Annotated in this window: 44 protein-coding genes, 4 pseudogenes and 1 riboswitch (1 of these 49 running past the window's edge); of the genes and pseudogenes, 23 read left to right on the top strand and 25 right to left on the bottom strand. The window is 72.1% G+C overall.

What is annotated here, in order from left to right; all coding sequences use genetic code 11:
- The 3 genes from ACFYR3_RS20690 to ACFYR3_RS20680 form a co-directional block, all read left to right on the top strand.
- Positions 1–121, top strand: partial view of an MFS transporter gene (locus ACFYR3_RS20690; RefSeq protein ID WP_355840474.1) — the end only. 1,493 nt of this gene lie to the left of the window's left edge; 121 of the gene's 1,614 nt are visible here — the last part of the coding sequence; the start codon falls outside the window, past its left edge; it ends in the stop codon at positions 119–121.
- Complete coding sequence (locus tag ACFYR3_RS20685; protein WP_355840473.1) at positions 118–726, top strand: hemerythrin domain-containing protein; 609 nt, start codon at positions 118–120, stop codon at positions 724–726. The genes ACFYR3_RS20690 and ACFYR3_RS20685 overlap by 4 nt, the downstream gene beginning before the upstream one ends.
- A gap of 694 nt (positions 727–1,420) precedes the next feature.
- Positions 1,421–3,421 carry an RICIN domain-containing protein gene (locus ACFYR3_RS20680; RefSeq protein ID WP_355840472.1) on the top strand — a complete coding sequence of 667 codons (2,001 nt, stop codon included), beginning with the start codon at positions 1,421–1,423 and terminating at the stop codon, positions 3,419–3,421.
- 55 nt (positions 3,422–3,476) lie between these two features.
- Here the strand turns inward: ACFYR3_RS20680 and ACFYR3_RS20675 are convergent, their stop codons facing one another.
- Both ACFYR3_RS20675 and ACFYR3_RS20670 read right to left on the bottom strand, forming a co-directional pair.
- Positions 3,477–4,451, bottom strand: coding sequence for a 2-hydroxyacid dehydrogenase (locus tag ACFYR3_RS20675; RefSeq protein ID WP_389284239.1), 975 nt, complete (start codon positions 4,449–4,451; stop codon positions 3,477–3,479).
- Positions 4,448–5,617, bottom strand: a complete 1,170-nt coding sequence (locus tag ACFYR3_RS20670; RefSeq protein WP_355840470.1) for a lactate 2-monooxygenase — start codon at positions 5,615–5,617, stop codon at positions 4,448–4,450. Before ACFYR3_RS20670 ends, ACFYR3_RS20675 begins: the two co-directional genes overlap by 4 nt.
- Before the next feature lie 113 nt (positions 5,618–5,730).
- On the opposite strand from ACFYR3_RS20670, the gene ACFYR3_RS20665 reads away from it, so the two are divergent.
- The gene (locus ACFYR3_RS20665; protein ID WP_355840469.1) at positions 5,731–6,909 is read left to right on the top strand and encodes a helix-turn-helix domain-containing protein; all 1,179 of its coding nucleotides are present in this window, start codon (positions 5,731–5,733) and stop codon (positions 6,907–6,909) included.
- Here ACFYR3_RS20665 and ACFYR3_RS20660 read toward each other — a convergent pair.
- The 3 genes from ACFYR3_RS20660 to ACFYR3_RS20650 all read right to left on the bottom strand — a co-directional run bounded on the left by ACFYR3_RS20660 (position 6,813) and on the right by ACFYR3_RS20650 (position 8,508).
- Positions 6,813–7,304 (bottom strand): transposase, encoded by a 492-nt coding sequence (locus ACFYR3_RS20660; protein ID WP_356780860.1) that lies wholly within the window; start codon positions 7,302–7,304, stop codon positions 6,813–6,815. The two genes, ACFYR3_RS20665 and ACFYR3_RS20660, sit on opposite strands and share 97 nt — an antisense overlap.
- Positions 7,301–7,792, bottom strand: coding sequence for a TIGR03668 family PPOX class F420-dependent oxidoreductase (locus ACFYR3_RS20655; protein ID WP_356780949.1), 492 nt, complete (start codon positions 7,790–7,792; stop codon positions 7,301–7,303). The genes ACFYR3_RS20660 and ACFYR3_RS20655 overlap by 4 nt, the downstream gene beginning before the upstream one ends.
- A 164-nt stretch (positions 7,793–7,956) precedes the next feature.
- Positions 7,957–8,508 (bottom strand): hypothetical protein, encoded by a 552-nt coding sequence (locus ACFYR3_RS20650; protein ID WP_355840465.1) that lies wholly within the window; start codon positions 8,506–8,508, stop codon positions 7,957–7,959.
- A gap of 342 nt (positions 8,509–8,850) precedes the next feature.
- Between ACFYR3_RS20650 and ACFYR3_RS20645 the strand changes: the two genes are divergently transcribed.
- Together ACFYR3_RS20645 and ACFYR3_RS20640 are read left to right on the top strand one after the other, a co-directional pair.
- On the top strand, positions 8,851–9,285 hold the full coding sequence (locus tag ACFYR3_RS20645; RefSeq protein ID WP_355840464.1) for a protease inhibitor: 435 nt from the start codon (positions 8,851–8,853) through the stop codon (positions 9,283–9,285).
- Between the two features lie 454 nt (positions 9,286–9,739).
- Positions 9,740–11,365, top strand: coding sequence for a phosphatase PAP2 family protein (locus tag ACFYR3_RS20640; RefSeq protein WP_389284235.1), 1,626 nt, complete (start codon positions 9,740–9,742; stop codon positions 11,363–11,365).
- A gap of 23 nt (positions 11,366–11,388) precedes the next feature.
- On the opposite strand, the gene ACFYR3_RS20635 is transcribed toward ACFYR3_RS20640, so the two are convergent.
- The gene (locus ACFYR3_RS20635) at positions 11,389–12,891 is read right to left on the bottom strand and encodes an MFS transporter (RefSeq protein WP_355840462.1); all 1,503 of its coding nucleotides are present in this window, start codon (positions 12,889–12,891) and stop codon (positions 11,389–11,391) included.
- 188 nt (positions 12,892–13,079) lie between these two features.
- On the opposite strand from ACFYR3_RS20635, the gene ACFYR3_RS20630 reads away from it, so the two are divergent.
- Together ACFYR3_RS20630 and ACFYR3_RS20625 are read left to right on the top strand one after the other, a co-directional pair.
- Entirely contained in the window at positions 13,080–13,517 is a 438-nt protein-coding gene (locus ACFYR3_RS20630; protein ID WP_389284233.1) for an ArsR/SmtB family transcription factor, read from the top strand.
- Between the two features lie 6 nt (positions 13,518–13,523).
- Positions 13,524–14,060, top strand: a complete 537-nt coding sequence (locus ACFYR3_RS20625; protein WP_389284231.1) for an SRPBCC family protein — start codon at positions 13,524–13,526, stop codon at positions 14,058–14,060.
- A 4-nt stretch (positions 14,061–14,064) separates the two neighbouring features.
- Here the strand turns inward: ACFYR3_RS20625 and ACFYR3_RS20620 are convergent, their stop codons facing one another.
- From ACFYR3_RS20620 to ACFYR3_RS20605, 4 genes are all read right to left on the bottom strand, one after another.
- Positions 14,065–16,893, bottom strand: coding sequence for an NHLP bacteriocin export ABC transporter permease/ATPase subunit (locus ACFYR3_RS20620; RefSeq protein ID WP_389284229.1), 2,829 nt, complete (start codon positions 16,891–16,893; stop codon positions 14,065–14,067).
- Position 16,894: 1 nt separating this feature from the next.
- Complete coding sequence (locus ACFYR3_RS20615; RefSeq protein ID WP_389284227.1) at positions 16,895–19,117, bottom strand: NHLP family bacteriocin export ABC transporter peptidase/permease/ATPase subunit; 2,223 nt, start codon at positions 19,115–19,117, stop codon at positions 16,895–16,897.
- Positions 19,114–19,923, bottom strand: a complete 810-nt coding sequence (locus ACFYR3_RS20610) for a DUF2118 domain-containing protein (protein ID WP_355840457.1) — start codon at positions 19,921–19,923, stop codon at positions 19,114–19,116. The genes ACFYR3_RS20615 and ACFYR3_RS20610 overlap by 4 nt, the downstream gene beginning before the upstream one ends.
- 91 nt (positions 19,924–20,014) lie before the next feature.
- Positions 20,015–20,230 (bottom strand): type A2 lantipeptide, encoded by a 216-nt coding sequence (locus tag ACFYR3_RS20605; RefSeq protein WP_355840456.1) that lies wholly within the window; start codon positions 20,228–20,230, stop codon positions 20,015–20,017.
- A gap of 770 nt (positions 20,231–21,000) precedes the next feature.
- On the opposite strand from ACFYR3_RS20605, the gene ACFYR3_RS20600 reads away from it, so the two are divergent.
- A complete protein-coding gene (locus ACFYR3_RS20600) occupies positions 21,001–22,383 on the top strand; it encodes a S1 family peptidase (RefSeq protein WP_389284225.1) in 1,383 nt (460 codons plus the stop codon).
- Positions 22,384–22,590: 207 nt separating this feature from the next.
- On the opposite strand, the gene ACFYR3_RS20595 is transcribed toward ACFYR3_RS20600, so the two are convergent.
- The gene (locus ACFYR3_RS20595) at positions 22,591–24,762 is read right to left on the bottom strand and encodes a SpoIIE family protein phosphatase (protein WP_389284223.1); all 2,172 of its coding nucleotides are present in this window, start codon (positions 24,760–24,762) and stop codon (positions 22,591–22,593) included.
- Between ACFYR3_RS20595 and ACFYR3_RS20590 the strand changes: the two are divergent.
- A pseudogene (locus ACFYR3_RS20590) lies at positions 24,643–25,569 on the top strand (LuxR C-terminal-related transcriptional regulator); the annotation flags it as partial. The gene ACFYR3_RS20595 and the pseudogene ACFYR3_RS20590 sit on opposite strands and share 120 nt — an antisense overlap.
- Here ACFYR3_RS20590 and ACFYR3_RS20585 read toward each other — a convergent pair.
- The 4 genes from ACFYR3_RS20585 to lanKC form a co-directional block, all read right to left on the bottom strand.
- A complete protein-coding gene (locus ACFYR3_RS20585) occupies positions 25,492–27,471 on the bottom strand; it encodes an ATP-binding cassette domain-containing protein (RefSeq protein ID WP_389284221.1) in 1,980 nt (659 codons plus the stop codon). The pseudogene ACFYR3_RS20590 and the gene ACFYR3_RS20585 overlap by 78 nt on opposite strands.
- On the bottom strand, positions 27,468–29,303 hold the full coding sequence (locus tag ACFYR3_RS20580; RefSeq protein WP_389284219.1) for an ABC transporter ATP-binding protein: 1,836 nt from the start codon (positions 29,301–29,303) through the stop codon (positions 27,468–27,470). Before ACFYR3_RS20580 ends, ACFYR3_RS20585 begins: the two co-directional genes overlap by 4 nt.
- Before the next feature lie 97 nt (positions 29,304–29,400).
- Positions 29,401–29,514, bottom strand: a complete 114-nt coding sequence (locus tag ACFYR3_RS20575) for a SapB/AmfS family lanthipeptide (protein ID WP_355840452.1) — start codon at positions 29,512–29,514, stop codon at positions 29,401–29,403.
- A gap of 41 nt (positions 29,515–29,555) precedes the next feature.
- Positions 29,556–32,366 (bottom strand): class III lanthionine synthetase LanKC, encoded by a 2,811-nt coding sequence (gene lanKC / locus ACFYR3_RS20570; RefSeq protein WP_389284217.1) that lies wholly within the window; start codon positions 32,364–32,366, stop codon positions 29,556–29,558.
- A 214-nt stretch (positions 32,367–32,580) separates the two neighbouring features.
- Between lanKC and ACFYR3_RS20565 the strand changes: the two genes are divergently transcribed.
- Together ACFYR3_RS20565 and ACFYR3_RS20560 are read left to right on the top strand one after the other, a co-directional pair.
- Positions 32,581–35,022, top strand: coding sequence for a SpoIIE family protein phosphatase (locus tag ACFYR3_RS20565; protein WP_389284215.1), 2,442 nt, complete (start codon positions 32,581–32,583; stop codon positions 35,020–35,022).
- A 241-nt stretch (positions 35,023–35,263) separates the two neighbouring features.
- Positions 35,264–35,773: a metallophosphoesterase gene (locus ACFYR3_RS20560; RefSeq protein ID WP_355840449.1), complete on the top strand. Its 510-nt coding sequence runs from the start codon at positions 35,264–35,266 to the stop codon at positions 35,771–35,773.
- A gap of 105 nt (positions 35,774–35,878) precedes the next feature.
- Here ACFYR3_RS20560 and ACFYR3_RS20555 read toward each other — a convergent pair whose 3' ends face one another.
- Positions 35,879–37,063, bottom strand: a complete 1,185-nt coding sequence (locus ACFYR3_RS20555) for an XdhC/CoxI family protein (protein WP_355840448.1) — start codon at positions 37,061–37,063, stop codon at positions 35,879–35,881.
- Positions 37,064–37,161: 98 nt separating this feature from the next.
- On the opposite strand from ACFYR3_RS20555, the pseudogene ACFYR3_RS20550 reads away from it, so the two are divergent.
- Both ACFYR3_RS20550 and ACFYR3_RS20545 read left to right on the top strand, forming a co-directional pair.
- Positions 37,162–37,553: pseudogene (locus tag ACFYR3_RS20550) on the top strand (GTP-binding protein); the annotation flags it as partial.
- Positions 37,554–37,626: 73 nt separating this feature from the next.
- Complete coding sequence (locus ACFYR3_RS20545; protein ID WP_389284213.1) at positions 37,627–39,492, top strand: endoglycosylceramidase; 1,866 nt, start codon at positions 37,627–37,629, stop codon at positions 39,490–39,492.
- Between the two features lie 7 nt (positions 39,493–39,499).
- Here the strand turns inward: ACFYR3_RS20545 and ACFYR3_RS20540 are convergent, their stop codons facing one another.
- Positions 39,500–40,759 (bottom strand): YncE family protein, encoded by a 1,260-nt coding sequence (locus ACFYR3_RS20540; RefSeq protein ID WP_355840446.1) that lies wholly within the window; start codon positions 40,757–40,759, stop codon positions 39,500–39,502.
- Between the two features lie 267 nt (positions 40,760–41,026).
- Between ACFYR3_RS20540 and ACFYR3_RS20535 the strand changes: the two genes are divergently transcribed.
- Both ACFYR3_RS20535 and ACFYR3_RS20530 read left to right on the top strand, forming a co-directional pair.
- Entirely contained in the window at positions 41,027–41,698 is a 672-nt protein-coding gene (locus tag ACFYR3_RS20535) for a TetR/AcrR family transcriptional regulator (RefSeq protein WP_355840445.1), read from the top strand.
- Positions 41,699–41,816: 118 nt separating this feature from the next.
- Positions 41,817–41,951, top strand: coding sequence for a hypothetical protein (locus ACFYR3_RS20530; RefSeq protein WP_356780892.1), 135 nt, complete (start codon positions 41,817–41,819; stop codon positions 41,949–41,951).
- A 455-nt stretch (positions 41,952–42,406) separates the two neighbouring features.
- Here the strand turns inward: ACFYR3_RS20530 and ACFYR3_RS20525 are convergent, their stop codons facing one another.
- The gene (locus ACFYR3_RS20525) at positions 42,407–43,657 is read right to left on the bottom strand and encodes a glycosyltransferase (RefSeq protein ID WP_389284364.1); all 1,251 of its coding nucleotides are present in this window, start codon (positions 43,655–43,657) and stop codon (positions 42,407–42,409) included.
- A 198-nt stretch (positions 43,658–43,855) separates the two neighbouring features.
- Between ACFYR3_RS20525 and ACFYR3_RS20520 the strand changes: the two genes are divergently transcribed.
- The gene (locus tag ACFYR3_RS20520) at positions 43,856–44,842 is read left to right on the top strand and encodes a polyprenyl synthetase family protein (protein WP_389284210.1); all 987 of its coding nucleotides are present in this window, start codon (positions 43,856–43,858) and stop codon (positions 44,840–44,842) included.
- 122 nt (positions 44,843–44,964) lie between these two features.
- Here ACFYR3_RS20520 and ACFYR3_RS20515 read toward each other — a convergent pair whose 3' ends face one another.
- Positions 44,965–45,813, bottom strand: coding sequence for a bifunctional 5,10-methylenetetrahydrofolate dehydrogenase/5,10-methenyltetrahydrofolate cyclohydrolase (locus ACFYR3_RS20515; protein ID WP_389284208.1), 849 nt, complete (start codon positions 45,811–45,813; stop codon positions 44,965–44,967).
- A 21-nt stretch (positions 45,814–45,834) separates the two neighbouring features.
- A riboswitch (ZMP/ZTP riboswitch) is annotated at positions 45,835–45,921 on the bottom strand.
- A gap of 352 nt (positions 45,922–46,273) precedes the next feature.
- The gene (locus ACFYR3_RS20510) at positions 46,274–46,639 is read right to left on the bottom strand and encodes a nuclear transport factor 2 family protein (RefSeq protein WP_355840441.1); all 366 of its coding nucleotides are present in this window, start codon (positions 46,637–46,639) and stop codon (positions 46,274–46,276) included.
- 172 nt (positions 46,640–46,811) lie between these two features.
- Here ACFYR3_RS20510 and ACFYR3_RS20505 point away from each other — a divergent pair, with 172 nt between their 5' ends.
- Positions 46,812–47,108 carry a hypothetical protein gene (locus ACFYR3_RS20505; protein ID WP_355840440.1) on the top strand — a complete coding sequence of 99 codons (297 nt, stop codon included), beginning with the start codon at positions 46,812–46,814 and terminating at the stop codon, positions 47,106–47,108.
- 253 nt (positions 47,109–47,361) lie between these two features.
- Here the strand turns inward: ACFYR3_RS20505 and ACFYR3_RS20500 are convergent, their stop codons facing one another.
- The 3 genes from ACFYR3_RS20500 to ACFYR3_RS20490 all read right to left on the bottom strand — a co-directional run bounded on the left by ACFYR3_RS20500 (position 47,362) and on the right by ACFYR3_RS20490 (position 51,158).
- Positions 47,362–48,321, bottom strand: a complete 960-nt coding sequence (locus tag ACFYR3_RS20500) for a helix-turn-helix transcriptional regulator (RefSeq protein ID WP_355840439.1) — start codon at positions 48,319–48,321, stop codon at positions 47,362–47,364.
- A gap of 408 nt (positions 48,322–48,729) precedes the next feature.
- Entirely contained in the window at positions 48,730–50,484 is a 1,755-nt protein-coding gene (locus ACFYR3_RS20495; RefSeq protein ID WP_356780896.1) for an ABC transporter ATP-binding protein, read from the bottom strand.
- A gap of 89 nt (positions 50,485–50,573) precedes the next feature.
- Positions 50,574–51,158 (bottom strand): rhodanese-like domain-containing protein, encoded by a 585-nt coding sequence (locus ACFYR3_RS20490; protein WP_389284205.1) that lies wholly within the window; start codon positions 51,156–51,158, stop codon positions 50,574–50,576.
- Between the two features lie 69 nt (positions 51,159–51,227).
- On the opposite strand from ACFYR3_RS20490, the gene ACFYR3_RS20485 reads away from it, so the two are divergent.
- Complete coding sequence (locus ACFYR3_RS20485; protein WP_355840436.1) at positions 51,228–51,515, top strand: metal-sensitive transcriptional regulator; 288 nt, start codon at positions 51,228–51,230, stop codon at positions 51,513–51,515.
- A 3-nt stretch (positions 51,516–51,518) separates the two neighbouring features.
- Here ACFYR3_RS20485 and ACFYR3_RS20480 read toward each other — a convergent pair whose 3' ends face one another.
- Entirely contained in the window at positions 51,519–52,265 is a 747-nt protein-coding gene (locus ACFYR3_RS20480; RefSeq protein ID WP_389284203.1) for a sulfite exporter TauE/SafE family protein, read from the bottom strand.
- 242 nt (positions 52,266–52,507) lie between these two features.
- A pseudogene (locus ACFYR3_RS20475) lies at positions 52,508–53,842 on the bottom strand (rhodanese-like domain-containing protein); the annotation flags it as partial.
- Between the two features lie 274 nt (positions 53,843–54,116).
- Between ACFYR3_RS20475 and ACFYR3_RS20470 the strand changes: the two are divergent.
- From ACFYR3_RS20470 to ACFYR3_RS20455, 4 genes and pseudogenes are all read left to right on the top strand, one after another.
- Positions 54,117–55,202, top strand: a complete 1,086-nt coding sequence (locus tag ACFYR3_RS20470; RefSeq protein ID WP_389284201.1) for an S-(hydroxymethyl)mycothiol dehydrogenase — start codon at positions 54,117–54,119, stop codon at positions 55,200–55,202.
- Positions 55,199–55,831: an MBL fold metallo-hydrolase gene (locus ACFYR3_RS20465; RefSeq protein WP_355840432.1), complete on the top strand. Its 633-nt coding sequence runs from the start codon at positions 55,199–55,201 to the stop codon at positions 55,829–55,831. The genes ACFYR3_RS20470 and ACFYR3_RS20465 overlap by 4 nt, the downstream gene beginning before the upstream one ends.
- A 189-nt stretch (positions 55,832–56,020) precedes the next feature.
- Positions 56,021–56,947 (top strand): SDR family oxidoreductase, encoded by a 927-nt coding sequence (locus ACFYR3_RS20460; RefSeq protein WP_389284199.1) that lies wholly within the window; start codon positions 56,021–56,023, stop codon positions 56,945–56,947.
- A gap of 157 nt (positions 56,948–57,104) precedes the next feature.
- Positions 57,105–57,578: pseudogene (locus ACFYR3_RS20455) on the top strand (SDR family NAD(P)-dependent oxidoreductase); the annotation flags it as partial.
- Positions 57,579–57,671: the final 93 nt, after the last annotated feature.

The raw sequence follows: 57,671 nt of genomic DNA, 5'->3' as shown, positions 1-57,671 counted from the left end.
CGCCGGGGTCCTGCTGACCGGCGCGCTCGCCTGTCTCGCCGTACGCCGTCACCGCGGCCCCTCCGCCAACCCGCACGCCCTGCCCGTGTACGAACCCGAACTGGAGGAAGCGAGCTCATGAGCATCGACCTCACCATCATGTACGCCGCCCACGACGCCTTCCGGCGCGACCTGGACCGCCTCGGCAAGGCGGCCGCGGACGGCACCGCCTTCACGCCACCGGTCCGCGCCGGCTGGGCCGACTTCACGCACCAACTGCACATCCACCACACCGCCGAGGACAGCGACCTGTGGCCGCGCGTGTCGCGCCGGGTGGAGGGCCGCCCCCGGGACCTCGCCCTGCTCGCGGAGATGGAGGCCGAACACGCCCGGCTTGATCCACAACTCGCCGCGGTGGAAAAGGCGTTGCATGACGGATCGGCCGAACTCCCGGCACTGGTGCACATTCTGGCCACCACGCTCGACGACCACCTCGCGCACGAGGAAGGGAGCGCCCTGCCGCTCATCCAGGAGGTGCTCACTCCCGCGGACTGGGGCGCCTTCACGGGACGTATCCGCAAGACGCAGGGTCTGCGCGGGGCGGCCGTCTTCGTGCCGTGGATCGTGGACGGCGTCGCACCCGCCGACCGAGCCGTGTTCCTCGGCGCGCTGCCCCCGCCGGTCCGTGTCCTCAATCGGCTGTTCTGGGAGCCCGGCTACCGCAGGCGCGGGGTGTGGGGGAGCTGACCCGGCGGCGCGGGCAGATCCGAGGCGGGGGGCCGCGCCGAGGTGACGCGGGGCGCCGGGACCCTGCGGGGTGCTCGGACCGCGCAGAGCGCCAGGAATCTGCGGGGCACCCGGACTGTGCGGGGTGCCCGGACCGTGCAAGGCGCGCGGGGCTTGGGCTCCCGTTCCGGGAACCCGAGCCTTCTCGGGGCCGCCGACCGAGGGCGGGAAGATCGGGGTCGGCGGCCGGTTTCGCGTGGGAGAGCCGCCGTCCCGCGCGGGGCCTTCGAGAAGGGCCGGTCCCAGTGGACTACGAGAGTTCTGTGCGCCGGGAGCGTGCGAGAGAGCCCGGCGTGTGCGCACGGTTCACACGGGGCGCATGAAATATCGAAAGCCGATGCGACCTCGTCGAGTTGCCGACCAGCTTTTGACATTCTTTCAATAAGGCTGAACTCACCCGTGCGCCTTGTTGGTCACGAGTGTGTTGTGCGAAGGTGAGCCTCCTGCGCCTGGTCAAGGGCCGGGTCTGAATCGCTGTTCGCCATTCCTGGCTGTCGACGAGCTCAAGAGGCTCCTGACCGACGGTCGCCGCACGGCCTTCGTCCCCGGCCGTTTTCCCGGCGTTCCGTCAAAAAGGTCTACGCCAATCGGGAATCCTTTTCGACGGGCAAGCACTTCTCTGTGCCACCTTGCACCTCGGAAGGAACCCGCTCCCGTGCGCACCCCCCACCCGCCGCTTCCCGCCCATCCGCCCGGCGGATATTTCGGCGAATCCGACGAGGATCTCGCCGCCGTGCTGAGAGGCGGGTCGGAGGCCGACGCCACCCGTCCCGTCGCTCTGCTGACAGCCCGCCACTGGCGGCCGGCATACGACTACGCGGTGATCTGCCTCGCCACTTCGTCGCAGGTCGCCTCCATGGTCACCGAGGCATCCTTCCATCACGTGCTCGACCGCCTCGCCGAGGGTGAGCGGGCTCTCGCGCTGCGGCCCCGACTCCTCGTGACGGTACGGGACACGGTCCGGAACTGGGCGGCGGACGATCGGATATCAGAAGCCCTGCCGGCCTTGAGAAAGCCTGCGGGGGGCCGCGGTATGCGCCTGGCGAAGTCCATGACGGCAGAAAACCGCAAGCTCGCCGAACGCGCTTTCCTCGCTCTTCCGGGCGCCGCCCGATGCCTGTTGTGGCACACCGAGGTGGAGGACGAGTCGCTGTCCGTGCCGGCCGGCCTTTTGGGTATGGACGCCGACACCGCGTTCGCCGCCTGGGATCAGGCCCGCGAGCAATTTCGCCAGGCCTGCCTGCGCGCCCATCTGGAACTCGCCCCGACCAGAGAATGCGGTTTCCACAACCGGCTCCTCGACGTGCCGATCCGGCGCGGTGGAGCGTTGCTGCCGGATGTCCAGCAGCATCTGGCGGAGTGCTCCTACTGCCGCTACGCGGCGGCTCAACTCGGCCATTTTGAGGGAGAGTTGGGGGTCCTGATCGCCGAGTCCGTGCTCGGCTGGGGCGCCCGTCGCTACTTCGACTCCCGCCGGAGCCGCGGGCGGCAAGCGCTACGGCACCGGAGCGTGTCCCCGTTCGGCGGCCGACGACAGCGAGGCGGTGAGCGCCCCGGAAAGGGCGGACGTCCTGTGGACGACGGACGCCTGGGACGTCGCGGGCGAGCCGGAAAGGGTGGGCGCTCCGGAGATGACGTGCGCCCGGAGAGCGGTGTGACTCCGGCGGACGGTGGACGTCCGGGAGTGGGTGAACGCTTCGGGGACGACGTGCGCCCGGAGAGTGGTGTGACTCCGGCGGACGGTGGGCGTCCGGGAGTGGGTGAAGGCTTCGGGGACGACGTGCGCCCGGAGAGTGGTGTGACTCTGGCGGACGGTGGGCGTCCGGTAATGGGCGAAAGCTTCGGAGCGGGCGTGCGCCCGGAGAGTGGTGAGACCCCGGCGGGCCGTGGGCGACCCGGCGCGGGCGGGCGCTCCGGGGACGACGTGCGCTCGGAAAGTGGTGGGCGCCCGGCGGGCCGTGGGCGCCCCGGGGCGGGCGGCCGCCGTCGTCTGGTGTCCCCGTTCGCCCCGACGGGGAGCCGCGCCGCCGGGCCGGTGGAAGTCCCGCAGCAGGCACTGGTCACCGGAGCCGGCCTGTCGGCCGCCCTGCTGGCGACCGTCCTCGCGGTCAGCCTGTGGCCGAACGAGGAGGGCGGCGCCGACACCGCGGCCGCCATCGGCGCGAGCAGCAGCCGGACACTGTCACCCACCCAGGGTTCTGAGGTCCCGCCCGTAAGGTCCACTCCGTCCACCGCGGCCGGAGTCTTCGTCAAGGGGGACCGGGCCCGACTGCGCAACGTGGACGCCGACCTGTGCCTCGACGTCCGGGACTCCAGGGCCGTGGAAGGCGCCGAGGCCACGCTGGACGTGTGCTCGTCCGCCTGGACCCAGCAGTGGGTGTACGAGCGGGACGGACTGTTGCGCAGCGTCGCCGGTTCCGGGCTCTGCCTCGACGCGCGTGCCGACGACGGTGTCCTCCTGCTCGACCGCTGTGCGGGCGAGGATGCGAAGCAGCGCGAGGACATGCGCTATGACCTCACCGAAGAGGGCGAGTTGCTGTCCCGCGGGCGCGACGGACTGGCCGTCGCACCCGCGTCCGCGGACCCTGGCGCCGACATCGTGGTCAAGGTCCGCGACTACTCCGACATACAGCGCTGGCGGACCGAGGCCCGCTAGAGAGACCCCGATCCGCTGTCGGCCCGTCGCGCACGCAGGGCCGACGGGATTGCGGCTACGAGACGACGTCCTGGGGCGGCTTGCCGGCCACGAAGTCCGCGGCGTTCCGGACGGCGGCCAGCGCGATCCGTACGAGCGTCTCGCGGGTGACACCGGCGACGTGCGGAGAGAGCACCACGTTCGGCGCCTTGAGCAACCGCAGGGCCGGGGTGGGCGGTTCGGGGTCGAAGACATCGAGGCCCGCTCCGGCCAGGGCGCCCGCGTGCAGCGCGTCCGCGAGGGCGTCCTGGTCGATCAGGGCGCCCCGCGAGGTGTTGACGACGAACGCGGTCGGCTTGAGCAGCGCGAGCCGCTCGGCGTTCAGCAGATGCCGGGTCGCCTCGGTGAGTGGCGCGTGCAGGCTGACGTAGTCCGATATGCGCAGCAGTTCGTCGAGTTCGACATGGCGGGCGCCGAGCCGGGCCTCCGTCTCGGCGGACACGGGCGTGGGCCCGGCGTACACGATGCTCATGTCGAACGCGACCGCGCGCCGGGCGACCTCCTCGCCGATATGGCCGAGTCCCACGATGCCGAGCGTCTTGCCGGACAGTTCGGTGATCGACTGCTGGAGCCGGGGCAGCGCCCAGTCGGCCTCGGTCAACGCGGTGTGGGCGGGCACCAGTTGCTTGGCCAGGGCGAGCATGAGGGCGAAGGTCTGCTCGGCCACGTTCTGCTTCTCGGCGCCGCTGGAACCGATGTTGCACACGGGCACGCCCCGGTCGCGCGCGGCGTCCAGATCGACGTAGTCGAAGCCGTGGCTCGCGCACTGGATCAGTTCCAGGTCGGGTGCGGCGGCGATGTGTTCGGCGGTCACCGGGCCGAGGCCCGTGACGACGACATGGGCCTCGCGCAGCGCGGCGGGGTCCTCGTCCGTCGCCTCCACGACGGTGACGCGGACCTGCCCGGGAAAGAGCGTGGCGAGCGCGGCTCCCGCCGTACGGCCGCCGACATGCGGAGAGACGACGGCGAGCACGTTCTTCGTGACGGTCATGCGGTTTCCTCGATGAGGTCGTCGGGGCCGGGGGAGTCCGGGCGGGCGTGCCCGGACAGGGCGAGGGTGAGATCGAACTCGGCGAGCAGGCAGCGGACGACGTGTTCGACGCCCGCCTGTCCGTCGAGGCCGAGCCCATAGGCGTACGGGCGTCCGACGAGCACCGCCCGCGCGCCCAGTGCCAGCGCCTTGAAGATGTCGTCGCCGGTGCGGATACCGCTGTCGAAGAGCACGGTGAGCCGGTTGCCCACCGCCTCCACCACGCGGGGCAGCGCGTCGGCGGCCGCGACCGATCCCGCGACCTGCCGGCCGCCGTGGTTGGAGACGACCACGCCGTTCATCCCGGCCTCGGCGGCGCGCCGGGCGTCGTTCGGGTGCAGGATGCCCTTGAGGACGATCGGGCCGTCCCAGTTCTCGCGCAGGAAGGCCAGATCCGGCCAGGTCTTGCCGGGGTCCGCGAACATGTTCACGAAGTGCATCACGGCCGCGTTCGGGTCCTCGTGCACCGGCTTGGCCAGACCGGCCTGGAACGCCGGGTCCGAGAAGTAGTTGGCGGTGCCCACCCCGTGCAGGAACGGCAGGTACGCCTGGTCCAGATCGCGCGGGCGCCAGGCCAGCAACGGCGTGTCCAGGGTGACGAACAGGGCGGTGAACCCGGCCGCCTTCGCCCGGTCCAGGAAGCTGCGGGTGACCTCGCGGTCCTTCGCCCAATACAGCTGGAACCAGCGCTCGGCGTCCCCCATGGCCTCGGCGACCTGCTCCATGGGGGTGCTGGAGGCGGAGGACAGGATGTAGGGGACGCCCTGGGCGGCGGCGGCCCGTGCCGCGGCGCACTCCGCGTCCGGATGCATGATCGACAGCACGCCGATCGGGGCGAGCGCGAGCGGCGCGGGCAGCGGGCGTCCCAACACCTCGACGGACAGGTCGCGTTCGTGGACGTCCCGCAGCATGCGCGGCACGATCCGGCGCCGGTCGAGGGCGTCCCGGTTGGCGCGCGCCGTGCTGCCGTTGCCCGCGCTGCCCGCCACATAGCCGACCGGACCGGGGCCGAGCCGCTGTTCGGTGAGCTCCTCCAGCCGGGTCAGATCCGTGGGCAGCCGCGGTACGGCGCCCGTCATTCCGTTCAGATAGATCTCGTACTGGAAGTCGGCCCAATGCTTCGCCATCCGTACGTCCCGCCTCTCGTCCCTGAGACCGCGCTGTACGAGGTCGATCCTGGCGACTGTGACAAGTCCCGTCCACCGTGGTGCGCACAACGTGCGGCTGGAATCATCACCCTGTGACAAACAAGTCGTCCGAGGTCCGGGAACGCATCCGGCAGGAGATGGTCGCCGACCCACGCGTCGTGGAGGCGATCGTCGCCGCCGTCCACGAACAGGTCCCGGTGTACGCGGCACTCGACGACAGCCGGCTGCCCGAGGTACGGGCCATCGCCGCCTGGGGCCTCGAACGGCTGCTGCAGCTCTGGGCCACCGGCGGCACACTGGGGCCGGCCGATCTGCGGCGCTTCCGTGGCATCGCGTCGGCCCGTGCGGCGGACGGGCGCCCGGTGCAGGCGGTGCTGCGCGCCTACCGGGTCGCGGGCACCGTCCTCACGGACGAGGTCGCCGCCCGCGCGCCCCGGCTCGCCGCCGCCGACGCCTTCGCGCTCGCGCGCATGCTGCTCGTCACCCTCGACACCCTCTCCGAGGAGATGGCCACCGCCTACGCGGCCACCAGCGAGGACCTGGCCGGTGACCGGACCCGGGCGCTGCGGCTGCTGCTCGACGACCTGATCGCCGGGCGGCACGCCTCGGTGGGCGCGCTGACCGACCGCTCCGCCCGGCTGGGCATCCAGCTTCCGGACCCCTGCTGCCTGCTGGTGGCGGAACCGGTCGCCGCGGACCGGCCCGACCTCGCGCACGAGACGGCGACGGGACTGCTCGACGCGCTGGCCGGTCCCCAGGGCGAGGTGACGTCCCTGGCGACGGTACGGGGCTCCCGGGCCGTTCTACTGCTGCCGCTGGCGGCGTCGGCACGCGTGGGGGCGGTCCTCGGTGAACGATCCTGGCGCGGATGTGTCATCACCGGCGAGGGCCTGGACCGGGTCGCTCTCGCGCACCGGCTCGCCGCCGACGCGCTCGACACCGCACCGGCCCACGCCCATCGATCCGGGCACGTACTCACGGATGCCGACGCGCAGGTCCTCGCCCTGCTCGCGGGGCGCCCGGCCGCCGCGCCGGACCACATCGCCCGGCTGGTGCTCGGGCCGCTCACCGACGCCGCTCAGCGGCATCTGCTGGAGGCGCTCACGGCGTACATCGACTCGGGCTCGGCGAACGCCGCCGCGCGGGCGCTGCACCTTCATCCGCAGTCCCTGCGCTACCGCCTGCGCCGCGTCCACGAACTGACCGGCCGCGACCCGCGCGACCCCTGGCACCGCCTCACCCTGGACATCGCCCGCACGATCCGCGACTGAGCACGTCCGAGGGCGTCGGGTGGCTCGCCGGCCGGGGCCCCTTTTGACGGGCCCCGGCCGGCGAGCTGGTGGGCGCGGACGATCGTGGAGTCGACCGCGACGACCCAGTCGAGGTCGCCTTCTGCGTCGGCCTGGGCGAGCAGGGCGGTGAAGACCTTCGCCCGGGTGCCGTCCGCGGCCCACATGCGCAGACGGTTGTGGGCGCCCTTCCACGAGCCGAAGTGCTCTGGCAGGTCCATCCACGGCGTCCCGGTGCGGTACTGGAACGCGATCGCGTCAATCACCTGCCGGTGATCACGCCACCGCCCACCCCGCCGAGGTGTCCGGTCCGGCAGCGGCGGCTCGATCCGTCTCCGGAGGGCGAACTCCCTTCGGTTCCCCGGGGCGCCGCTCAACGGTCCGGGGCGGCCTGCCAGCCCCGCCAGCGGTGGACGGTGATCACGGTCACCGGGCCGTCCGGTGGCCGGTTCCGGTACTGGGGGTACTTGTCCCGCAGCGCGTCGACGGCCGCGGCGTAGGCGTGCGAGACCTCACCGCGCTCCCGTTCACCGGGCTCCCGTTCACCGGGCTCCCGTTCGCCGCGCTCCCGTCCGCCCGGCGGCGGGATCACGCGCGCGTCGCCGTCCGCCCGCACCCACCAGAGCCGTTCCCAGTCCTCGTCGTAGGCATCCACCAGCAGACAGACGGCCGGATGGCCGGCGATGTTGCGCAGCCGCCGCAGCAGCGGCGACCGCTTCGGCTTGTGGTCGACGGCGGTCACGAGTTCGTCGCCGCAGTGAGCGAACACGAGCGGCACCAGATGCGGCCGGCCCTCGGTGTCCACGGTCGCGAGAGTCGCCACCCGCGCCGCCAGGAAGCGGCGGCGCGCCTGGTCCTCGTCCATGTCGGGCACGAGCGGCTCCGGTTCTCCGCGGACCGTGTCGCCGCCCGCGAGGGGCGGGCGGGGACGCGGCGGCGCCGACCTCCGCGTTGCCTCGTCCCGTCGGCACCTGCTGCCAGTGTGGCGCGGTCTCCCGGAGACGCGCGGTCATGGCAGCGCCGGCCGGGTCACTCCTCGTCGCCGGGAACGTCCTGCGGTTCGGCGTCCGGTCCCTGCGAGCGGACCCGCTGCACATGCTCCAGGGAGTCGCGCAGCTCGGTGAGCCAGTCGTCGGTGTGCCGCTGCACCAGGCGCACGCACCAGGCCAGCGCGTCACTGCGGCTGCGGGCGACCCCGGCCGCGATGAGCGTGTCGAGGACCTCGCGTTCGGGCTGGCGCAGCCGGGTCATGACCGGCGCGGCGACATGCGTGAACAGGGCGCGCTCGGTGCCGCACTCCACACCCCAGGAGACCTTCTTGCGGAAGCGGTGCTCCGCCTCGCGGGCCACCTCGACGCGGTCGTCCCGGGTGCGCTCGCGGAATTCCTGGATACGGGCCTGGAGCGCCGCCTCCTTCTCGGCGTCCGAGGCGCCTTCGGCGAGCCTCGGCTCGGGGATGCGGCCGACGACGGTGATCTCCTCACGGTCGACCGTCACCTCCGCCAGGCTCTCGAAGAGATCGTCGGGCAGGCGGCCTGCGAACCAGCCGCGCAGCTTCTCGCGTTGCTCCGTTGTAATCATGTAATGACGATTACTCCGTTACGAACGAGATGCAAGAGCTGCGGAAGAAGTCCGCCGTAAGCGGAAGTCGAGGCGGCATGCCGGTTGAACCGGAATGTTTCAGGCCTATTGCTGAGGCGTGTCAATCCGGCCAGGTGGCCGTCGACGGCGATCAACAACCGCTCAGTTCCGGGCCCCAGACGTTCGAATTCTGTAACTTCACGCCACTGATTCAATACTCAAAGTTACCGAAACCCGTGGGGTCGATGTGTGTTTCCTGTGCGAACTCGGCAGACTCGCGCTCGCCGAACCGGCACTCGACCGAGCCGGTATCGCATTCGATCGAGCGGAAGGATGCACACAATGCCGAACACCGCGCGTTGGGCAGCGACTCTCACCCTGACGGCCACCGCCGTCTGCGGCCCCCTGATGGGGTCCGCCCACGCAGCCCCCGCCCTCGGCCCGTCCGGGCTCTACGCCCCCTCCGCCCTGGTGCTCACCACGGGCCACGGCCAGAGCGCGGCCGTCACCACTCCGGAACGCGCCGTCACCCTCAACTGCGCCCCGACGGCCTCCGGGACCCACCCGGCCGCGGTCGACGCCTGCGCCGAACTCCGGGCGGTCAAGGGTGATTTCGACGAACTGACACCCAGAAACGACGTCTTCTGTACGAGGCAGTACGACCCCGTGGTCGTCACGGTGGCCGGCGTCTGGCAGGGCAAGCGCGTCTCGTACGAGCACACCTTCGCCAACGAGTGCGTGAAGAACTCCTACGGGATGACCGTCTTCGCGTTCTGAGAGACCGGGATCGCGTGGCCGTCGTGGACATGGACCGGGATCCGTAGCTGGGGAGTGCGGGCTCCGTCGCGAGGCGCCATGTGATTTCGCACCGAGGGTCGGTCAGACGGAGTGGGGCCGTCGGCCGGCCCTCGGCATTTCTGCGTGCACGACCGGAACGGCCGCGGCACGGCATCACGCCCCGGGGTGTGATGCCGTGCCGCGTTCCGTGAGGTGTCTCTGCCCGGAGGGTCCCGGGTTTCGCGACCTGTGTCTCCCGGCGCAAGGTCCCGGGTTTCGCGACCTGTGTCTCCCGCAGGGCCCCCGGGTTTCGCGAGGTGTTCCTCCCAGGGGTCCCGCGTTCCGCGACGGGTCCGTCCCGAGCGGTGCGATCCGTGCGCCGCACGGCCCACGCGCGTCACCGTTGCGAGTCACCCGGGATGCCGACGCGGCCGAGGCGGAGTAGCGGTGGAGCATGGGTGTACTCCTCGAATGGGACCAGCGGCTGTTCACGCGGGTGGCCGCGGTGCGGGTGCCCGGAGCCGATCCGGCGCTGCGGCGGCTCAGTCACGCCGCCAACCACGGACGCCTGTGGCTGGGCACGGCGGCGGGGATCAGCCTGGTCGGCGGGCCCACCGGGCGCCGGGCGGCGCTGCGCGGCCTGGGCTCACTGGCGCTGGCCTCGTTCACCGTCAACACGCTGGTGAAGTGGAGTGCCCGGCGTCCCCGCCCGCTGCTGGCAGGCGTCCCCACGATCCGGCACCTGGCCCGTCAGCCGCACACCACATCCTTCCCGTCCGGGCATTCCGCCTCCGCCGCGGCCTTCGCCACCGCGGTCGTCCTGGAGTCCACGCGCTACGGCGCCCTGGTCGCGCCCGTGGCCGCCGCCGTCGCCTTCTCGCGTGTCTACGTAGGGGTCCACTACCCGGGAGACGTGCTCGCCGGTGTGGCCATCGGCGCGGGCGCGGCCGCCCTCACCTGCCGCTGGTGGCCGCCGCGCCCCGTCGTACCGGAGCGGGAGCGGCCCGCGGCGCGGGCACCCGCGCTGCCGCTCGGCAAGGGGCTGGTCGTCTTCGTCAACAACCGGGCCAGTGTCGATGGTGACCCCAGTTCCAGTGCCGGTACCGGTACCGGCACCGGCACCGGCGCGCCCGCGGCACCGCTGTCGCCCGCCGGGCGGCTGCGCGCCCTGCTGCCCGAGGCCGAGTTGATCGAGCGCGGCCCCGGCGACGACTTCGCGGAGCTGCTCGCCGCGGCGGCCGACCGGGCCGCCGAGATCGGTGGCGCGCTCGGTGTCTGTGGCGGCGACGGCAGTGCCAACGCCGCTGCCCGCGCGGCGGCCGAACGGGGGCTGGCGCTGGCCGTGTTCCCCGGCGGCGCTCTCAACCAATTCGCGCTGGACGTGGGCGTCCCGGAGTTCGAGGACACCGCGGTCGCGGTCGCCGGGGGCGCGGCGGTGTCGGTGGACATCGGCGTCGCCCGCTCGGCGGCGGGACAGGACATGCCGTTCCTCAACACGTTCAGCATCGGGCCGTACCCCGAACTCATCCGCATCCGCAAGGAGTTGGAGCCGCGCTGGGGCGCCGGGCCGGCGGCGGCCGTCGCGCTGGTCCGGGTGCTGGGCACCGCGCGCCCCGTCGAGGTGAACGTCAACGGCCGGCCCCGCCGGCTGTGGCTGCTCCTCGCGGGCAACGGCCGTTACGTCCCCGACGGCCTCGCCCCCGCCTTCCGGCCGCGTCTGGACGACGGGCTGCTCGATGTACGCCTGGTCGACGCCGACCACCGTCTCGCCCGCACCCGCCTCGTCGCGTCCTCGGTCCTCGGGACCCTGGGGCACTCACGGGTCTACGGCGCCGAGCGGGTGCCCTGGGTGGAGCTGGACGGTTTCCTCGGCGCCGACACCCTCGCGTACGACGGCGAAGTGCACCCCGGCGTGGTCGGGTTGCGGCTGGAGAAGGAGTACCGGGCGCTGGTCGTGTACCGGCCCGCCCGGCCTGGGAACGAACTGCGCCTGGAGGCGCGCCGGGTCGCCGCGACGGCCCGCTACCGGCGACGGGTGAGGGGCCGCCGTCTCCCTGCGGACGGCGGCCCCTCGGCCTGACGGGTGACCGGGTCAGGACCCGGTCACATGTGCACGACCGGTGCGGCGTCCGGGTCCTGGACCGGCGTGCCGCGGCGGTAGAGCACGAGCGCGATGAGCGCTCCGGCGGCGAAGAAGCCGGCCGACCACCAGAAGGCGGTGGTGTAGCTCTCGATCGTCGACTGGGCCCGGACCAGCTTGTCCGTCGCGTCCTTGCCTGCGAGGTAGCTGGTCGAGGCGCTCGCGGCGAGCGTGCTCAGCAGGGCAGTACCGATCGAACCGCCCACCTGCTGCATGGTGTTGACGGTCGCGGAGGCCACGCCCGCGTCCTCGGGCGCGATCCCGCTGGTGGCCAGTGACATCGCGGGCGGCATCACCATGCCGAGGCCGGCGCCGATCAGCAGCAGCGGCGGCAGCACGTCGGTCGAGAACGACGAGCCGATGCCGATGCCGGTCAGCCAGGCCATGCCGAGCGCGGCGACCGCGAAGCCCGCGGGGATGACCGCCTTCGGCCCGATCCGGGGCACCAGGACCGTGGTGGAGACCTGGGCCATGACCATCAGGGCCGCCATCATCGGCAGGAACGCCACACCCGTCTTGGTGGGGCTGAAGCCGAGGTTCAGCTGAAGGTAGTAGGTGAGGAAGAGGAAGACGCCGAACATGCCCGCACCGGTGATGAGCACCGCGAGGAACGAGGCGGCCCGGTTGCGGTCGAGCAGGACACGCATCGGCAGCAGCGGGTGCTTCGCCCGTGTCTGCCACCAGGCGAACGCGGCCAGCAGGATGCCGCCGATAGCCAGGAAACCCCAGGTGGCGGGCGAACTCCAGTGGTGCGTCTCGGCGTTGGAGAATCCGTAGACCACGGCGAAGAGACCGGTGGAGACCAGCAGGGTGCCCGGCAGGTCGAGCTTGGAGTTCGCCGCGTCACGGTGACCGCTGAGCAGGACCCAGCCGCCGGCGAAGGCGACGACCGCGAAGACGAGGTTGACGAACAGCGTCCAGCGCCAGTCGAGCGCGTCGGTCAGGAGGCCGCCGAGCAGCAGGCCCACCGCGCCACCGGCACCGGCGATCGCGCCGTACACGCTGAACGCCTTGGCGCGCTCCTTGGCGTCGGTGAACGTCGTGTTCAGCAGGGAGAGGGCGGCCGGGGCGAGGAGGGCGCCGAACACACCTTGCAGGGCGCGGGCGGTGACCAGCATCCCGAAGCTGTTGGAGACGCCGCCCAGGACGGAGGCCCCGGCGAACCCGGCGACACCGATCAGGAAGGCGGGCTTGCGGCCGAAGAGATCCGCGATGCGCCCGCCGAGCAGCAGCAGGGAGGCGAAGGCCAGGGAGTAGGCGGTGACGATCCACTGCCGGTTGCCGTCGGAGAAGCCGAGGTCCGCCTGGGCGGAGGGCAGGGCGATGTTCACGATGGTGGCGTCGAGGACCACCATCAGCTGGGCGATGCCGATGATCGACAGGATCCACCATCGCCGCTTCGACGCGAGTGCGGACGCCGGGTCCGCGGCGCTCGCGCCGGTGCCTTTGGTCAGGGTCTGGGACATGGGAGAAGTACTCCAGGGAAGTCGCTCATTGCGTGCACGTAAACGAAACCGTTTCGTACACATCGACGGTTCGACCTTAGACCCACGTCGAGCGAAACGGCAACGTTTCGCTAGGCGGCCGGGTGTGACGTCCGTCCCACGCATTCCATTCCTTGACGGTCATATAACCGCTGAGGCATATTGAAATCATGTCCGACGACGCCTCCCTCTGGGCCGCCCTCGCCGACCCCCACCGGCGGGCCATCGTCGCGCTCCTCCTGGAGCGCCCCCGGGCCGTCGGTGAGATCGTCGAGGCGTGCGGGCTCAGCCAGCCGGGCACCTCGAAGCATCTGCGGGTACTGCGCGACGCGGGGCTCGTCCGGGTACGACAGGACGCGCAACGCCGGGTCTACGCCCTCGACCCGGCCCCGATCGCCGCACTCGACGCCTGGCTCACCCCGTACCGCACGCTGTGGAACGAGAGCCTGGACGCCCTCGGCCGCCGCCTGGACGGACATCCGGAGCCAAGGGCGGGCGAGCCGTCGGACCACTCCGAAGAGCCGTTCCCGCACGATCGAAGGCAGCCGAACGGCGCAACACCCCCACTGGACGCACCTTCACCGGAAGCACCCTCACCGAAGGGCTGAGTCACCATGTCCGCCGAAGCCACCGCCCGTACCGGGACCTACCTCACCCTGGAGGACGGCCGCCCCGCCGTCCGCTTCAGCCGCACCTACGACCACCCCGTCGACCGTGTCTGGCGGTTCGTGACCGACCCCGACGAACTGGCCGCCTGGTTCCCCTCCCGTGCCGAGATGGAGCTGCGCCCCGGCGGCACGATCACGTTCAGCGGCGATCCGAACATGCCGGAGTCGACGGGTCGTGTCCTCGCCGTCGACCCGCCCCGCCATCTCTCCTTCGAGTGGGGCGGCGACGAACTGCGCTTCGACCTCGAAGCCCTCGACGACGGGCGCACCCGCTTCACGCTCACCAACGTGCTCGCCGAACCGAACACGGCCGCCCGCAACGGCGCGGGCTGGGAGGTGTGCCTCACCGCCCTCGACGCGACGGCCCGCGGCGAACGGTCCGACGGCCCGCACGCCGGGGGGAACACGGGCTGGAAGGAGATCTACGAGGCCTACGTCGAGGCGGGTGTCCCCTCCGGCGCGCCGGTCCCGGGGACGGGCTGACCGCTCAGGCCAGCTGCCGTCGCACCAGCTCGTGCAGCCGCCCGCCCGTGTCCGCCAACAGCTGTGCGGGCGGGCCCTGCTGGGCCACCCGGCCGTCCTCCATCACGATGACCCGGTCCGCGTCCAGCACGGTCGACAGCCGGTGCGCGATCACCACCCGGGTCGCGTTCAGAGCCTTGGTGCTCTCGATCACCGTGCGCTGCGTCGCGTTGTCGAGCGCGCTGGTCGCCTCGTCGAAGAAGAGGATGCGCGGCCGTCGTATCAACGCCTGGGCGATCATCAGACGCTGGCGCTGGCCGCCCGAGATCGCGCCGCTGCCCGCGACGAGGGTGTGCAGCCCCATGGGCATCCGCCTGATGTCCTCGGCCAGTCCCGCCATCTCGGCCGCCTCCATCGCCTCCTCCGGCGTGTACGGCTCGGTGCCGCAGATGCAGTCGAGGACCGACCCGGTGAACGGCTGCGCGTGCTGGAGCACCACACCGCACTGACGGCGTACGGCGGACTGGTCGAGGGCTCCGAGATCCTGGCCGTCGTAGAGCACACTCCCCGACACCGGCCTGTCGAAGCCGATCAGCAGCCGCAGCAGGGTGGACTTGCCGCAGCCGCTCGGTCCCACGATCGCCACGAACTCGCCGGGCCGGATCGCGAACGACACGTCGTCGAGGACGAGCGGACCGTCGTCGGCGTACCGGAACGACAGCCGCCGTGCCTCGATCCCGCCGGACAGGACACCGGGACGGGTGCTCGCCACCCGTACCTCGGGCGTCGCGTCGAGCACCGGCCTGATCTCCTCGAACATCGGCAGCGCCGCCGCAGCCGACACGAACGCGCCGGTGATCTGGGTGACCGAGGTCAGCAGCATCGTCATCGACGTGTTGAAGGTGAGGAAGGCGGCGGCCGACAGCGAGCCGTGTGCCGGGCCCGCCAGCAGCATGAACATCAGCAGGGAGCACAGCGGCAGATACACCGCGCCCATCACCGTCGTCAGGTTCTTGACGCGGCCGACCCGCTGCTGGAGCTCACGACTGCGGGCGAACTCGCCCGCCCAGGCCGCGTACGCGTAGTTCTCGGCCGCCGCGACCCGCAGTTTGGGCAGGCCGCGCAGGGTCTGGAAGGCCTGGTTGTTGAGCTTGTTGCTCAGCACCACCAGACGGCGCTGCCCGCGCACCTGCCACAGACCGAGACCGAGGAACACGGCCGCGATCACCACGAGCATGCCGATCGCGGCCAGCGCCATCGGCACGCTGTACCAGAGCAGCAGACCCAGGTTCATCGCGCCGACCGTGGCCGCCTGCGCGAGCGTCGGGCCGACCCCCGCGAGCAGCCGGCGGATCGCGCTGACGCCCATCGCGGCACTGGCCAGCTCTCCGGTCGAGCGGGCGGCGAAGAACGCCGTCGGCAGCCGCAACAGCCGGTCCCACACGGCTGGTTGAAGACTCGCCTCGATCCGGCCCTCCATTCGCAGCAGCGTGAGGTTCTGCATCAGCATGAACGCCGCCGACACGACGCTGGTGACCATGAGCGCGAGACAGACCTGCACGATCAGGCCGTGCTCGGCCTTCGGTACATACTCGCCGAGCACCCTTCCGGTCGCGATCGGCACCAGCGCGCCGATCGCCACGGTCACCAGACCGCTGACCGCGAGGTTCCGCAGATCTCCGCCGGTGCCCGCGAGACAGAACCGCAGCAGCCGCAGCGGACTCAACTGCCGCTCGGGCAGCGGACGGTAGAACATCACGGCCCGTGGTTCGAACTCCGCCGCGTTGGCCTTCTCGACCGGCGTCTCCCGCCCGGACGACGGCTGCACGGCCACATATCCGCCGCGCCGCCACAGCAGCGCGACCGGCGCCCCGGACACCGCCCGGTGACCGACCAGCGGGCCGATGTCGTCGCGCCACCAGCGCCCGTCGAGACGTACGGCACGGGCCCGGATCCGTGAGGCGAGCGCGATCCGCTCGACCGGGTCGAGCCGGTCGCTCTCCGTGCCGCTCTGCGCCCGCTCGGCGAGGGTGATCCCGGCGGCGCGGGCGACCAACTGGCAGGCCGCGTACGTGGCGTCCGCGTCGGCCGCGGTCGGGCGCTTCGCCGACGCTCTGCCGATCGAGGCGAGCAGCGTGCGGTCGGCCTGGGCGCGGACGGCCTCACCGGCCCTGATACCCGCCGCCGTGCGGTCCTCGTGACCGGCCTCCAGCTCCTCGATCCAGCGGTCGAGCGTGGACAGCAGCCGGTACTGCTGGTCGACCATGCCCTGCCAGACCCCGGAGTCCATCAGCAGATCGGCGGCGGCCTCGGCCCCGTACAGGGACCCGTACCGCACGCTCCCCGGCGGGACCTGCATCCAGAAGACATCGTCGTCGGTGGGTGCCGCCGCGTTCTCCGTGGCCATCGGCGCCTGGAAGAGGATGGACAGACCGCGTCCGACGCCGAGCGCGAGCGCGTACTCCAGCGGGCTCTCCGTCGGCGGCACGTACTGCGGGTTGCCGTAGGCGTCGTACGACCAAGTCGCCGTGTCGGCCTGCTGGTACAGCTCCCGCAACCCGATCCGGCGCACCTCGCAGTCCCGCAACGGCCGTCCCACCAGCGTGTGCTGAGGGCCCGTCACCGGGCCGAGCAGCAGGGAGCCCGCTTCGAGCCGGCCGAGGTGATGCCAGTGACCCTGCTGCGCGGCGTCGACCGCGAACAGGTCCATGGCGCCCGCGACCACCAGCCACAGGACCTGCGGACCCTCCAGATCGAGCCGGCTCAGCCCCGCGCAGCCGACCGGCGTGCCCATGCCGCCGAGCGCGCCGAGCACCATGTCCTGCTCGTGGACACCCTCGTGAACCGTGGTCATCTCAACGCTCCCTGACCAGACCGGCGTACGGGCCGCCGGCCGCCACCAGTGCCTCGTGCCGCCCGCGTTCCACGATCGTGCCGTGTTCGAGTACGACGATCTCGTCGCTGTCCCGCACGGTGCTGAGCCGGTGGGCGATCACCACACAGGCGCAGCCGCGCCGGCGCAGGTTGTCCATGACGGTCTGCTCCGTCTCCGCGTCCAGGGCGCTGGTCACCTCGTCGAGCACCAGGATGCTGGGCCTGCGCACCAACGCCCGCGCGATCTCCAGGCGTTGCCGCTGACCGCCGGAGAAGTTCCGCCCGTCCTGCTCGACCCGGCTGTGGATCCCGCCGGGGCGGCGCGTCACGACGTCGTACAGGGCCGCGTCCTGAAGGGCGGCGACCACCGCGTCGTCCGGGATCGAGGGGTCCCACAGCGCCACGTTGTCACGGACCGTTCCCTCGAAGAGGAAGACGTCCTGGTCGACGAAGGACACGGAGGCCGCGAGCGCGCCGCGCGGGATGTCCTCCAGACGCCGCCCGTCGATGCGGATCGTGCCCTCCCAGGGCGCGTACAGGCCCGAAATCAGCCGGGAGACCGTCGACTTGCCGCTGCCCGAGCCGCCGACCAGCGCGACCTGCTGACCCGGGCCGACCGCCAGCGAGAACCCGGTGAGCAGCGGTTTGTCCAGCGGGCTGTAACCGAACGTGATGTTCTCCAGCTCCACATGACCCTGCAGCCGCCGGGTCGACTCACCGGTGCCCGGGCGGGCGTAGAGCGGGTCGGCCCGGAAGTTCTCGACGTCCTTGAGGCGGGCCACGTCGGCGGCGAAGTCCTGGATACGGCCCGCGACACCGTTGAGCCGGGTGATCGGCGCGGTGAAGCGGGTGACCAGCGCCTGGAAGGCGACCAGCAGACCCACGGAGACATGACCCTCGACCGCCCGAAGGCCGCCGATCCACAGGATCAGCGCGCTGTTGAGCGTCGCGAGCGTCGGAGCGACCACCCCCAGCCAGGCGCTCGGCACCCCGAGGCGCTGCTGCTCCTCCAGCGTGGTGGCGTGCTGTCCCGCCCACTTGCGGAAGTAGCCGTCCTCCCCGCCGGTGGCCTTCATCGTCTCGATCAACTGGAGCCCGGTATAAGCGGTGTTGGTCAGCCGGGCGGTGTCGGCCCGGAGCTTCGCGGTGCGGGTCGCGCGCAGCCGGATCACCACCCGCATCGCCACCACGTTGAGCAGCGCGACACCGATCCCGACGGCCGTCAGCTGAGGGTCGTACGTGTACAGCAGCACGGCGTACAGGACCACGACGACGGCGTCCACACCCGCGGCGGCGAGATCACGGGCCAGGGTCTCGGCCACCGCGTCGTTCGACTGGAGCCGCTGCACCAGGTCGGCCGGGCTGCGCTGGGAGAAGAAGGTGACCGGCAGCCGCAGCAGATGGCGCAGGAAACGGGCGCTGGAGAGCGTCGAGGAGATGATGCGGCCGCGCAGCAGATTCGCCTGCTGCAACCAGGTCAGCACCACCGTAAGCAGCACGGAGGCGCCCATCGACGCGAACAGCACTCCCAGCAGCGAACTCCGACCGCCGATCAGGTACTGGTCGATGAACGTCCGGCTGAGCGCGGGCACCGCCGCGCCGACCGCCACCAGCAGCAGACTCGCCAGCGCGGCGGCGGGCATCGTGCCCGAAGTGCCGCGCAGCCGGGCCGGCATGGCGCCCAGCACCCCCGGTTTCCGGCCGCCCCTGCGGAAGTCGGGGCCCGGCTCCATGACCAGGACGACTCCGGTGAAGCCGGTGTCGAAATCCTCCATCGGCACGAAACGACGGCCCTTGCCGGGGTCGTTGATGTGCACGCCCCGCCGCCCGAAGCGGCGCCCCATGCCGTCGTACACGACATAGTGGTTGAACTCCCAGAACAGGATCGCGGGCCCCCGCACCTCGGCGAGCGCGGCCGTGTCCATCTGCATGCCCTTGGCGGTCAGACCGTAACTGCGCGCCGCCTTCAGCAGGTTGCTCGCGCGCGAACCGTCCCGCGAGACACCGCACGCGATGCGCAGCTCTTCGAGCGGGATGTGCCGGCCGTAGTGGCCGAGCACCATGGCGAGGGACGCCGCACCGCACTCCACGGCCTCCATCTGGAGAACGGTGGGGGTGTGGACGCTCTTGACCCGGCCCTTGGGGACGCTGCGCCGGGGCGGCGCGGCGCGCCGTCTGCCGCGGGTGTCGGGTGGGGTGGTCACGGCAGGAGCCAATCGACGGGGCGCTGACCGGCCAGCCGGATCGAAGCCGTGGCGAGGGTCATGGAGGTGAGTGCGTACGGAGGCCCGTCGGCGGACGACCACTTGAGGCCGCTCTCGGTGGCGGACGAACGGTCGAGCCGGACCAGGACGGCCACGGGCCTGCCCTTGTCGGTGAACTGCTGGCCCAGCTGACTGTCGCCGAGGTAGGCGGCGATCTGCTGCCGGGTCTGCGCACTGCGGCCCACCGTCTTCACATGGCCGCGCAGTACTCCGTACCGCTGGGCCGGCACCGACTGGACGGTGAGGTCGACGGCGGCGTCGGCGGGAATCGTGGCGGCGCTCCCGGCGGAGACGTACACCGTCGCGTACAGCGGGTCGTCGGCTTGGGCGACCTTCTCCACTGCGGCCACGTTCGCGCCGGTCGAGATGATCGCGCCGATGGTGGCGGCGAGCGCGATGACACGGCCCGCGGCGACCGTGCGGACGACGGCCGTCTCTCCTTGCGCTGTACGGACCTTCAGCAAGGGCGCGTTCGCGGGGAGTCGTTCGCCCTCCTTCGCGAGAACCGCGGTGACCTGCCCGGCGACGGGGCTCTGCAGGACGTAACTGCCCTCCGCGTGGGTGAGAACGGCGGGCGCGCCGACCGTGGAGGCGACGGTGCCGGTCACGGCCCAGACGGACGCGGCGGCCATCGCGACGACCGTCACGGACAGCACGAGCCAGCCCTGCGGGCGAGCGAAGCGCACCGGAAGGTCGAGCTCTTCGGGCGACCGCAGCTTGGCGAGGGCCTGTTGGCGGAACTGCACGGGACTTCCCTCACCTGTTCGAGAGGCTTACGGCACCCGAGAGTCCCGGAACCGGTGGGGCGGCTCCGGGACTCGGCGGCGTGAAACGCGATCAGAGACCGGCGACCAGGCCGGTGACCGGGGCGGTGTTCAGGCCGGTCACACCCTCGACGGTGCCGACGGCCGTGCCCAGGACGCCGGAGACCGGGGCAACGCCGTCCACCAGGCCGGTGACGGTGCCGACGGCGTTCAGCGCGAGGCCGCCGGAGACGTTGTCGAGGTCGGCGTCAGAGATCTCGGCGGTCTCGACACGGGGGGTGGAGTTCATGATGGAACTTCCCTTCATATGGATATTCACAAGGGGGAGAGCGGCCCCCTCTGGGGGACAGATGACGGCCGCCACCGCAGGGGTGCGGCTCCCGTTCCCGGGAGCGGTGCCGCGACCTCCGCGGTGCAACGGATCAAAGCACGGGCGCGGGGTGCGCTTCCAATCAATCGGGGCTCTCACCTGGGAACTTGCGCTTCACGGGCGGTGAACCGTGCAGGCGTCCACACGCCTCTGCGGCCACTTCTTCACATGCTGCGCGGCATCGATCCACGCGAACCCTTGCCGCTCCCGCGCCGAATGGGACAGTCCCGGCCCAATGGCACACAGGGGGGCGCACGCCTGTGCAGATCCCCCGTACGCGGTGCCCTCGGTGAGCATGGGCTGTGCAGATTCCCTGAACCCGGGATTCCGTTCTTGATCGTCGACGGAGTGTCGTCGTTCGGTTGCACACCGTGGCGACGGGTGGTGGTGTGGCGGACTGCCGTCGGGCGGGTGGGCGGCGAACTCCGCTTACCCGGGCGGGGAGCGGGCCGGCTGCCGTGCGGAAGGCTCGACCCCGTCCGTCTCCACCCGCTGGAAGCGAATTCCCGGCCCCGTGTGGCGGAAATCGCCCGATTGTCTCCGCAATCAATGCCTTTGGTGAGGCCAACTCCCGCAATTTGCAATGGCAGTTGAACGCCCCGGGTGACGCACGCGTATCAACAGGCAACCAGGCGCCCCCCAGTCAGCTGCCGGACGCGGCATCGACCCCGTCCCCAGGAGGTCAAGAGTTGAGTCACAAACGGATACCCAAGCGCAAGGCCGCCATCGCGGTGGGCAGCGTAGCGGCCCTCGGAGCAGCGGCTCTTCTGCTGCCCCACGCCAACGCGTCGCAGTCGCACGGGGACGACGCCGCTCCCAGAACGTTCAAGGCGACCGACGTCTCGGGCGTCGCCAACATGCTCGCCACTCAACTGGGCGACGCCTTCGCGGGGTCGTACTACGACGCGGCGAAGAAGCAGCTCGTCATCAATGTCGTCGGTAACAACAGCAACGTCGTCAATCAGATCGAGCAGGCCGGCGCCGTGGCGCACCAGGTGCAGAACAGCACCTCCGCGCTGCAGGCGGCCGCCAAGACGCTGAAGGCCGACGCGACGATCCCCGGCACGGCGTGGGCGGTCGACCCGAAGACGAACCAGATCCAGGTGACCGCGGACTCCACCGTCACGGGCGGCAAGTGGAACACCGTGGAGTCGACCGTCAAGAACCTCGGTTCGGGCGTGGCGACCCTCAAGAAGTCCTCGGGAACCTTCAAGACGTTCGTGGACGGCGGTGACGCCATCTTCGGCGGCAACGTGCGCTGTTCGCTCGGCTTCAACGTCACCGCGGGCGACGGCACCCCCGCCTTCCTCACCGCGGGTCACTGCGGTGTCGCCGCCGCCAAGTGGTCGGACTCGCAGACCGGCGCGTCCATCGCGACCGTCGACCAGGCGACCTTCCCCGGCAACGGCGACTTCGCCCTCGTCAAGTACGACGACCCGGCCACGCAGACGAACAGCGCGGTCAACGTCGGCAACGGGCAGAGCGTCCAGATCAACGCGGCCGTCGACGCCACCGTCGGCACGCAGGTCTTCCGGATGGGCAGCACCACCGGTCTCCACAACGGCAACGTGACCGGCCTCGACGCCACCGTGAACTATCCGGAGGGCACGGTCACCGGTCTCATCCAGACCGATGTGTGCGCCGAGGCGGGCGACAGCGGCGGCTCCCTGTTCACCCAGGACGGCGGCGCGGTCGGCCTGACCTCGGGCGGCAGCGGTGACTGCACCGCCGGCGGCGAGACCTTCTTCCAGCCGGTCACCACCGCGCTGGCGGCGGTCGGCGCGACGCTGGGCGCGGGAGACGCGGGTGCCGGTGCCGGTGCCGGCGCCGCGGACCCGAGCGCGGGCGGCGCGGCGGACCCGAGCGCGAGCGCGGGCGGCGCGGCGGACCCGAGCGCGAGCGCGGGCGGCGCGGCGGACCCGAGCGCCGGCGCCAGTGACGCGGCGGGCGCCGGCGACCAGGCGGGCGGCGCTGCCGACCAGTCCGGTGCGGCGGGCGACCAGTCCGGTGCGGCGGGCGACCAGTCCGGTGCCGGTATGAACGACGGCTCGGGCGTGGTGGCCACTCCCTGAAGCCGGTGACTCCGGCGATCAAGACCCACTGACCGGCCAACGGAACAGGGAATTCCGGTCGACAGTGGACAGGTCCGGCCCTCCGGCGGGAGGGTCGGGCCGCTCCTATTTTCGCGAGCCGTGCGGGCTTTCGCGCTTTCGACGGCCGGGTCAGCGTTTGCGAGCCGTGCCTGCTTTCGCGAGCCGTGTCGGCGTCGACGGGCCGGGTCAGCGTTTGCGGGCCGTGTCAGCCGGCGGTCGTACCCGCAGCAGGAGCAGCGCGACATCGTCCGGCCGCTCCTGGCCGCCCTCCTCGCCCCGCTGCAGCAGACTGTCGGCCAGCTCGTCCAGGGGCTGGTCCCCGGTCACGGCGAGGCGTTGCGCCAGGTCGGCGAGGGCGTCCTCGATGTCGACGCCGGGGGACTCGATCAGACCATCGGTGTAGAGGGCGAGCACGGACCCGGGGACGAGCGGAACCTCCGTCGTCGGATAGACGGCGTAGGGGTCGATGCCGAGCAGCGGCCCGCCGGCCAGGTCGAGCACCTTGACCTTTCCGTCCGGCCGGCGCAGCAGCGGCGGTGGATGCCCCGCGCGCGCCATCACGGCCACCCCCCGTGCCGGGTCCAGACGCAGATACAGACAACTGGCGAACAGCTCGGTCCCGAGGTCGATGAGCAGCCGGTTGGTGCTCCCCATCACCTCCTCGGGCGCCTGGCCGACCGCCGTGTACGCGCGTACCGCGGTGCGGATCTGCCCCATGAGGCCCGCGGCCGTCACGTTGTGCCCCTGCACATCCCCGATGACGGCCGCCGCCCGGCCGTGGGAGGACACCAGGTCGTAGAAGTCCCCGCCGATGTCCATGCCCTGGGTGGCCGGCAGATAGCGCGCGGCCGCCTCGATCGAGGCCAGCGGCGGAAGCGAGCTCGGCAGCAGCGCGGCCTGCAGACCCTGCGCCAGCTGGAGCTTGGCGTCGTAGAGCAGGGCACGCTCCAGCGCTTGGGCGATCAGCCCGCCCAGACTGGTCAGCACCGCCCGCTCGTCGGTCGCGAAGTGGTGGGACTGCGCGTACCCGAGGACGCAGGTGCCCACCGGTCGCCCGGAGGCGATCAGGGGCAGATACGCCCACGCGCCCATGCCGTCGGGTGTCGAGTACCGGGACGGATACAGCCGTTCCAGCTGTTCGCGCGAGTCGAAGAACGCGGGCACGCCGGTGTTCAGCGCCTGGGTGCCCGGGGTCTGCTCGCTCAGCGGCAGCCCGTCGAAGCGTTCCACGGTGTGTGCGTCCGGATAACCGCGATGCCCGAGCACGTGCAGGCGGCCGGCCCGGCTGCCGAGGACGACCAGGGCCTGACTGCCGACGGCGGGCGAGATCTCGTCCGCGATCAGCTGCACCACGTCCTGCACGCCCGCCGCCTCGGTCAGCGCGCTCGCCAGACTCAGCACGTGGGAGATCGTCACCAGGCGCGGGCTGCCGTCGCTCCGCTGTGGCCCGGCCCGTGTCATCTCGGACACCGGCCGGGCCCGCGAGATACGGACGCTCAACCCGGTCGTACCCGGATACAGGCGGAACGACAGCCAGTCGCCCGGGGGGCGGAGTGCGACGAACGAGGTCACGTGCTGGCTGATCAGGGCCGCCCGGTACTGGTCCTCGTAGACCGGGTCGTTCAGCCAGGGCACGGCAGCCCACAGCTGGGTGCCCAGGAGCCGGCTGACGGGCACGTCGAGCAGTTCGGCCGTCGCCGCGTTGGCGAAACCGACCCGCCCGTGCAGATCCAGCGAGCACAGCCCGTACGGCAGTCGAGCAACCATCCGCGTGGCCTCCACCGTGCCGAGCGTGTCGGCCGGGCCCGCGCCGCCCGGTGTGAGCAGGTCGGGCTCGGCGTGCACCGGGCGGTTCTCCACGGCGGCCCGCTCCAGGCGCAGCGCGAGCCGGTCGCAGGCCGCGGTGAGGTGTTCCCGCTCCCCGTCGGAGAGGTCGGGCGGGTGCGAGCCGGGCCAGGTCACGTAGACGGCGCCGTACACGGTGGCCGCCGTCGCCACCGGCATCGCGGCGAGGGCGAAGGGGTACGGGAGCACCACCGCGATCCGGGGATACCTGCGGGCCATCTCGTGCTCGCCCCCGACCCAGATCAGCCGTCGTTCCCGTACCGCCTCGGCGACGGGGATCGGGGCGCTGAGCCCCACGCGCTCCCACGGCGCGGCGAAAGCCCGCGGCAGCCCGGCCGAGACCGCCATCTCCAGCACCGGCTCCTGGGAGACCAGCAGGTACACGGCTCCCGAATGGGCGTGCACGTCGTCCAGCATCGCGGCCAGGGTCAGCGACAGCAGTGGCTTTCCCACCGGGGTCGGCCGGCCGGCCGGTGCCTGCGCGGCCTCCTGCCCGTCGGACACGCCGACCACCTCCTCGCGGGGCCGCCGACGGCCTCCGCACTTCCAGGCACCAAGGCTCCCCCCTTCAGCCCCATCGCGCACGGCGAGCGGAGTCGGCGGTACCGCGGGCCAGCATCCGGTGGGCTCAGGGCCATGCCCACCGGGTCGAGGGGCGGAGCGGCGCTCCGGCCCTGTCGCGCGCCCCCGCGCCATCATTTGGCCGATTCTTCGCGACGGCGCGCGGTCGCAAGCGCCGAACAATGGGCACGCGCACAGGGCGAGTACGCCGTCGCGAGGTCACCCGAAGGAGTCGACGTGATCCGGGTACTACTGGTGCACGACGCGTGTCTGGTGCGGCAGGTGCTGGCCGAGTGGCTGGACCGGACGCCGGACCTCGGCGTGTACGACACCCCGTGGGACAGCGCGCCCGGCCGGGTGCGGTCGGTCGTCCCGGACGTGTGCGCGGCGGACCTGGACTGCGCCGGCTCGGACGGCATCCCGCTCTCCGACCTGTGCGGCCGGGGCACGGGAACCCCGGCGCCGAGACTTCTCGTTCTCGCCAGCGCGAACAGACCAGGACTGCTCCGGCGGGCCGCGGAGGCCGGCGCCCTGGGCTACGTCGACAAGGAGGGCCCGCCCGAGCGACTGCTGTCGGGGATCCGCCGGGTCGCCGAGGGAGAACGCTTCGTCGACGAGTCGCTGGGATTCGGCTTCCTCAAGGCCGCGCAGATGCCGCTGACCCGGCGCGAGCTGAGCGTTTTATCCCTCGCGGCCGCGGGTTCCTCCATCGCCGAGATCGCGGGCAGCCTGCATCTGTCCCACGGGACCGTGCGCAACTACATGGCGGCGATCACCCGCAAGACCGGGGCCCGCAACCGGATCGACGCGATCCGGATCTCGCGGGGCGAGGGCTGGCTTTGAGTCCGCCCGCGACCAACTGCCGGTCAGCTCGCGGTAGAGCGGTGATCGCTCCACAAGTTCGTCGTGGTCGCCGAGGAGGGCCCGGCGGCCGTCCAGGACCAGCACCCGCGCGGCACGGCGCGCCGAGCTGATGCGGTGCGCCACCACGACAAGGGTGCCGCCAGGTCGTGCGGCGAAGGCACGCTCCGCGCGTTCCTCCGCCTCCGGATCGAGGTGGCAGGTCGCCTCGTCCAGCAGTGCGAGGGGAGCGTACGAGAGGTATGCCCTGGTCAGCGCGATCAGCTGCCGCTCGCCCGCGGACAGGGCCCGCGGGTCGACCTCGGCGGCGGGGCCGCCGAGCCGCTCCATCAGGCGGCCAAGTCCGACCGCCTCGGCCGCCGCGCGCAGCTCCGCCTCCGGTACGGGACGCGGACGCAGCTGCCCCAGGTTCTCCGCGAGCGTGCCGGTGACGACGTACGCCTCCTGAGGGATGAGGACCCGCTGCCCACAAGCCGTCGGACCCCGCACCGGCTGTATCCGCGCCGACCCTCCCCGTGCCGTCCGACCGTGTGCCGCCCGGCCGCGCACCGGTTGTCCGAGCACCCGGATCGTGCCGCTCGTCGGCTCCAGGAGGCCGGCGACGAGTGCCACGAGCGTGGATTTGCCGATGCCGCTGGGGCCCACGACCGCCAGGTGGGCGCCCCGGGGGACACGGAGATCGAGGTTCTCGATGACAGGGACGGCGCCCGGGCCGTAGGCGAAGGTGAGGGCGCTGACGGAGAGCGCGGGGCCGCGGGCCGGGGGGTGATCGGCGCAGACCGGAACGCCGAGAGGGCGGGGCTGTGCGGCAGGCCGGGCGGGTCCGCCGGCCGTGGGCCCCGCCGCCTGCCGGGTAACGGCCGGGCCGGCCGCCGCCGGGGGCGGGTCCGGTGTCAGCCGGCGCAGCACCACCTCGAGCCGGGAGCCGCTGGTGCCGAGGCCGTGGACCAGGTTCTGCAGGGCCGGGAGCAGGGACTGGGTGACGTAGGCGAGCGCGCCGACCAGGGCCCCGGGGGTGACGCCGTGAGCGAGCAGCCCGGGCGCGGTCGCGAGCAGCAGGACGAGGGGGAGCTGCCCGCCGACGGCGAGGCAGGCCACGCGCAGGACCCCCCGGCGGGCCAGCGACCGCGCGGCCCGCAGCTCGACGCCGATGCGCGCCCCCGCGTCCGCGGTGACCAGGGCCTCCGCCCCGGCCGCCGTGATGTCCCGCAACGCCGGGCAGATCCCGCCCAGGTGGGCGGCGATCTCCTCGTCGGCGACGAGGAACGCTTCCTGCCTGCGCGCCAGCGGACGCAGCGTCAGGGCGAACAGGGCCACTCCGGCCGCCAGCGGCGGTGCCACCACCAGGAGGAGAAGCGGGTCGAGTGAGCAGAGCCCGATCAGGGCGCCCGCGGCGGTGAAGAGGAAGGAGCGCGAGACCATCACCAGGCCCGCGAAGGTGTCCCGGGCGATCTCCACCTGCTGGGTGAGCCCGGAGAGGGCGCCACCGTCGCCCTCCCGCACTCCCCGCGCCACCACGTGCCGCACGAGCTGGTCCCGCAGCGGTTCGACGAGCGCGGCGACACACCCGTACACCCGCCTCGTGCCGTACGCCCCGACGACGACGGCGAGTGCTCCGACGCCCAGCCAGCCGAGACCCGTGCGCGCCCGGCCGGCCAGGAATCCCTCGTCGAGCGCCCGCGCCAGGGCGTAGCCCACGAGGAAGGTCTGCCCCGCCTCCACCACCGACCAGGCGGCGAGCGCCGCGACCGCACGCCGACGGGCACGCAGAAACCTCAGCCCGCGCCGGTACACCGTCATGAGGGGCCGCCCTTCCGCCCGGGGCCCGTCGCTCCGGGGTCATCGCCTTCGGCCTCCTCGGGGCCGGCCGCCCCGGGAGTGCCGCTCGCGCCCCGCACCGCTTCGCCCGCGCCGAACAGGGCGCGGTACTCCGGTACGCGCCACAGCTCCGTATGCGGTCCCAGTGCCCGCACCCGTCCGCCGTCCAGCCAGGCCACCCGGTCCGCACGCGCCGCTGTGGACGCCCGGTGGGCGATGACCAGGCGGGTGGAGCCGGGGGAGGGCCGGAAGAGGGCTTCGGCGATGTGGTCTTCGGTGACCGTGTCGAGGCTGGACAGGGCGTCGTCGAGGATGAGCAGCCGACCGCCGTGGGCGAAGGCCCGGGCCAGGCCGAGGCGTTGGACTTCGCCGCCGGAGAGGGGAGCGTCGGTGCAGCGGGTGGCGTACCCCCGCGGGAGCCGGCGCACGAAGGAGTCGGCGCGTGCCGTGCGCGCCGCGTTCCGGACACGGCCGACGGAGGCCGCGCGGACACCGAGGGCGATGGTGTCCGCGATCGTCTCCCCGAGGAGGGCGGGCCGTTCGAAGGCGTGGCCGACCGCTTCGCGCAACGCGTCGCGGGACAGGGCGTTCAAGGGCACGCCGTCGAGGCGGACTTCGCCGTCGTCCGGGTCGGCCAGCCGCCCGGCGACCGCGGCGAGCACGGACTTGCCCGAACCCGAGCGGCCCACGACGGCGAGCGTGCCGCCACCGGGAACGGTGAGGTCGATCCCGTCGAGCACGGGACGTCCACCGCGCCGGACGGTCACGCCGCGCAGCTCCAACTCCCCCTGCCCCCACGACAGGGGGAGAGTTCCGTAGGACATCGGCGGCACCGCCAGCACCTCGGCGAGCCGTCGTGCCGCCGTCCGGGCGCGGACCAGTGCGGACAACTGCCCCACCAGGACGCCGACTCCGGTCGCCAGCACCGTGTACCGGGACGCCGCGAGCAGATCGCCGACGGACAGCCGGTGGTGGACGAGCAGCACGCCCGCGACGGCCAGCACGCCGATCTGCAGGAGCGGGGCCACGGTGACCGCCCGCGCGGCGGCGCGTCCCTGGACCCGCCACATGAGGTGGCCCTCGCGGGAGAGGTCGGACAGCGGCCGGAGTATCCGCGCCGTCTCTCGGCCGGCCGTTCCGCCGGCGGCGATCGTACGGAATCCGCCGATCGCCTCCGCCAGACCGTCCGCGATCAGGCTCTGCGCCTCCTGGTAGCGCGCCGCGCAGCGCGAGGAATCGCGCGTGAGGGCGCGCAGCAGCAACATCAGTACCGGGGCACCGCAGAGGAACACCGCCGCCAGTCGCGGATCGACGAGCCAGAGCGCCACGATCGCGCCGGCCGGCGCGGCGAGCGCCGCGAGAAGTGCCGCGGCGGTCGCGGGCGCCGTGCCCGCCTGCGCGGCGTTGCCGACGAGCCGCGCCACGAGGTCGCCCGGCCCGAACCGGCCGACGGCCCGGGGTCCGGCGGACAGGACATGGCCGACCAGGCGCAGCCGCAGCCAGGCGGTGACGCGCGCGGTGGTGGTCGCGCCGAGGACGGTCTCGCCCGCGTCGAGCACGGCGAGAAGCAGCACGAGGGCGGTGCAGTAGAGCACCCAGCGGGTGGCCCGCGCGCCTTCGGGATCCGCCAGTACGAGGTCCAGTGCCCGGCCCAGCGCGAAGGGCAGGAACAGGTTCGCGGCCGTCGCGGCCGTGCTCGCGAGGCACAGGACGACGCAGCGGTGGCCACTGTGCCGGGTGGCGGCGCGGAGCAGCGGCGCGCCGGGGGCGGTACGGGTTTCGGCTGCGGTGAAGGTGTCGGCTGGAGTGGTCACGCGGTGGAGGCCCCTCGTGTCCCGGCGCCGTGCGGGACCCCGGGCGGCCTCTCCCCTCGGGGAGAGAACCGCCCGGAGCCGTGCCGGCACGCTGCCGTCAGAGACAGAGCAGAATGCTCGCGGCGGAGACGCAGGAGAGCAGGCTCACGGTGCTGGCACCGCCACCGGTGTGCTCGTCGGACTCCATCGTCTGCAGGTCGAGAAGTGCCATCTCGTTTCCTTTCCCTTGATCGGGGACGGGGGTTGGTCGAGTCACGACTCCGCCAGGTGCGGAGCCGCGTGAGGGGCACCGCCGGAGAGCGGCGGCAGGAACGGCAGATGGGCGGGGACCGCGCCGTCCAGCGCCGCGCCGAGCGCGAGCAGGCACCCTGCCGTTCCGGTGCCCAGGTCCATGGAGAGCCGCATCATCTGGTGCCCGGGGAAGGCCAGCCGGCCGTCGTAGGACATTGCGAACCAGCCGAGCCCGGCGACCTGTTCGGCGAGCCGCTCCCGTACGGCGCCCGGCGTACCGGTGCGGGCGAGGTGCAGGATCATCCCCGCGCGCCCCTGGAAGAGACCGGGCTGCGCGTAGAAGCGCGCGGTCGCGGCGGTGAGGATCCCGGAGCGCGCCCGCTCGAACTCCTCGCGGTCACGCACCGCGTGGCCGAGCAGGTCGTCCAGGACCATGCCCACTCCGGCGCTGCCGTCCCCGAGATAGGGCAGGGTGCGCCGGCCCTCGTCGACCTCCAGGGCGCCGCCCTCGCGGACGACACAGCGGTCCAGGTCACGGCGTAACGCCTCACCGGCCGCGGCGAGAAGCCCCGGGTCCCCAGTGCTCTCGTAGCGGCGGAGCAGGAAGAGCGCGGGACCGCTCGCGCCGCGCAGCAGACCGGCCCTTTGGCGCGGGGCGTCGGGGCGCGGTCCGGCGAGCCGGTCGACGAGAATCCGCTCGGCCTCGGCGGCGCGCTCGGCCAGTTCCGGCTCCTCCGTCGTGCACGCGAGGTGTCCGAGCACCAGACCGAGGCCGGCGAGGCCGCCGCGCAGGTCGGAGGAGAGGTTCTGCCACCGCTCGCGGAGGATGCCGTCGATCAGGTCGAGCGCGCGCCGGCGGTGCCCGAGCCCATCGAGGACGTAGGCGACGCCCGCGAGCCCGTCGTACAGCCCGAGCGGCGTCCCGGTCGGCACCGGGTCGGTGTGGTCGAGGAGCCAGCGCTCGCCCTCCTCGTAGCGGCCTGCCCCGCTCGCGCTCAGTGCGTACAGCACGCCCGCGGCGCCGTGCGCGAGTCCGAGCCCGCCGCCGTCGGAGAACTGGGCGATGTCGCCGGGGAAGAGCCGGTCGTCGCGCTCCGGTGTGGCCGACGCCAGGATCGCCCCGGCCATCGAGTCGCGGCTGACCGGCCAGTCACCGGGCTCGGGGAGCGAGGAGACCGATTTCCGGCGGAGTGCGGGGCCCGATTCCCGGCGGAGCGAGGAGACCGCTGCCCGGGGGCCCGGGAGGAGTGGCTCACGGCGGAGCGAGGGGACCGGATCCCTGAGGCGAGAGACGGGCGGGGGCGCGTCGGCCCCTTCGTCGCCGGGAGCCGGAGCGGTTGAGCCACGGGCGTCCCCTTCGCCGTCCGGAGCCGGAGCCGTTGTGTCACCGGCGTCCCCCGTGATCTCGGCGACCGCCTCCGCGAGGAACGCCTCGGGCACGTCCGGGAACTGACCGGCGATGACCTCCGCCAAATGCGCGGCCTTGCCCCGGTCGACCACGAAGAGCGTGGTGACCGGCAGGAACAGCGCGAGCCGCAGACACGCCAGCGCGTACCGGTCGACGGAGGTGCCCCTGCGGTCCGGCGGCGCGAAGAACCCCGGGTGGGCGACGACTTGGCGGCCGTTCTCCTCGACCGGCGCCGCGGCCTCGAAGTCGAGCAGCGACACCGACTCCCCGTCGGGCGCCACCATGATGTTGAAGACGTGCAGGTCGTTGAAGACGATCCCGCGGGTGTGCACCGCCTCGACGGCCTCCTCGACCCGGCGATGGACGCGCAGCGCCCAGGCCGTGTACGAGGCGACCGCGTCCGGAGCCGGTTCGGGGGTGAGCAGCGGATGGCGCTCGGCGAAGAAGGAGTTGAGGGGCCGCCCCTCCAGGAAGTCCATGACGAGGAAGCGGTGGTCACCGAGGGTGAACCAGTCCCGTACCCCGGGCACCACGTCCAGTCCGGCCACTTGCTCCAGGGCCCGCTTCTCGCGTTCGAGACGGGTGATCGCGTCGGCGCCGTCGGCGGCGAGGCCCGCGTGCGGCCGTCCCTCCTTGAGCACGACCTTGCGTCCGTCGCGCGTGTCGGTGCCCGCGTACACCCCGCCGCCGTTGGAGAAGTGCAGGGCCTTCTCGACGCGGTACGGGAGGTCGCCGACCGTCGTCGTGTTCCGCGCCGCGAGCTGCGGTTCCAGGAACGCCGGCAGTGGCACCCAGTCCGGAACCCGGAACGAGGGCTGCCGCCGGTCCGGCACCAGCGTTCCCGTGCCGTCCCGCACGGCCGGAACGAGTGACCCCTGCTCGTCGACGACGAAGGCGCGGGCGAACGCGCCGTACCGGACGTACAGCGGGCCCTCGTTCCAGCGCAGATCGGTGAGAATGTACGGCCCATCGAAGCCGTCCAGCAGCGCGCCCAGCTCGTTCAGCACCTGGTGGAGGCGGTCCTCGTCCGCCGGGTAGACCGTGACGAACTTGCCGCTGGTGTCGCGGGCCGCGTATTTGGTGTTCCGCAGATGCAGCAGGTGCGGGCCCGGCACGAACTTGAACGGGATGCCGCGCGGCACGCAGTAGTCCCACACGATCGCTGCGATCTTCTCCGCGTTCTCGCGGGTGGCCGAGGCATGGACCTTCCAGCCCTGGGCCGGCCCGGGGAACGTGTCGCCGTTCCGGTCGACCGGTGTCAGCGTCAGCCAGTCGCCGATCCGTGCCGAACGCCAGCCCTCGGGCACCTCGCGCAGCGCCGCCCCGTACGCGGGCGGAGTGCTCCGCCCGCCCCCGGACAGCCTGTCCGGTGTCTCGTAGAAGTGTCGGTCAGCGAGCGTGTAGACCTCGTACCGCTTGTCCATGCCCATTCCCCTCGGCCCGGTGTCCCCGAGCCTTCCAGTCGGCAGGAGGCACGGACAGTCACGCCTGTCACGAGAACGCTGTGCGAAACGCATGAATAAAGATGGATTCGAATTGGTTCGATTGGCCGTACCGCATGGGCTCCCCCGCAGGCCCGACAGGTTCGGAACGGTCACAGGGGCTGCGCCGGAGCCCGGGAAGCGCTGTAATTGCGGCGTGGTCAGTGAGGGTGCTGCGGAACGCGGAACGAGAACGTCGCGCGCCGAACTTGCCCTGAAGACGCTTACCGCGGACCTCGACCCGCGCGAACGGCTGCACCGCCTGCTCGAACAGGCACTCGTTTTCACCGGTGCAGCCGTCGCCGCCGTGTACTCACCGAGTGCGAGCGGCGGCGAACTGCATCTGGCCGAGTCCGCGGGAGTGCCCAGGACGCTGTACGGGCTCCGCGACAGCTACCCCCTGTCCGGCGGTTCCCCGGCCGCCGAGGCCCTGCGCTCGGGGCAGCCGCGCTGGCTGGGACCGGAGGAGCTCGCCCGCTGCTCCGACTCCCGGCGGCTGCCCTCCCAGGACTTCTCGCTGGCCGTGCTGCCCCTGCGGGACAACGGCTGCATGGTCGCCGTCAGCGAGGGCCCCGACGGTTTCGGCCCCGAGGACCGGGCCTGCCTCGGGATGCTCGCCGAAGCCATCGTCTGCCCGCCGCCCCCTCTGCCGGACGACGCGGCCGACCTGCCCGCCAGCTCGTTCAGCCTCGCCATGGACACCGGGCGGGTCGAGGTCGACAACGAGGTGCTCGACCTGTTCGGGCTCACCTCCACCGCCTTCGACGGCAAGGTCGAGACCCTGCTGTCGATGACGGTCCCGGAGGACCTCCCCTCGCTGATGTCCGCGGTCGAACCGGACCACATGACCGTCGGCGACCGCGAGCTGGAGTTCCGCATCCTCCAGCCGTCCGGCGGACACAAGTGGCTCCGGCTGCGCGCCCGCCTGCTGCCCTCCGGAGAGGGCCGCCCCGCACGGCTCGTGGGCACCGTCTCCGACGCCTCCAAGCTGCGCTCCGGCCTGAACGACGTGGGCCGCGTCCAGCGGCTCGCCGCCGCCCTCGCGACCGCCGGCACCGTCCGCGATGTCGGCCAGGCTGTCGTCACCGCCCTGCGCAAACCCCTCCAGGCCGACCGGATCGCCGTCGCCGAGCTGGAGGGCGACCGCCTCGTCGTCACGCTCCTGGACCCGCCCCAGGCGGAGTTCTGGCCGGAGCTGTGGCGCAGCGAATGGCGCTCGGAGTGGCCCGACGCCCCGGTCCGCGCCATGCCCACGCTCGCGGCGGCCCTCAACGAGGGGCGGCCCGCCATCTGGCCCGCCGGAGCGGACCTGGAACCCGCGCTCGCCGAGGTCGGCCCCGGCGGCCTCGCCGTCCTGCCGCTTCCCGCGGGCGGGCGCATGGCCGGCGCCTGCCTGATCGGCTGGAACACCCCGCACGAGTTCGGCCCGGACGAGCGCGCCCTGCTCACGGCCTCCGCCGGCCTCGCCGGGCAGGCCCTGGTGCGCGCCCACGCCTTCGACGCCGAGCACGAACTGATCGGCATGCTCCAGCGGACCCTGCTCCCGCGCAGACTCCCACGGCTGCCCGGCGCGGTCGCCGTCGCCCGCTATCTGCCGACCACGTCGGGCCTGGACGTCGGTGGCGACTGGTACGACGTGATCCCGCTCCCCGACAACCATGTCGCCCTCGTCATCGGCGACGTCCAGGGACACAACGCCTCGGCCGCGACCCTCATGGGCCAGATGCGCACCGCCCTGCGCGCCTACGCCGTCGAGGGCCACCCCCCGGACGTGGTGGTCTCGCACGCCAACCGGCTCCTGCTCGATCTGGAGACCGACCTCTTCGCCACCTGCTGCTATGTCGACGTCGACATGGAGGAGGGGTCCGCCTGGTATGTGCGCGCCGGACACATCCCGCCGGTGCTGCGTCACCCGAACGGCGGTACCGAGGTCCCCGAGTCGGAACCCGGGCCACCGCTCGGCGTCATCCGGCAGACCGACTTCCCCATGAGTCCGCTGCGGCTCCAGCCCGGCACCATCGTGGCGCTGACCACCGACGGTCTGGTCGAGTCCGTCGAGGTCGACATCGAGGACGGTCTGAAACGGCTCGCCGCGGGCCTGGCCGGGTCCGACCCCGCCCACCTCGGTCTCGTCGCCGACCAACTGCTCACGGGCGCCAACCGCAGCGACGACGTGGCCCTCCTGCTGATGCGCTACGACGGCATGGAGGTGCTCCCGCTCCGCGAGAGCTGGACCGTCTGGCGGGTCCCCGAGGCGGTCCGGCACGCCCGCCGCTACACCCGGCGCGCCCTGCGCGCCTGGGGCGTCGGCGCCTACACGGACGCCGCCCTGCTGATCGTCTCGGAACTCGTCACCAACGCCCTGGTGCACACCGACGGCCAGGTCAGGCTCGACCTCACCCTCATCAACCACCGCCTGCGCATCTCGGTCGCCGACAACTCGCCCCGCACGCCGATCAAGCCCACCAGCATCGGCTGGGAGGCCACCGGAGGCCGCGGCATCCTCCTCGTCGAGGCGATGTCGGCGACGTGGGGCACGGTGCCGGTGAGCGGCGGCAAGCAGGTCTGGAGCGAGATCGCGCTGGACGCGCTGGACTGACCGGTCCCGCGCCGGACTGGCGGACGGGTCCCGCGCCGGAGCAACTCGGGACAGTGCACGGGGGACGAGTCCGTGCCGGAGACGGGGGGCCGCCCTTGGAACGACGGCCCGGGAGACGACCACAGGGACGACTGCAGGGTTGACCAGGACGACCAAAGGGACGACTGCAGGGATGACCGGAGGGACCCGGAAGCCAGCCCCAGGGACACCCGGGGCGACACCGGAGTGACACCCTGAAACCGTGCGCCTTCTGCTGCTGTCCGACACCCACCTCCCGAAGCGGGCCAGGGAACTTCCCGCCCCGCTGCTCGCCGAACTCCCGCTCGCCGACGTCGTGATCCACGCGGGGGACTGGGTGGACACCGCCACCCTCGACCTGCTGGAGGCCCGTTCCCGCCGGGTCATCGGGGTGTACGGCAACAACGACGGCCCCGACCTGCGGGCCCGCCTCCCCGAGATCGCCCGCGCCGAACTGGGCGGCCTGCGCTTCGGAGTCGTCCACGAGACCGGCGGCGCGCAGCGCCGCGAACAGCGCTGCGCGGAACGCTTCCCCGACCTCGACGTCCTGGTCTTCGGTCACAGCCACATTCCCTGGGACACCACCGCGCCGACCGGCCTGCGCATGCTCAACCCCGGCTCGCCGACCGACCGCCGCAGCCAGCCGTACTGCACCTACATGACGGCGACGGTGACCGACGACGGCCGGCTCACGGAGGTGACCCTGCACCGACTGCCCCCGCGTACCGGCTGATCCACGACTGACCGATCCGCGCCTACCGAACCGTCCCTACCGATCCACGGCTACCGATCCACGACTTCCGATCCACGACTTCCGATCCATGACACCGATCCACGGCTACCGCGGGTGGATCGCCCCGCCCCGCGCCGTCAGGGGCAGCCCGCTGCCGCCCCATCGCAGCGCGACGATCTCCGCGGCGACGGACACGGCCACCTCCTCCGGTGTACGAGCCCCGAGGTCGAGGCCGACGGGGGAGCGCAGCCGGGACAGGTCGCGCTCCGACACGCCGGACGCGAGCAGCCGTTCGACGCGGTCGTCGTGGGTACGGCGGCTGCCCATCGCCCCGATGTACGCGGCCGGGCGGCGCAGCGCCTCCTCCAGCAGGGGCACATCGAACTTGGGGTCGTGGGTCAGGACGCAGATCACCGTGCGCGCGTCGGTCGTCGTGCCGCTCAGATAGCGGTGCGGCCAGTCCACGACGACCTCCACGCCCGCCGGGAACCGCCTCGGCGTGGCGAAGGGCGGGCGGGCGTCGCACACCGTGACCCGGTAGCCGAGGAAGGCGCCGATGCGGGCCACGGCGGCCGCGTAGTCGATTGCGCCGAAGACCAGCATGCGCGGCGGCGGCGCGAAGGAGTGCAGGAAGACGGTGACGGCGTCCTCGCGGCGCTCGCCGTGCGGGCCGTAGTGCCGTCGCCCCGTGGCGCCCTGGGCCAGCTCGCCACGCGCGTCGGCGGTGACGGCGACATCCAGGCCCGTCGAGCCGAGCGAACCGGACACCCCGCCGGGCGGCCCCGCGTCCTCGTCCGGCTCGTCCGGGCCGGTCGAGCCGAGTGAGCCGGACACCGTGCCGTCCGGGCCCGGCTCCTTCTCCGGCCACACGGCGAGTGTGGCGCCGCGCGGCGCGGGTCCGTCGATCACCGTCGCCACCGTCACCGGGCGGCCCGCGGACACCGACTCGGCCACCGCGCCGAAGGCCGGATCGTCGGCGGGCGACACCCGCCGGACCAGCAGTGTGATCTCACCGCCGCAGGTGAGTCCCACGGCGAAGGCGTCCTCGTCGCTGTACCCGAACGTCTCCAGGCGCGCCTCGCCCGAGGCGATCACTTCCTGGGCCAGTTCGAAGACCGCCCCCTCCACACAGCCGCCGGACACGCTGCCCACGACCTCGTCGCCCGGACCCACCGCCATGGCCGCGCCCGGGTCGCGGGGCGCGCTGCGGTCGACCGCCACCACCGTGGCCAGCCCGAAGGGGGATCCGGCCGTGTACCACTCGTACAGCGCGGGGAGGATGTCACGCACCGTCCGCTCCTCTCGCCGGGGGCCGGGCCCGTCCCGAGGATCCGGTCACCTTCAAGGACCAGGATCCGGTCACCTTCAAGGATCCGCTCCGCGACAGGCGCGTGCTCATGAGGACGCTCCAGCGGCTGCGCATTCCCACGCTGATCTTCGTCAACAAGATCGATCGCCGTGGGGCGTGCCACGAGGAGATCCCGGAGAAGATCGCGGAACGGCTCACCCCGGCGATCGTCCCGATGGGCGAGGTCGGCGAACCGGGCACGCCACCGCGTACTTCACTCCCTACCCCGCCGCCCGACTGCGGCCGGACCTCGTCGATCCGCTCGCCGAACACGACGAGGAACTCCTGGCCGCGTACGTCGAGGACAGGGTGTCGTACGAGCGACTGCGCGCCGCTCTCGTCGCGCAGACCGGGCGCGCCCTCGTGCACCCCGTGTTCTTCGGATCGGCCATGACCGGCGCGGGCGTCGACGTCGACGAGCTGATCGCCGGGAGGCTGAAACGAGAAACTTACTCATGAGTCAGGGGTGTTGACGCCTCCCGGTACCGGCGGGACTGTTGTGAACATGTCGAAGTTACGTGCGCGTCTGCTCGGCGTCCTCGTACTCCTCACCGGTTTCCTCACGGCGGCGGGCGCCCGGCCCGCCGCCGCGGACGGACTCCCCGACTCCCTCTGGTTCGACCAGCCCGCCGCCACCCTCACGGTCACGAACGGCCGCTTCACGGACGGCCTCGGCCGCGAGGTCGTACTGCGCGGCTACAACGTCTCCGGCGAGACCAAGCTGGAGGAGAACAGCGGACTGCCCTTCGCCTCGGTCGCCGACGCGGCGAAGTCCGCGACGGCGCTGCGCGCCCTCGGTGGCGGCAACTCCGTGCGCTTCCTGCTGTCCTGGGCGCACGCCGAACCCGCCCGCGGCCAGGTCGACAGCGCCTATCTCGCCGCGGCCACCGACCAGATGCGCGCCTTCCTCGACGCGGGAATCCGTGTCTTCCCCGACTTCCACCAGGACCTCTACTCCCGCTACCTCTTCAACACGGGCAGTTGGTACTCCGGCGACGGCGCCCCCAAGTGGGCCGTGACCGCGGGCGGTTACCCTCAGGAGTCCTGTGGCATCTGCCTCTTCTGGGGCCAGAACATCACCCAGAACAGTGCCGTCAAGGCCGCCCAGTACGACTTCTGGCACAACTCCTACGGGCTCCAGGACGCCTTCCTCAGCACGGCCCAGGCCGCCATGACGTACGTCCGACAGCACCTCACCACCGCCGAGTTCGCGGGTGTCGCCGGTTTCGACCCGTTCAACGAGCCCTACGCGGGCACTTACGACTCGGGCCAGACCAGCCGCACTTGGGAACGCGACCTGCTCTGGCCGTTCTACGGGAAGTTCCGGGCCCGCATGGACGCGGCCGGCTGGCAGGACAAGCCCGCCTTCGTGGAGCCGAACCTCTTCTGGAACTCCAACATCAGCTCCCAGAAGCAGGAGGGCGGACTGCTGGACGCGGGCACACTCGGCCCGCGCTATGTGTTCAACACCCACTTCTACGACCAGAAGGCCATCTCGGGCATCCTCATGTGGGGCAAGGCGGGCGACGGCCAGTACGCAACCGACTTCGCCGCGGTCCGGGACCGGGCCTCGGCCGCCGGGACGACCGCGGTCGTCAGCGAGTTCGGCCACCCGCTCTCCGGAACGGTCTCGGACAAGGCCCCGACCGTCGACAAGGCGATGTACCAGGCACTCGACTCCCGCCTCCCCGGCTCCAGTTGGTGGACCGGAACGGCCTCCTCGGGACCGGTGCTGTCGGGTAGCCAATGGCAGTGGGACATCTACAGCGGCCGTCACCACGAGCTGATGAACGACAACCCCGACAAGGTACTGACCTCGGGTGACGCCTGGAACGACGAGGACCTCTCCGCCGTACGCCTCGACGACTCGGGCGCGGTCGTGCTGCGCCAGGACGCCCGGCTCCTCGACCGCCTCTACCCGAGTGCCACCGCGGGCTCCGCCCTCGCCTTCACCTACGAGGACCGCTCGCGCGACGGCTCCACGACGCTGACCTGGAACCCGGTCCCCTCGACCCTGCCCCAGGTCTCCCAGCTGGTGGGAGCGGGGCAGTACGGTCTGCTCGTCTGGCGCTCCGACGGCGGCACCGCCCCGACGGAGTTCCATCTGCCGGCCTCCTTCCCGGCCTCGGCCACGACGGTGGTGTCCGACCTCGGGGCGACGGTCTCCCCGCCCGCCTACACCTCGACCACACCCATCGCGGTGGCTCCCGAGCCGGGCGGCACCGGAAGCCGCCGCCTCCTGCTCACCGCACCCGGCTCGGGAACCCTGCACTACGCGCTGGTCACGAACGGGGCGAGCGCCCCGTCCTCCACCCTGCTGAACGGGGCCCGCACCGAACTGGCAGCCTGGGCCGCGGCGCGGTTCGGCTGATCACCGGTCAACTACCGGACGGGTCAATCCAGTTCGCCTCGACATGGCCGAGGCGAACCCGCTGGGGGTGGTCGCCGACCGGTACCGACACCGTCTTCTGCCCTGTGGCGAAGTCGATGGCGGTGACCTGGTCGGCGCCGCTCTCGGAGACGACACAGTCCTTGCCGTCGCCGCTGACGGTCGCCCAGTACGGCTTGGAAGCGGGGACCAGCGGGCCTTCCTGGAGGGTCGCACGGTCCACGACGGTCGCGTAGTCGTCCATCGTCCCCGCCACACACAGCTTGGTGCCCGACGGGTTCATCGAAATACCGTGGTGGCGCGAGTCGTTGACCCAGGTCGTGCGGTCGCTGCTGGTGGCGGGGTTCTTCGGGAGGGTCTTGACCCGGGTGATCCGGTCGGTGGCGACGTCGTACTCCAGGAAGCCGTTGAAGAACGACACCTGAAAGTACAGTTTCGACTCGTCCGGCGAGAAGACGGCCGGGCGGACGGCGTCGGAGAAGTCCGTGAGGCCGATCGCGTCGAGGCGCTGACGCATGTCGATCACCTTGACCTGCTTGTAGGTGGTCGCGTCGACGACGGTGATCTTCCGGTCGCCCTTCGTCCAGTCCAGCCAGGGGTCGTCGAGTGCGGTGGTGACGTCACCGATGGCCATGTTCCAGATGTACTTGCCGTCGTGGGTGAAGATGTTCTCGTGCGGTTTGTCGCCGGTGGCGAAGGAGCCGAGCTGCCGACCGGTCGTGATGTCGAGTACGTGCACGGTGTTCGCGGTCGAGGCCGAGACCGCGACCCGGGTGCCGTCGGGGGACACGGCCATGTGGTCCGAGCGGTAACCCGCGACGGGGAAGCGCCAGTTGATCCGTCCGGTGGCGAGGTCGATCGAGACGACGTCGGCGAAACTCGGGCGCGAGACCACCACCGACCTGCCGTCGGGCGTCGAGTACATGTCGTCGACGAACTGGTCGTGCCCCTCGCCGACGCCGCTTCGGATTCCCATGAAGTAGGCCCACTTGATGGGATCGGCGTTGATCGCCGCGAGCCGTTCGTCCTTGTCCGGGATGACGTTGATCCGGCCGACCTTCGCGAAGTCACCGGTGGACTTGATGACGTCCGCGGTGCCTTCCCAGTTGTTGCCGACGAACATCACCTCGCGCAGATCGGTGGCGGAGACCTGCGCGGCGGCGGCGGACGCGGCGGTCGCCGTGGCACCGAGGGTGAGCGTGAGGGCCGCGGCGAGGGAACAGAGGTGCCTGGCTCTGAGGACGGACATGGAGGGTCCCTGTCGTAGTGGGAGGGGTGCGGGTGACGGGCACGGTGAACCGGGAGCGTGCGGTGAAGGGCGGAGCGCTGTGACTGGCAACGTGCTGTGACTGACAGTTATGTCGAGAGCATGACAAGCGGAAATCTGAACACGCCCGCTTTCAAAGTGCACTTACTGGAAAGTAAGGACTGGGAGAGCCTCTCCACAAGAGGCGGTGCACGACAAAATTGTCGGTGGGGCGAACGCCGGTTCATGTCGGCGCCGAGGGAGGAATCAGTGGCGGGCAGGCTCAGACAGCCCACCGGCCGATACGGCGGCAGAACGGCCGAGGAGCGGCAGGCGGAGCGCCGCCGCCGTTTTCTCGACGCCGGGCTCCAGCTGTTCGGCGCCGGACCCGGGTACCGGTCCACGACCGTGGCGGCCCTCAGTGAGGCCGCGGGACTGTCCACGCGCCAGTTCTACGAGGAGTTCCGCAGCCTCGAAGACGTACTGGCGGCCCTCCATCTCCAGGTCAACGACTGGGCCGAGGAAGCCGCCCTGGCCGCGCTCACCGAGGCCGGCGACCTGCCGCTCGCCGAGCGGGCCACGGCCCTCTTCCACGCCTACGCGGCGAACGTGACGAGCGATCCGCGCCGCATCCGCATCACCTTCGTGGAGATCATCGGCGTGAGCGCGCGGCTGGAGGACCAGCGGCTCTCCCGCCGGGCCCGCTGGGTGGAGTTCATCTGCGGCGAGGCGGCGACCGCCGTCGCCCGCGGGGAGGCGGCGCCGCGCGACTACCGCCTCGCCGCGACCGCCTTCATCGGCAGCGTCAACGGCCTGCTGCACGACTGGAACGCCGGATGGGTGGACGCGACCCTGGACGAGGTGGTGGAGGAACTGGTCCGCCAACTCCTCGGGATTTTGCGCCCCACCGGGTGGGGCGGGGAGGTAGCGACGAGGCTGTAGGCGGGGACGGTCAGGTGCTGCCGGCAGGGGACACGGCCGCAGGCCCATGGGCGGAGGTGGCAGCGAGTCCGCAGGCGGGCATAGCCGGGAGCCCGGGAGCCCGGGAGCTGAGCCGGGCGTGAGCCCATGGGTGAAGGCGGCCACGAGTCCGCAGGCGGGCGTGGCCACCAGCCCTTTGGCGGCGGCGGTGGGCGCGGGCCCATGGGCGGAGGCGGCCGCGAGTCCGCAGGCGGGCATAGCCGTGAGCCTGTGAGCTGAGCCGGGCGTGAGCCCATGGGCGGAGGCGGCCGCGTGTCCGCAGGCGGGCGTGGCCACGAGCTCATGGGCGGAGCGGCGGCCACCCGCCCGGGTGCGGACGTGGCCACCAGCCCTTCGGCGGCGGCGGTGGGCGCGGGCCCATGGGCGGAGGCGGCCGCGTGTCCGCAGGCGGGCGTGGCCACGAGCTCATGGGCGGAGCGGCGGCCACCCGCCCGGGTGCGGACGTGGCCACCAGCCCTTTGGCGGCGGCGGTGGGCGCGGAGCCATGGGCGGAGGTGGTCGAGAGGTCCGCAGGCGGGCGTGGTCGTAGCTCGTGAGGCGAGTCGGGCATGAGCCCATGGGCGCACATGGCCGGCGCTCCCGACCCACTTCCCGGCCACAAGGCCGTGAGTGGAGGCGGCCACGCGTCCGCAGGCGGCGGAGGGCGCACGCGGGCGGGGTGGTTCCTCGTCAGCTTGCGTGCGGTCCGAGTCGTTCGAGCCGGGCCAGTGCGTCCGCGACCGGCGCCACCCCGTCCTCGGTACGAAGGCGCTCCGCCAGGTCCTGCGCGCGCCGCCGGTACGAGGGTTCCGTGGTCGCCCGGACCAGAGCCGGCGCCAGCCGCTCGGCACGCAGCCCCCGCAGCGACAGGGCGCCGGGCGAGACGCCGAGCGCGACGAGCCGGGCGGCCCAGAACCCCTCGTCGAACTGGATCGGCACGGGTACCGCGGGGACCCCGGCCCGCAGCCCCGCTGCTGTCGTGCCGGCCCCGGCGTGATGCACCACCGCGGCCATCCGGGGGAACAGGAGGGAGTGCGGCACCTCGCCGACCGTGAACATGTCGTCGCCGGTGGCGCGCAGCTCACCCCACCCCCGCTGGATCACGCCGCGCAGCCCGGCGGCCCGCAGGGCGCGCACCACCTCGGTGCTCAGGCGCCCGGGATCGGGGACGGTGGCACTGCCCAGGCCCACGAAGACCGGAGCGGGGCCCGCGTCCAGGAAGTCCCGCAGCGCGGAGGGGAGTCGGGCGTCCTCGCCGTCGTAGGGCCACCAGTACCCGGACACGTCGAGCCCGCGCCGCCAGTCCCGCGGCCGGCGTACCACCAGGGGGCTGAACCCGTGGTGCACCGGCCACGCCTGCCGCTCGCGGGCGCGGTGGGCCGCGAAGGGACCGATGGGCGGCAGGTCGAGCCGTTTCCGCAGGGTCCGCACGGTCTGGGCGAAGACCCGTTCGCCGGCCAGATTCACCCCGTACCCGGCCACCCGGTTCACGGTGGGCCCCCATGAGCGGGCGCCGGTCACCGGAGGGGCGAACTCCCTTGTGGGGGACAGCGGTTGGAGATGCACTCCCATGCTGGGCAGGGCCAGCCCCTCAGCGACGGCGTACCCGAGCGGCCCCAGCGAACCGGACAGCAGGAGTACGTCGCTGGAGCGGGCGGCCGTGATCATGTCGTCGGTCAGCCGCCCGACGAGGGACCGGGTCATCTCGACGAGCCGGATGACCTTGCCGACTCCCGTGGCGCTGCGGTGCAGGCGCTGTCCGCGCACGGACTCCAATTCGGCCCGCGGATCGACGGGCAGCGAGTGGAACCCCACCCCCGAACCCGACACCAGATCCGCGAAGCATCCGTGCGTCACCAGTGTGACCTCGTGCCCGGCCCGCACCAGGCCGTGCCCGAGTCCGGTGAACGGCGCCACGTCGCCCCGTGAACCCGCGGTCATGATCGCTACTCGCACGACGGTCAGTATGGCGGGGTTCGCGGCCGGAGGTCCGCCGCTTCACCGGAGGGTGGGAGAACGGGGCCCGCGATGAACAGGCCATGGCGCAATGTTGCTCTAGCTCGCCATCATGGCGAATGATCGAATCGGTGCTCGATTAATTCGGTGGTGGGGGTGGACTGCGTGCGGGCGAAGTCGTACATGGATCTGCATCGGGAGATGTCGGCGGACATCGAGGCGGAGCGGCAATCCGCACTCGACCTGTTGGGGCCGTCGGCCCCCTCGGTCCGGGCGTCGGTCGCCGAACTTCTGAAGCACCGGACGTTCGTCTACCCCCTGTCCGTGCTGCCCGTGATCGTCCACGCCGTGGAGACGGGGGCGCCCGGACCGGCTGTTCCGCTGGCCGTCGTCCATGAACTGTGGTGGACCTCCGCGTGCTACCTGGACGACCTCGCCGACGGCCAGGCCGTGTTCGCCGCCGGTGGTCTCGGCGAGAGCGAGGCGCTGCTCGCCACGGTCATCAGCGGAATTCCGCTCCCCCTGCTCGTCGTTCAGTCCCCGCGGATTCCCGAGACGGCACGCGGTTCGCTGTCGGCCGAGATCGTGAGGTGCTGGATCACCGGGACCGAGGGGCAGTTGAGGGACCTTCGCGCGGACGTGGGCGCGGCCACCCGCGACGCCGTGGTCACCGCCTATCTCGGGAAGTCAGGTGCGCCGTTCAGCATGGTCACGGCCATGGCCGCGCAGCTGGCGGGCCGTACGGACGAAAGAGTCGAACGCTGGCGGGAGTTCGGCAATGTCTTCGGCATCCTGTGGCAGCTGTTCAACGATCAGCAGGACATCCTGACCGGCCGCAACGAAGACCTCGCGAACGGCACGGTGACCTATCTGCTGGCGTGCGCCCTGGAGAATTCCGGTTCGGCGGGCCGCGTCCTGGAACTGCACGCCGCCGCACGCCGCTCGCCCGACGCCGGCGCGGAACTCACCGCCGTCCTTCTCGCACCGGACGTGCTGCGTCAGTACGAGCAGGACATCAGCGTCTTCCGCGACAGGGCGCACCTCCTCCTGCGCGAACTCGGCGGCGACGCGGCCTATCTGTCCGTCCTGCACGACCTCGTGGACAGCGCCTCCCCGATGCTCCTTCAGGCGGCGGAGCAGATCCCCCGAGCGGTTCCGGCCCAGTACTGAGGGCGAGCGGGCTGCCCTCCTGGTGGGCCTTCGCCTGCTCAGGGGACTCGTCGCGGGCACCCGTCGCGGACGGTCGCGCGTGGCTGCGCCGACCGCGGCGACGGGGACCGCCGTGGGCGGGCTCAGCCGCCGAGCGCGCGTTCGGCGCTCGTCACGGTCTGCTCCAGCAGCACGGCGATCGTCATCGGGCCGACGCCACCCGGCACGGGTGTGATCAGTCCGGCCCGGGTGACGGCGGTCTCGAAGTCGACGTCACCGACGTTCCCTTCGTTGTAGCCCGCGTCGATCACGACAGCCCCCGGCTTGATGTCCTCGCCCCGGATCAGCCGGGGCCGTCCCACGGCGGCCACCACGATGTCCGCCTCGCGTACGACGGACGACAGGTCCGCCGTACGCGAATGGCAGTACGTCACCGTGGCATCCCGGCCGAGCAGCAGCATGCCGACCGGCCTGCCGAGGATCGCGCTGCGGCCGACGACGACGGCCCGCTTCCCGGCGGGGTCGACGTCGTACGCGTCGAGGAGCCGCATGATGCCGCCGGGTGTGCAGGACACGAAGCCGGGCAGACCGAAGCTCATCGCCGCGTACGAGCTCAGCGTCACCCCGTCGACGTCCTTCGTCGGCGCGATGGCCTCGAAGGCGGCACGCTCGTCGATGTGCGGTCCCATGGGGTGCTGGAGCAGGATGCCGTGCACGGCCGGATCGTCGGACAACGCCGTGAGTTCGGCGACCAGTTCGGCCGTAGTGATGCCGGCGGGCAGCGCGAGGTGCCGGGACTCGATGCCCGCCTTGCTGCTGCGGTTCCGCTTCATCCGGACGTAGGTGACGGAGGCGGGATCGTCGCCGACGAGCACCGTCGCCAGACAAGGGGCCGCGCCTGTACGGGTCTTGAGGCGGGCCGCGCGTCGCGCGGTGTCATCGAGGATCCGGCGGGCGCGACCGGCGCCGTCCATGAGCCGGGCCTGGGACATGAGTTCCTCCGGGGCGCTGCTGACAGTCGCCCAGGCGCGCGGCAAAGACGTCTGCGTCAGGCCGCTCCCCGGTGGTACTCCACCTCAGCGCCAGTCACGGCCCACGGACCAGACTAGCCCGTACGATCACCCGACCGTGGCGCCCTGTCGGCGTGGTCGGTCCGCCGGAGAATGCCGGACCGGTCGCCCGGAGTGCCGGACAGGCCGACCGCCGCCGGTAGGGGTTCGGCTCACCGGGGCCGGATGCGCAGCTTTCGCGCCGGGCGCGGCGCCGGAGGATGCGGGTGCGAACGCGCCGTGCGCAGTATCGAGTCCAGCAGAGAGGCGGTCACGCGGAGGCCTGCCGCGGAAACCGGTCGGCGTCGCCGGGGTCGGTTCGGACGGGACCTCCCCATCGCCGTACCCACCGAAAAGGTCCAGGTCAGACGAGACTTGACCTGGACCTTCGGCCAGTTCCTCCCTACTCGTCCCATGCCTGTACCAGTGTCTGCTCGATGATCTTCCCGTCGCGCAAGGACATCATCGATGTGCTCATCACTCGCACCCCGTCCGCGTACACGCAGGTTTCGGTGAAGGCGACGTGGTCGCCCTGGACGACGCACTGGTCCATCTTGTGCGTCATGTCCCGGCTGTAGACGTCGTTGAGCATCTCGGCGATCTCGGTGCGACCGTGTTTGACCATCGGGTGACTGGGCTGCGTGTTGCGATCCACGACGCGCAGTTCCGCGTCGTCCGCGTAGAGCGACAGCAGATCTGCCGCACTGTGTCCTTCAATGCCCCGGCGCAGCGCCTCGGTGTCGAAGGCTGGGGCTGTCGCTGTGCCCATGGGTGACCTCCTCAGGAAGGCGCGGACCGGCCAGGAGCCGACCGCGAAGCGCCTCATTACCGAGCCTCCTCTGCCCCGGGGCCCACGGCAAACGCAAGAGCCCGATGCGCCTCTCGGGTGAGCGCGGGGGCCGGGCCGTGTCCGCCCGGGGGCCGATGCCGTTGCTGATTGCATGATCTCAACACGACGTATCGTCGCCGCCGTTGGTCTTGCCGTCGGCGTCACGGGACTCGCCGCGCCGATGGCGACGGCCGCGGGCTCCGAGGCCCACGACGCCGGGAAGCTGAACCCCGTCTCCACGCTCGACTCGCTCGCAGTGAGCGGCATCCCCGCCGAGCACCAGGCCCAGCCGCCGCTGCCCTCCACCCAGCTCGCCGGCCTGGACCGGCTGAACGACCTGAGCCAGTTGCACCAGCTCACCGACCTCGCCGCGCCTGTCACCGGACTGCTCGGCGGCATCGAGAGCTAGTGGGCCACGTGAGCTAGTGGGTAACGCGAGCTAGCGGGTAACTAGAGCCAGTGGGCGACGGCCGCGTCGGACGCGGCTGCGGCGGGTCCCGGCGGAACACGTTCCGCCGGGACCCGCCGACCGTGGTGCGAGGCCCGGCACGGCCCGGCCCCGTCAACCGGCGGCCGGCCCGCTCACGGATCGGTTGGCCTGCTCACGGATCGGCCGGCCCGATCACCGTCCAGGTGGCCCGCTCAGGGACCAAGGGGCCCGCTCACGGATCGTTCGGGCGCTCGGTTCGCGGGGTGAAATCCTCTTCGTCTCGTGCCTTCGGGATACCCGTGCCCTGTCCGCGTACCGCAGTGCGGAACGCGATGGGTGCCTGCCCGGCACGCTGGTGGAAGTACTTGGCGAAGTTCGTGGCACTCGAAAAGCCCAGCTGGGAGGCGATGCGGGCGGCGGCCAGGTCGGTGTGGGCGAGGAGCCGCTTGGCCTCCAGGACGACCCGGCGGTCGATGAACTCCTTGGCGCCGATCCCCGCCGAGTCGAGGGCGGCCCGGGACAGCGTGCGGGCGGAGTAGCCGAGGACGAGGGCGTAGTCGTCCACCCGGCGGGTGTGCGCGAAGTCCCGTTCGACGGTCTCGCGGAACCGAAGAAAGGTTTCTCTTGGTCCGGTGGCCGGGTCGTCGAGCCGCTCCAGGTGAGCCAGCCGGAGGATCAGCACGTCCAGCAGATGACGCAGTACGGCGGTGTGCGCGTCCAGCGGCAGTCGCCCCGGTGTCAGGAACTCGTGCTCCAGATGCGCCGTGGCCACCCGCAGTGACGTGGCGTCCTCGGCCTTCGGGGTGCGCAGGACGCGCGCGTGCGGATCGTCGAGCCGGGCCGCGCGGACGGTCGCCGCGCCCGGGAAGTCCCGTTCGAAGACGATCAGCGTTCCCTCGGCCCCGGTGAGATCTCCCCACTGGAGGACCTGCCCGGGGCGCGTCCACAGCCAGGAGCCCCGCTCGACGTCGCGGGCCGTGAAGTCCACGGTCTGGCGCAGTGTGCCGGAAGCGAGCGTGAGCACCTGGTGGACGCCGGGGCGCTGCGGCACGCCGGGACGGCTTCCGTGGGCACGGGACCGGGCGCGCAGCTCGGCCAGCGAGATCACTTCCAGTCCGGCGGGTGTGCCGACGGGGGCCGCGAAGATGATCTCGGGGATGGCCTGCCCGGCCGGGTGTCGGTTTTTGACCATGTTCAGTCGCCTGCGTATCCGGGTGGGACGTGCCTTCCCGCCTGGTTGAGGGTGGTCGCCGACGGACGACCGCCCCGCGTGGCGGAAAGAGGGCATCACCATAGAGCAGAGCCGGTCCATGGCCAAGGAGCTCAAGGAGATCGCCGACGTACCGAAATGTTCGGGGAGTTCGGCGAGTTCGGTGCGTCCTCCGGCTCGGGGGCTCCTCCGGGCGCGGCCCGGTCCGAGTCCCGCGGGGGCCCGGTGACGTACCCCGGGCCGGCGACGCCCCGCTCGTGCGGCCGGACGCTGGACATGACCACCCCGCGAACCGACCCGGCACACCGTCGCAGGCCGCTTCCGCCCCTTCCGCCCCTTCCGCCCCTTCCGCGGTGCCGCGACACCGAGGTGAGGGTCAAGGCGCCGAGGTCATCCGGCGGTCGCGAGGAACTGGGTGGCGGCCAGTTCGGCGTAGAGCGGATCCGCGGCGACGAGTTCGCGGTGGGTCCCCACGGCGCGGACGCGGCCCGCGTCCATCACGACGATGCGGTCGGCCGTCGTGACGGTGGAGAGCCGGTGGGCGACCACCAGAACCGTCGTCGTACGGGACACATCGGCGACCGTGTCGCGCAGCGCGGCCTCGTTGACGGCGTCGAGCTGTGAGGTGGCCTCGTCGAGGAGCAGCAGCCGGGGGCGGCGCAGCAGGGCCCTGGCGATGGCGACGCGCTGGCGCTCGCCGCCCGACAGCTTGGTGCCGCGATGGCCGACCAGCGTGTCCAGGCCGCGCGGCAGCCTGGCGACCAGGCCGTCCAGGCGGGTCGTCTTCACCACGCGGGTCAGTTCGCCCTCGTCGGCGTCCGGATTGCCGAGCAGAAGATTGTCGCGCAGGGAACCCGACAGCACCGGCGCGTCCTGCTCCACATAGCCGATGGCGGACCGGAGTCGGGGCAGATCCCAGTCCTCCAGCGCACGGCCGTCCACGGTGATGAGACCCGCCTCGGGATCGTAGAACCGCTCGATGAGCGAGAAGACGGTGGTCTTGCCCGCGCCGGACGGGCCGACGAACGCGGTCAGGCCACGGGCCGGGACGGTGAACGTCACCCCGTGGTGGACGTACGGCAGATCGTCGGCGTACCGGAAGCGGACGTCGTCGAAGGCGAGCGCGGCCGGTTCGGCGTCCGGGGAGGGCAGCGGCGCGGGCAGGGCGGCCGGTTCCGCGGGCAGCCGCAGGGCCTCCTGGATACGGGCGAGCGCGGCGGCGCCGGTCTGGTACTGCGTGATCGCGCCGACCACCTGCTGGATCGGTGACATCAGGTAGAACACGTAGAGCAGGAAGGCGACCAGTGTGCCCACGCCGATGGCGCCCGTCGCGACCCGGGCGCCGCCCACCGCCAGGACCGTGATGAAGGCGATCTGCATCGCCAGACCGGCCGTATTGCCCGCGGCCGCCGACCACTTGGCGGCGCGCACGCTCTGCCGCCAGGACTCCTCGGCGGCCGCGTGGACGGTCTGCTCCTCCCGGTGCTCGGCGCCGGACGCCTTGATCGTGCGCAGCGCGCCGAGGGTCCGCTCCAGCGAGGCGCCCATCACCCCGACCGCGTCCTGAGCCTGCCTGCTCGCCCGGTTGATACGCGGCACGATCAGGCCGAGCACCGAACCCGCGCACAGCACCACGCCCAGTGTGACACCGAGCAGCACCACGTCGACGAGGCCCATCATCACCACTGTCGCGACGAGGGTGAGGCCGCCGGTGCCGAGGCCGACCAGCGAATCGGTCGTGACCTCGCGCAGCAGGGTCGTGTCGGAGGTGATGCGGGCCATCAGGTCGCCGGGCTCGCTGCGGTCCACGGCGGGTATGCGCAGCCGCAGCAGATACGACGAGAGGGCGCGTCGAGCGCCGAGCACCACCGACTCCGCGGTGCGCCGCAGAACGTACGAACCCAGCGCCCCCACGGCCGCGTTGGTCACCACGAGGGCCGCCATGCCGAGCAGGGCCCGTCCGATCGGCCGGTCGTGCGACAGGTCGTCGATGAGCCCGCGCGCCACCAGCGGCAGCAGCAGGCCGGTGGCCCCGGTCGTGAGCGCCAGCAGCGCGCCCGCGAACAGCGCCCGGCGGTGCGGTCGTACATACCCGAGCAGCAGACGCCACGCGGGCACCTCGGGCTCGGCCTCGATCAGGCTCACGGCGCTCCTTGCGGGAGTTGAGACGGAGTACCCAGGCTACGTCGGCGACGCCCCCGGACCGATCCCAACTGCCCCAGGTCCGCGCGGACTCAGGCCACGCGCTCCCCAAGTGCCGCCAGGGTGGCGTCGAGGTCCGCCGGGCGGGGCCGGTTGTGCGGGAGTCCGGCGAGCAGCGCGGCCATGCCGCAGGTGCCGGTGAGCGCCGAGAGGACCAGGCCGCCCGCCACACCGGCGGAGAGCAACTGCCAGGCGGGGTGCAGGAGTCCGAGGCCGAGGCCGGTGAGGACGACGGCACCGGCGGTGAACCGGACCTGGCGTTCCATGGACCAGCCGGCCCGCGTGGAGCCGGCCGGGCGGTGCAGCTCGTGTCCGCGCTCCGCCCAGGCACTCGTACCCCCGGTGAGGGTGGCCGCCGGTACACCGTGCTCGGCCAGCAGGGCGCAGGCGTTCGCCGAGCGGGCGCCGGAGGCGCAGACCACGAGCAGCTCGGGCCGGGCGTCCCCGAGCACGGACAGTGCCCGGTGGAGTCGGTCCAGGGGGATGTTGAGGGCACCCGGCAGATGGCCGGAGGCGTATTCGCCGGGGGTGCGCACGTCGATGACGGTCAGCTCGGTGAGCCGGCCGCGGGCCTGGTCGACGTCGAGGGAGAGGGGGGCGTTCACGGGGAGTGTCATCCTTGCTCTTCGGGGGTGCCCCGCGGGGCGGAGTAAGATACCCCTAGGGGTATGTCTTAAGGAGTGGTCGTGGAACTGGAACTCGCGGGTGCCGAGCTGAAGTCCGTGCTGAACCGGCTGCGCCGGGCGCAGGGACAGATCTCCGGAGTGATCCGGATGATCGAGGAGGGACGCGACTGCGAGGAAGTGGTCACCCAGCTCGCCGCGGCCTCCCGCGCCCTGGACAGGGCCGGTTTCGCGATCATCGCCACCGGGCTCCAGCAGTGTCTGACCGGCGTCGAGAACGGCGCGAAGAACGGTGAGACCAGTGAGCAGATGCGGGCCCGTCTGGAGAAGCTCTTCCTGTCGCTGGCCTGATCCTCACAGCACGACGTCCAGGAGCATCAGCGCGGCCACGGCCAGCAGGGCCCAGGCGAAGATCCGCTGAAGCGTGCCGCCGGACACCCGGGCCGCCAGACGCTTCCCGTCCCACGCGCCGAGGACGGCCGCCCCGGCGAACGGCGCCACGACCGCCCAGTCGAGGCTCTGTGCCGTTCCGGCGCGGGCGAGCAGCGCGGCGAGCGAATTCGCCGTGATCACCAGCAGGCTGGTGCCGACGGCGGCCCGCATCCGCAGACCCACGACGTTCACCAGGGCCGGTACGGCGAGGAAGCCGCCGCCCACGCCCAGGACCCCGGTCACGGCACCGAGGCCCGCGCCCGTCCCGGTGATCCGGCCGGTCCGCGCGGGCGCGACCCCCGGCTCACCGGCGGCCGGCCGGAGCATTCGGACCGCCGCGAGGCCCGCGATCAGCGAGAACGCGCCGGTCAGGACGGCGGCAGGCAGCTGCCCGGAGACCGCGCCGCCCAGTGCCGCGGGGATCAGTCCCGCCGCCGCGAACAGGGCCCCGGCCCGCCAGTGGACGGTGCCCTCCCGGGCGTGCGCCGACAGCGCGGTCGCCGAGGTGACGGTGACGATGACCAGGCTCGCGGTCGTGGCCGCCGAGGGAGTGAAGCCCAGCAGATAGATCAGGGCGGGCACGGTCAGCACACTGCCGCCACCGCCGAGCGCTCCGAGCGCGAGCCCGGTCACGGCTCCGGCGACGAGGGCGAGGATCAGGACGCTCACGCCGACGGGTCCCCGAGCTCATGGCCTGCCCTGTCGAGCGTGGCCGGGCCGCTGTCGACGTCGCCGAACCTCCGACGGGGTGCGTGGGGTGCGGCAGGCGCGATGGTGCGAGCGGGGGCGGGGTGCGAGTCGTCGCCGGGGGCATCGGCCCGTCCGCCCGGTCCGGGCTGGTGCGACGCGGCCGCACCGGCTCCGGGGCCCGTGAGCTCCGGGGCCCCGGCCGGCGTGATCCGCGCCATGGGCAGCCCGGACGTGCCCGCAGCGGCGAAGGAGTCGTCGACGGCCACGACCTCACGGCCCGCGGCGTCGAGCAGCGAGGCGGCGATGGCGGCCCGCATGCCTCCCGCGCAGTGCACCCAGACGGTCCCGGCGGGTATCTCCCCGAGCCGGTCGCGCACCTGGTGGACGGGGATGTGCACCGACCCCGCGACATGACCCCCGGCGCGCTCGGAGTCGCGCCGGACGTCCAGGACCACGGCCCGGCCCGGGACGGTGTACGCCTCGGCGAGTTCGGCGAAGCCGGCGCGCCGGAACGTACGCGGCCGTTCCCCCTCGCGCGGTGAGCCGATCGCGGCCGCGGTCGGCCGGTCCACGCCGACCTGCACCAACTCCCGCTGCGCATGGGCAAGTTGTTCCGGAGACTCGGCCAGCAGGGTGACCGGTTTGCCCCAGGGCAGCAGCCAGGCCAGATGGACGGCGAGCTGACCGTCCGCCTCGAAATTGACCGCCCCGGCGACATGCCCCGCGGCGAACGCGAGCCGACTGCGCAGGTCCACGACCCACTCGCCGGCCGCGAGCCGCGCGGCGATCTCCGTGGCGTCCGCGAGCGCGGGCGGGGTCAGATCGACGCAGGCCGGGCCCGCTGCGTTGGCGGGGCCCATGTGCGCGTAGTACGCGGGTACGTCGTCGAGCCCGGCGAGGAGGTCCGCGACGAACGCGTCGACATCCTTGACCAGGGCCTCGTTGCTGTCGCGCTCACGCCCGATCGTCGTCGCGTCGCCGTCGGCGGTCCCGGCGGAACAGAAACTGCCGAAACCGTGGGTGGGCAGGACGGCGGTGTCGTCGGGCAGCTCCGCGACGAGCCGGTGCGCCGACGCGTGCTGCGCGCGGGCGAGCTCGCCGGTCAGCCGCGGCTCCACCAGATCGGGCCGGCCGACCGTGCCGATGAGCAGGGAGCCGCCGGTGAAGGCCACGATGGCGCGCCCGCTCTCCTGAAGGACGTACGAGGTGTGGTGCGGGGTGTGTCCGGGGGTGGCCAGCGCGCGCAGCGTCAGCCCGGCGTCCACCTCCACCGTGTCCCCGTCGGCCACCGCCACCCGCTCGAACGCGACCCGGGCGCCGGCCGGGACCAGATAGGCGGCCCCGGTGAGCCGTGCCAGTTCCAGGCCGCCGCTCACATAGTCGTTGTGCAGGTGTGTCTCGACCACGTACGCGATCCGCACGCCCCGCCGGGCCGCCGCCGTGATCACCCGCTCGATGTCCCTGGGCGGATCGACGGCGACGGCGGTACGCGGGCCGCCGGCCAGATAGCTCCGGTTGCCCAGGCCCGCCACCTCGATGGTGTCGACGAAGAACACGGCAGCACTCCTCTCCTGCGTGAAGCCCGAGGGCTTCGCGCCTCTGCTCGAAATTACCCCCGGGGGTATGTCTCCAAGGTAGCAGAGGTACCCCCGGGGGTATCCGGGAAGTGCTGTCGAAGACCCCCGGCGCGGGTGGGTCGCGGGGCGTCGGCTCCGGGTGCGGGCGTTCGCCGTAGCGGGACCGGCCGCTGCGGGCCACCTGGCCCTTTACCGGCCGGTCACACCGTAGGGTCGGTTGACGGAACGTCGACCTAGGGAAGGGCTCACTCACATGGCGCAGGAAGTGCGGGGCGTGATCGCACCGGGCAAGAACCAGCCGGTGCGCGTCGAGACCATCGTCGTGCCCGATCCGGGGCCGGGCGAGGCCGTGGTGAAGATCCAGGCCTGCGGGGTCTGTCACACGGACCTGCACTACAAGCAGGGCGGTATCAACGACGACTTCCCGTTCCTGCTCGGCCACGAGGCGGCCGGAATCGTGGAGTCGGTCGGCGCCGGTGTCACGGACGTGGCGCCCGGCGACTTCGTCATCCTCAACTGGCGTGCGGTGTGCGGACAATGCCGTGCGTGTCTGCGTGGGCGCCCCTGGTACTGCTTCAACACCCACAATGCGAAGCAGAGGATGACGCTGAAGGACGGCACCGAACTGTCCCCGGCCCTCGGGATCGGCGCCTTCGCGGAGAAGACGCTCGTCGCCGCCGGACAGTGCACCAAGGTCGACCCGTCGGTCTCCCCGGCGGTCGCCGGACTGCTCGGCTGCGGTGTGATGGCCGGCATCGGGGCCGCCATCAACACGGGCAACGTCGGCCGGGGCGACACGGTCGCGGTGATCGGCTGCGGCGGAGTCGGAGACGCGGCGATCGCGGGCTCCCGGCTCGCGGGCGCGGCGAAGATCATCGCCGTGGACATCGACGACCGCAAGCTCACGACCGCCGAGAAGCTCGGCGCGACGCACACCGTCAACTCCCGTGAGACCGACCCCGTCGAGGCGATCCGCGAACTCACCGGCGGCTTCGGCGCCGACGTCGTCATCGAGGCCGTGGGCCGCCCGGAGACGTACCGACAGGCCTTCTACGCCCGCGACCTCGCCGGCACGGTCGTCCTCGTCGGCGTGCCCACCCCCGACATGAAGCTCGAACTCCCGCTGATCGACGTCTTCGGACGCGGCGGCGCCCTCAAGTCCTCCTGGTACGGCGACTGTCTGCCCTCCCGCGACTTCCCGATGCTGATCGACCTGCACCTCCAAGGGCGCCTCGACCTGGGCGCGTTCGTGAGCGAGACGATCACCCTGGACGACGTGGAACCGGCCTTCGAGCGGATGCACCACGGCGACGTGCTGCGCTCGGTGGTGATCCTGTGACGAGCGCCCGCATCGAACACCTCGTCACCTCGGGCACGTTCTCGCTCGACGGCGGCACCTGGGACGTCGACAACAACGTGTGGATCGTGGGAAACGATTCAGAGGCGATCGTGATCGACGCCGCTCATGACGCGGACGCCATCGCCGAAGCGGTGGGAGACCGGCGCCTTACGGCGATCGTGTGCACCCACGCCCACAACGACCACATCGACGCCGCCCCCGCCCTGGCGGAGCGCACCGGCGCCACCATCTGGCTCCACCCCGACGACCTGCCCCTGTGGAAGTTCACCCACCCGGACCGGCTGCCCGACGCCTGGCTCCAGGACGGCCAGGTGATCGAGGCGGCGGGCGCGGATCTGACCGTGCTGCACACCCCGGGCCATGCCCCGGGCGCGGTCTGTCTCTACGACCCGGGCCTAGGCACCCTCTTCTCCGGCGACACCCTCTTCCAGGGCGGCCCGGGGGCGACCGGACGGTCCTACTCCCACTTCCCGACGATCATCGAGTCGATCCGCGACCGGCTGCTCTCCCTGCCGGCCGACACGGTCGTCCGTACGGGACACGGCGATTCGACCACGATCGGCGAGGAGGCTCCGCACTTGGAGGAGTGGATCGCACGCGGCCACTGAGGCTGACGCCGATCGGCCCCCGGGAGGTCCGCGGCCACGGTGCCCCGCCGAACGCCCGTTTCCGCCGTGCCGCGACACGGCGGAAACGCCACACAGATACCTGACAGAAGATGTCCGGCTTCCGCGAGACGCTCGTAGGAACGCATGGGTGACAGCAGCCCGTGGACGCGACGCGCACGGAGGTCGGACATGTCAGGGCCGTTGGAAGGCACGCTGAGGGACAGGGTCGCCCTGGTGGCGGGCGCGACCCGGGGCGCGGGCCGGGGAATCGCCGTGGAACTGGGCGCGGCCGGCGCCACCGTCTACGTGACCGGGCGCAGCACGCGGGAGCGCCGCTCGGAGTACGACCGTCCGGAGACCATCGAGGACACCGCGGACCTGGTCACCGCGGCGGGCGGGCGAGGTGTCGCGGTCCCCACGGACCACCTCGTCCCGGCCGAGGTGGCCGCGCTCGTCGCCCGGATCGCGGACGAGCAGGGCCGCCTGGACGTCCTGGTCAACGACATCTGGGGCGCCGAGAAGCTCTTCGAGTGGGACGCCCCCGTCTGGGAGCACGACCTCGACAACGGACTCAGGATGCTCCGGCTCGCCGTGGAGACCCACGCGATCACCAGCCACCACGCGTTGCCCCTGCTGATGCGCCGTCCCGGCGGCCTGGTCGTCGAGATGACCGACGGCACGGCGGAGTACAACCGGGACACCTACCGGGTCTCGTTCTTCTACGACATCGCCAAGTCGGCCGTGCTGCGCATGGCGTTCGCCCTCGGACACGAACTGGGCCCGCACGGTGCCACCGCCGTGGCCCTCACCCCCGGCTGGCTGCGCTCGGAGATGATGCTCGAAGCCTTCGGCGTGACCGAGGAGAACTGGCGCGACGCCGAGGAACGCGTCCCGCACTTCGGGATCTCCGAGACCCCCTCCTACGTGGGACGCGCGGTCGCCGCACTGGCCGTCGACCCCGAACTCGCGCGCTGGAACGGGAAATCCCTCTCCAGCGGACAGCTCGCCAAGGTGTACGTCTTCACCGACCGCGACGGCAGCCGTCCGGACTGCTGGCGGTACATGGTCGAAGTGCAGGACAAGGGGAAACCGGCGGACGCGACGGGGTACCGCTGAGCGAATCGGGCCGGATCAGGCGGGTACGTACGGCTGCCGACGCGCCGGGTGGCCCGGAGGCGGAGCCAGGTCCATCCGCGTCGCCATGGAAGCGGACATGGGCGCACGGGATCTGTCGCCGCGACGATCATGGCAGTACGTTCCTGCCATGACTGCGATCACTGCGCTGAGGCGTTTCGAGGGATACGGGGTTCTGATCACGGGTGCGGCGCGCGGTATCGGCGCGGCGACCGCCCGCCGCCTCGCCGAGGAAGGCGCTCAAGTCCTCGTCACCGACGTGGACTCGGCGGAGGCCGAGAAGACGGCCGCCGCGCTGCGTGAACTCGGCGCGCGGGCCGAGGCGTTCACCTGCGACGTGGGGGAGCGGGCACAGGTCGAGGCCGCGGTGGCGTACGCCGTGGACACCTTCGGTTCGCTCGACGTCCTGGTCAACAACGCCTTCCGCTGCAGCCCCGACGCCCCGCTCTTCGAGGACGAGAGCGACGAGGTGTGGGCCGGTGACCTGGACATCACCCTGACCGGTGCCTACCGCTGCGCCCGCGCCGCGCTCCCGCACCTGGTCGCCTCCGGCCGCGGGTCCATCGTCACCATCGGCTCCGTCAACGGCATCCAGGACTTCGGCAACCACGCCTAATCCCCTTGTAGCAGCAGGTCCGCGAAGCTCTGGCTCTTCGGACCTGTTCGAGTACTGGGGCCGTTGACATCTTGCTTCAGCGCGGCAGGC

Source organism: Streptomyces sp. NPDC005784 (genome assembly GCF_042871525.1).
Classification (GTDB): Bacteria; Actinomycetota; Actinomycetes; order Streptomycetales; family Streptomycetaceae; genus Streptomyces.
The sequence above is the reverse complement of the archived record's forward strand: the minus strand, read 5'-3'. Positions and strand labels throughout refer to the sequence as shown.

Excerpts from the sequence above, each read along its gene's own strand:
- ACFYR3_RS20520 (WP_389284210.1), top strand. The coding sequence starts at position 43,856 with ATGGATCTGCATCGGGAGATGTCGGCGGACATCGAGGCGGAGCGGCAA.
- ACFYR3_RS20525 (WP_389284364.1), bottom strand. The coding sequence starts at position 43,657 with ATGACCGCGGGTTCACGGGGCGACGTGGCGCCGTTCACCGGACTCGGG.
- ACFYR3_RS20640 (WP_389284235.1), top strand. The coding sequence starts at position 9,740 with ATGGGTGTACTCCTCGAATGGGACCAGCGGCTGTTCACGCGGGTGGCC.
- ACFYR3_RS20490 (WP_389284205.1), bottom strand. The coding sequence starts at position 51,158 with ATGACACTCCCCGTGAACGCCCCCCTCTCCCTCGACGTCGACCAGGCC.
- ACFYR3_RS20515 (WP_389284208.1), bottom strand. The coding sequence starts at position 45,813 with ATGTCCCAGGCCCGGCTCATGGACGGCGCCGGTCGCGCCCGCCGGATC.
- ACFYR3_RS20620 (WP_389284229.1), bottom strand. The coding sequence starts at position 16,893 with ATGACCACGGTTCACGAGGGTGTCCACGAGCAGGACATGGTGCTCGGC.
- ACFYR3_RS20670 (WP_355840470.1), bottom strand. The coding sequence starts at position 5,617 with ATGGCGAAGCATTGGGCCGACTTCCAGTACGAGATCTATCTGAACGGA.
- ACFYR3_RS20545 (WP_389284213.1), top strand. The coding sequence starts at position 37,627 with ATGTCGAAGTTACGTGCGCGTCTGCTCGGCGTCCTCGTACTCCTCACC.
- ACFYR3_RS20685 (WP_355840473.1), top strand. The coding sequence starts at position 118 with ATGAGCATCGACCTCACCATCATGTACGCCGCCCACGACGCCTTCCGG.
- ACFYR3_RS20510 (WP_355840441.1), bottom strand. The coding sequence starts at position 46,639 with ATGGGCACAGCGACAGCCCCAGCCTTCGACACCGAGGCGCTGCGCCGG.
- ACFYR3_RS20635 (WP_355840462.1), bottom strand. The coding sequence starts at position 12,891 with ATGTCCCAGACCCTGACCAAAGGCACCGGCGCGAGCGCCGCGGACCCG.
- ACFYR3_RS20650 (WP_355840465.1), bottom strand. The coding sequence starts at position 8,508 with ATGATTACAACGGAGCAACGCGAGAAGCTGCGCGGCTGGTTCGCAGGC.
- ACFYR3_RS20505 (WP_355840440.1), top strand. The coding sequence starts at position 46,812 with ATGATCTCAACACGACGTATCGTCGCCGCCGTTGGTCTTGCCGTCGGC.
- ACFYR3_RS20625 (WP_389284231.1), top strand. The coding sequence starts at position 13,524 with ATGTCCGCCGAAGCCACCGCCCGTACCGGGACCTACCTCACCCTGGAG.
- ACFYR3_RS20500 (WP_355840439.1), bottom strand. The coding sequence starts at position 48,321 with ATGGTCAAAAACCGACACCCGGCCGGGCAGGCCATCCCCGAGATCATC.
- ACFYR3_RS20585 (WP_389284221.1), bottom strand. The coding sequence starts at position 27,471 with ATGACGGTGTACCGGCGCGGGCTGAGGTTTCTGCGTGCCCGTCGGCGT.
- ACFYR3_RS20605 (WP_355840456.1), bottom strand. The coding sequence starts at position 20,230 with ATGAACTCCACCCCCCGTGTCGAGACCGCCGAGATCTCTGACGCCGAC.
- ACFYR3_RS20470 (WP_389284201.1), top strand. The coding sequence starts at position 54,117 with ATGGCGCAGGAAGTGCGGGGCGTGATCGCACCGGGCAAGAACCAGCCG.
- ACFYR3_RS20655 (WP_356780949.1), bottom strand. The coding sequence starts at position 7,792 with ATGGACGAGGACCAGGCGCGCCGCCGCTTCCTGGCGGCGCGGGTGGCG.
- ACFYR3_RS20540 (WP_355840446.1), bottom strand. The coding sequence starts at position 40,759 with ATGTCCGTCCTCAGAGCCAGGCACCTCTGTTCCCTCGCCGCGGCCCTC.
- lanKC (WP_389284217.1), bottom strand. The coding sequence starts at position 32,366 with ATGGACAAGCGGTACGAGGTCTACACGCTCGCTGACCGACACTTCTAC.
- ACFYR3_RS20460 (WP_389284199.1), top strand. The coding sequence starts at position 56,021 with ATGTCAGGGCCGTTGGAAGGCACGCTGAGGGACAGGGTCGCCCTGGTG.
- ACFYR3_RS20575 (WP_355840452.1), bottom strand. The coding sequence starts at position 29,514 with ATGGCACTTCTCGACCTGCAGACGATGGAGTCCGACGAGCACACCGGT.
- ACFYR3_RS20645 (WP_355840464.1), top strand. The coding sequence starts at position 8,851 with ATGCCGAACACCGCGCGTTGGGCAGCGACTCTCACCCTGACGGCCACC.
- ACFYR3_RS20675 (WP_389284239.1), bottom strand. The coding sequence starts at position 4,451 with ATGACCGTCACGAAGAACGTGCTCGCCGTCGTCTCTCCGCATGTCGGC.
- ACFYR3_RS20630 (WP_389284233.1), top strand. The coding sequence starts at position 13,080 with ATGTCCGACGACGCCTCCCTCTGGGCCGCCCTCGCCGACCCCCACCGG.